The organism is Shewanella sp. SP2S2-4, assembly GCF_031932025.1.
In the GTDB taxonomy this organism is placed as follows: Bacteria; Pseudomonadota; Gammaproteobacteria; order Enterobacterales; family Shewanellaceae; genus Shewanella; species Shewanella baltica.
Genome location: NZ_JAUOER010000024.1, coordinates 1 through 57,548, shown reverse-complemented (window position 1 = coordinate 57,548; position 57,548 = coordinate 1). Strand labels below are relative to the sequence as shown.

At 46.4% G+C, this 57,548-nt stretch carries 53 protein-coding genes, 3 tRNA genes and 1 rRNA gene (1 of these 57 running past the window's edge); 25 read left to right on the top strand and 32 right to left on the bottom strand.

Features of this window, described 5'->3' with window-relative positions; genetic code table 11:
• From cgtA to Q4Q54_RS17090, 5 genes are all read left to right on the top strand, one after another.
• Window positions 1-1,009, top strand: the 3' portion of a protein-coding gene (gene cgtA, locus Q4Q54_RS17110; protein WP_311989067.1) for an Obg family GTPase CgtA. Its footprint begins 161 nt before the window's first position; the window shows 1,009 of its 1,170 coding nt (coding positions 162-1,170); the start codon falls outside the window, past its left edge; it ends in the stop codon at window positions 1,007-1,009.
• A gap of 27 nt (window positions 1,010-1,036) precedes the next feature.
• A complete protein-coding gene (locus Q4Q54_RS17105) occupies window positions 1,037-1,798 on the top strand; it encodes a threonine/serine exporter family protein (RefSeq protein ID WP_311989066.1) in 762 nt (253 codons plus the stop codon).
• Window positions 1,795-2,268, top strand: coding sequence for a threonine/serine exporter family protein (locus Q4Q54_RS17100; RefSeq protein WP_311898960.1), 474 nt, complete (start codon window positions 1,795-1,797; stop codon window positions 2,266-2,268). The genes Q4Q54_RS17105 and Q4Q54_RS17100 overlap by 4 nt, the downstream gene beginning before the upstream one ends.
• A gap of 27 nt (window positions 2,269-2,295) precedes the next feature.
• On the top strand, window positions 2,296-2,778 hold the full coding sequence (folA, locus tag Q4Q54_RS17095; RefSeq protein ID WP_006085830.1) for a type 3 dihydrofolate reductase: 483 nt from the start codon (window positions 2,296-2,298) through the stop codon (window positions 2,776-2,778).
• A gap of 222 nt (window positions 2,779-3,000) precedes the next feature.
• Window positions 3,001-3,414 (top strand): DUF3718 domain-containing protein, encoded by a 414-nt coding sequence (locus Q4Q54_RS17090; RefSeq protein ID WP_006080534.1) that lies wholly within the window; start codon window positions 3,001-3,003, stop codon window positions 3,412-3,414.
• Between the two features lie 310 nt (window positions 3,415-3,724).
• On the opposite strand, the gene Q4Q54_RS17085 is transcribed toward Q4Q54_RS17090, so the two are convergent.
• The 7 genes from Q4Q54_RS17085 to lptD form a co-directional block, all read right to left on the bottom strand.
• On the bottom strand, window positions 3,725-5,746 hold the full coding sequence (locus Q4Q54_RS17085; protein ID WP_311989065.1) for a methyl-accepting chemotaxis protein: 2,022 nt from the start codon (window positions 5,744-5,746) through the stop codon (window positions 3,725-3,727).
• Between the two features lie 96 nt (window positions 5,747-5,842).
• Window positions 5,843-6,667 (bottom strand): symmetrical bis(5'-nucleosyl)-tetraphosphatase, encoded by an 825-nt coding sequence (locus Q4Q54_RS17080; protein WP_311989064.1) that lies wholly within the window; start codon window positions 6,665-6,667, stop codon window positions 5,843-5,845.
• A gap of 21 nt (window positions 6,668-6,688) precedes the next feature.
• Window positions 6,689-7,069, bottom strand: coding sequence for a Co2+/Mg2+ efflux protein ApaG (apaG, locus tag Q4Q54_RS17075; protein ID WP_006080538.1), 381 nt, complete (start codon window positions 7,067-7,069; stop codon window positions 6,689-6,691).
• Window positions 7,070-7,117: 48 nt separating this feature from the next.
• Window positions 7,118-7,924 carry a 16S rRNA (adenine(1518)-N(6)/adenine(1519)-N(6))-dimethyltransferase RsmA gene (rsmA, locus tag Q4Q54_RS17070; RefSeq protein WP_006085825.1) on the bottom strand — a complete coding sequence of 269 codons (807 nt, stop codon included), beginning with the start codon at window positions 7,922-7,924 and terminating at the stop codon, window positions 7,118-7,120.
• 15 nt (window positions 7,925-7,939) lie between these two features.
• Window positions 7,940-8,926: a 4-hydroxythreonine-4-phosphate dehydrogenase PdxA gene (gene pdxA, locus Q4Q54_RS17065; RefSeq protein ID WP_311989063.1), complete on the bottom strand. Its 987-nt coding sequence runs from the start codon at window positions 8,924-8,926 to the stop codon at window positions 7,940-7,942.
• A gap of 6 nt (window positions 8,927-8,932) precedes the next feature.
• Complete coding sequence (surA, locus tag Q4Q54_RS17060; protein ID WP_106649686.1) at window positions 8,933-10,237, bottom strand: peptidylprolyl isomerase SurA; 1,305 nt, start codon at window positions 10,235-10,237, stop codon at window positions 8,933-8,935.
• 242 nt (window positions 10,238-10,479) lie between these two features.
• On the bottom strand, window positions 10,480-12,777 hold the full coding sequence (gene lptD / locus Q4Q54_RS17055) for an LPS assembly protein LptD (RefSeq protein WP_311989062.1): 2,298 nt from the start codon (window positions 12,775-12,777) through the stop codon (window positions 10,480-10,482).
• A 159-nt stretch (window positions 12,778-12,936) separates the two neighbouring features.
• On the opposite strand from lptD, the gene Q4Q54_RS17050 reads away from it, so the two are divergent.
• The 5 genes from Q4Q54_RS17050 to Q4Q54_RS17030 all read left to right on the top strand — a co-directional run bounded on the left by Q4Q54_RS17050 (window position 12,937) and on the right by Q4Q54_RS17030 (window position 17,184).
• Complete coding sequence (locus Q4Q54_RS17050; RefSeq protein ID WP_311889519.1) at window positions 12,937-13,980, top strand: phosphotransferase; 1,044 nt, start codon at window positions 12,937-12,939, stop codon at window positions 13,978-13,980.
• Complete coding sequence (gene murU / locus Q4Q54_RS17045) at window positions 13,977-14,663, top strand: N-acetylmuramate alpha-1-phosphate uridylyltransferase MurU (protein ID WP_311889518.1); 687 nt, start codon at window positions 13,977-13,979, stop codon at window positions 14,661-14,663. The genes Q4Q54_RS17050 and murU overlap by 4 nt, the downstream gene beginning before the upstream one ends.
• Before the next feature lie 69 nt (window positions 14,664-14,732).
• Window positions 14,733-15,521, top strand: a complete 789-nt coding sequence (gene djlA / locus Q4Q54_RS17040; protein WP_311889517.1) for a co-chaperone DjlA — start codon at window positions 14,733-14,735, stop codon at window positions 15,519-15,521.
• A 41-nt stretch (window positions 15,522-15,562) separates the two neighbouring features.
• Entirely contained in the window at window positions 15,563-16,195 is a 633-nt protein-coding gene (locus Q4Q54_RS17035; RefSeq protein WP_063883714.1) for a porin family protein, read from the top strand.
• Window positions 16,196-16,230: 35 nt separating this feature from the next.
• Window positions 16,231-17,184, top strand: a complete 954-nt coding sequence (locus Q4Q54_RS17030) for a D-2-hydroxyacid dehydrogenase (RefSeq protein ID WP_311989061.1) — start codon at window positions 16,231-16,233, stop codon at window positions 17,182-17,184.
• 61 nt (window positions 17,185-17,245) lie between these two features.
• Here Q4Q54_RS17030 and Q4Q54_RS17025 read toward each other — a convergent pair whose 3' ends face one another.
• The 4 genes from Q4Q54_RS17025 to purT form a co-directional block, all read right to left on the bottom strand.
• Complete coding sequence (locus Q4Q54_RS17025; protein ID WP_311989060.1) at window positions 17,246-19,528, bottom strand: hypothetical protein; 2,283 nt, start codon at window positions 19,526-19,528, stop codon at window positions 17,246-17,248.
• Window positions 19,518-20,978 (bottom strand): DUF3142 domain-containing protein, encoded by a 1,461-nt coding sequence (locus Q4Q54_RS17020; RefSeq protein WP_311989059.1) that lies wholly within the window; start codon window positions 20,976-20,978, stop codon window positions 19,518-19,520. The genes Q4Q54_RS17025 and Q4Q54_RS17020 overlap by 11 nt, the downstream gene beginning before the upstream one ends.
• A 142-nt stretch (window positions 20,979-21,120) precedes the next feature.
• On the bottom strand, window positions 21,121-22,845 hold the full coding sequence (locus Q4Q54_RS17015; RefSeq protein ID WP_311989058.1) for a pseudouridine synthase: 1,725 nt from the start codon (window positions 22,843-22,845) through the stop codon (window positions 21,121-21,123).
• A gap of 361 nt (window positions 22,846-23,206) precedes the next feature.
• The gene (gene purT / locus Q4Q54_RS17010) at window positions 23,207-24,382 is read right to left on the bottom strand and encodes a formate-dependent phosphoribosylglycinamide formyltransferase (protein WP_311989057.1); all 1,176 of its coding nucleotides are present in this window, start codon (window positions 24,380-24,382) and stop codon (window positions 23,207-23,209) included.
• Window positions 24,383-24,648: 266 nt separating this feature from the next.
• Here purT and Q4Q54_RS17005 point away from each other — a divergent pair, with 266 nt between their 5' ends.
• The 4 genes from Q4Q54_RS17005 (at window position 24,649) to Q4Q54_RS16990 (ending at window position 28,586) form a co-directional block, all read left to right on the top strand.
• Complete coding sequence (locus Q4Q54_RS17005) at window positions 24,649-25,029, top strand: DUF3302 domain-containing protein (protein ID WP_106651780.1); 381 nt, start codon at window positions 24,649-24,651, stop codon at window positions 25,027-25,029.
• 1 nt (window position 25,030) lies between these two features.
• Window positions 25,031-26,176: an HlyD family secretion protein gene (locus tag Q4Q54_RS17000; protein WP_311898946.1), complete on the top strand. Its 1,146-nt coding sequence runs from the start codon at window positions 25,031-25,033 to the stop codon at window positions 26,174-26,176.
• Between the two features lie 126 nt (window positions 26,177-26,302).
• Window positions 26,303-27,814, top strand: a complete 1,512-nt coding sequence (locus tag Q4Q54_RS16995) for an AAA family ATPase (RefSeq protein ID WP_311989056.1) — start codon at window positions 26,303-26,305, stop codon at window positions 27,812-27,814.
• A gap of 136 nt (window positions 27,815-27,950) precedes the next feature.
• The gene (locus Q4Q54_RS16990; protein WP_311989055.1) at window positions 27,951-28,586 is read left to right on the top strand and encodes a DUF2625 family protein; all 636 of its coding nucleotides are present in this window, start codon (window positions 27,951-27,953) and stop codon (window positions 28,584-28,586) included.
• 352 nt (window positions 28,587-28,938) lie between these two features.
• On the opposite strand, the gene Q4Q54_RS16985 is transcribed toward Q4Q54_RS16990, so the two are convergent.
• The 4 genes from Q4Q54_RS16985 to cysP all read right to left on the bottom strand — a co-directional run bounded on the left by Q4Q54_RS16985 (window position 28,939) and on the right by cysP (window position 32,989).
• A complete protein-coding gene (locus Q4Q54_RS16985) occupies window positions 28,939-30,069 on the bottom strand; it encodes a TOBE-like domain-containing protein (RefSeq protein ID WP_311989054.1) in 1,131 nt (376 codons plus the stop codon).
• Window positions 30,066-30,932: a sulfate ABC transporter permease subunit CysW gene (cysW, locus tag Q4Q54_RS16980; protein WP_311989053.1), complete on the bottom strand. Its 867-nt coding sequence runs from the start codon at window positions 30,930-30,932 to the stop codon at window positions 30,066-30,068. Before cysW ends, Q4Q54_RS16985 begins: the two co-directional genes overlap by 4 nt.
• Before the next feature lie 9 nt (window positions 30,933-30,941).
• Window positions 30,942-31,787 carry a sulfate ABC transporter permease subunit CysT gene (gene cysT, locus Q4Q54_RS16975; RefSeq protein ID WP_006080563.1) on the bottom strand — a complete coding sequence of 282 codons (846 nt, stop codon included), beginning with the start codon at window positions 31,785-31,787 and terminating at the stop codon, window positions 30,942-30,944.
• 194 nt (window positions 31,788-31,981) lie between these two features.
• Entirely contained in the window at window positions 31,982-32,989 is a 1,008-nt protein-coding gene (cysP, locus tag Q4Q54_RS16970; RefSeq protein WP_261273416.1) for a thiosulfate ABC transporter substrate-binding protein CysP, read from the bottom strand.
• Window positions 32,990-33,201: 212 nt separating this feature from the next.
• On the opposite strand from cysP, the gene cysM reads away from it, so the two are divergent.
• Entirely contained in the window at window positions 33,202-34,080 is an 879-nt protein-coding gene (gene cysM, locus Q4Q54_RS16965) for a cysteine synthase CysM (RefSeq protein WP_311989052.1), read from the top strand.
• A gap of 92 nt (window positions 34,081-34,172) precedes the next feature.
• Here the strand turns inward: cysM and Q4Q54_RS16960 are convergent, their stop codons facing one another.
• Complete coding sequence (locus Q4Q54_RS16960; RefSeq protein ID WP_311989051.1) at window positions 34,173-34,709, bottom strand: DUF4136 domain-containing protein; 537 nt, start codon at window positions 34,707-34,709, stop codon at window positions 34,173-34,175.
• A gap of 206 nt (window positions 34,710-34,915) precedes the next feature.
• Here Q4Q54_RS16960 and Q4Q54_RS16955 point away from each other — a divergent pair, with 206 nt between their 5' ends.
• Window positions 34,916-35,221: a DUF1289 domain-containing protein gene (locus Q4Q54_RS16955; RefSeq protein ID WP_311989050.1), complete on the top strand. Its 306-nt coding sequence runs from the start codon at window positions 34,916-34,918 to the stop codon at window positions 35,219-35,221.
• Between the two features lie 136 nt (window positions 35,222-35,357).
• Here Q4Q54_RS16955 and Q4Q54_RS16950 read toward each other — a convergent pair whose 3' ends face one another.
• The 5 genes from Q4Q54_RS16950 to Q4Q54_RS16930 form a co-directional block, all read right to left on the bottom strand.
• Window positions 35,358-36,626, bottom strand: a complete 1,269-nt coding sequence (locus Q4Q54_RS16950; RefSeq protein ID WP_259590667.1) for an ATP-binding protein — start codon at window positions 36,624-36,626, stop codon at window positions 35,358-35,360.
• 11 nt (window positions 36,627-36,637) lie between these two features.
• On the bottom strand, window positions 36,638-37,351 hold the full coding sequence (locus tag Q4Q54_RS16945) for a response regulator (protein ID WP_006080570.1): 714 nt from the start codon (window positions 37,349-37,351) through the stop codon (window positions 36,638-36,640).
• Complete coding sequence (locus Q4Q54_RS16940) at window positions 37,351-37,761, bottom strand: DUF3019 domain-containing protein (RefSeq protein ID WP_106649704.1); 411 nt, start codon at window positions 37,759-37,761, stop codon at window positions 37,351-37,353. The genes Q4Q54_RS16945 and Q4Q54_RS16940 overlap by 1 nt, the downstream gene beginning before the upstream one ends.
• Window positions 37,762-37,766: 5 nt before the next feature.
• A complete protein-coding gene (locus Q4Q54_RS16935) occupies window positions 37,767-38,630 on the bottom strand; it encodes a MipA/OmpV family protein (RefSeq protein WP_311989049.1) in 864 nt (287 codons plus the stop codon).
• Window positions 38,631-38,994: 364 nt separating this feature from the next.
• Entirely contained in the window at window positions 38,995-39,231 is a 237-nt protein-coding gene (locus Q4Q54_RS16930) for a hypothetical protein (protein ID WP_006080575.1), read from the bottom strand.
• Between the two features lie 769 nt (window positions 39,232-40,000).
• Here Q4Q54_RS16930 and Q4Q54_RS16925 point away from each other — a divergent pair.
• Window positions 40,001-40,564 (top strand): acetate uptake transporter, encoded by a 564-nt coding sequence (locus tag Q4Q54_RS16925; RefSeq protein WP_006085788.1) that lies wholly within the window; start codon window positions 40,001-40,003, stop codon window positions 40,562-40,564.
• Window positions 40,565-40,635: 71 nt separating this feature from the next.
• Here Q4Q54_RS16925 and Q4Q54_RS16920 read toward each other — a convergent pair whose 3' ends face one another.
• A complete protein-coding gene (locus tag Q4Q54_RS16920) occupies window positions 40,636-41,106 on the bottom strand; it encodes a YcxB family protein (protein WP_311989048.1) in 471 nt (156 codons plus the stop codon).
• A gap of 297 nt (window positions 41,107-41,403) precedes the next feature.
• Here Q4Q54_RS16920 and Q4Q54_RS16915 point away from each other — a divergent pair, with 297 nt between their 5' ends.
• Window positions 41,404-41,730, top strand: a complete 327-nt coding sequence (locus Q4Q54_RS16915; protein ID WP_311989047.1) for a DUF1971 domain-containing protein — start codon at window positions 41,404-41,406, stop codon at window positions 41,728-41,730.
• A gap of 153 nt (window positions 41,731-41,883) precedes the next feature.
• Here the strand turns inward: Q4Q54_RS16915 and Q4Q54_RS16910 are convergent, their stop codons facing one another.
• Entirely contained in the window at window positions 41,884-42,300 is a 417-nt protein-coding gene (locus Q4Q54_RS16910) for a VOC family protein (protein WP_006080581.1), read from the bottom strand.
• A 56-nt stretch (window positions 42,301-42,356) separates the two neighbouring features.
• A complete protein-coding gene (locus Q4Q54_RS16905) occupies window positions 42,357-42,971 on the bottom strand; it encodes an NADPH-dependent FMN reductase (protein ID WP_220592224.1) in 615 nt (204 codons plus the stop codon).
• 147 nt (window positions 42,972-43,118) lie between these two features.
• Here Q4Q54_RS16905 and Q4Q54_RS16900 point away from each other — a divergent pair, with 147 nt between their 5' ends.
• Complete coding sequence (locus tag Q4Q54_RS16900) at window positions 43,119-43,742, top strand: metalloregulator ArsR/SmtB family transcription factor (RefSeq protein ID WP_311989046.1); 624 nt, start codon at window positions 43,119-43,121, stop codon at window positions 43,740-43,742.
• Window positions 43,743-43,882: 140 nt separating this feature from the next.
• Here Q4Q54_RS16900 and Q4Q54_RS16895 read toward each other — a convergent pair whose 3' ends face one another.
• Window positions 43,883-44,809, bottom strand: a complete 927-nt coding sequence (locus Q4Q54_RS16895) for a tetratricopeptide repeat protein (protein WP_006085782.1) — start codon at window positions 44,807-44,809, stop codon at window positions 43,883-43,885.
• A gap of 161 nt (window positions 44,810-44,970) precedes the next feature.
• Here Q4Q54_RS16895 and Q4Q54_RS16890 point away from each other — a divergent pair, with 161 nt between their 5' ends.
• Window positions 44,971-45,678 carry a 16S rRNA pseudouridine(516) synthase gene (locus Q4Q54_RS16890; protein WP_311989045.1) on the top strand — a complete coding sequence of 236 codons (708 nt, stop codon included), beginning with the start codon at window positions 44,971-44,973 and terminating at the stop codon, window positions 45,676-45,678.
• Window positions 45,679-45,842: 164 nt separating this feature from the next.
• On the opposite strand, the gene hmpA is transcribed toward Q4Q54_RS16890, so the two are convergent.
• The 6 genes from hmpA to Q4Q54_RS16860 all read right to left on the bottom strand — a co-directional run bounded on the left by hmpA (window position 45,843) and on the right by Q4Q54_RS16860 (window position 50,468).
• On the bottom strand, window positions 45,843-47,036 hold the full coding sequence (gene hmpA / locus Q4Q54_RS16885) for an NO-inducible flavohemoprotein (RefSeq protein ID WP_311989044.1): 1,194 nt from the start codon (window positions 47,034-47,036) through the stop codon (window positions 45,843-45,845).
• Between the two features lie 259 nt (window positions 47,037-47,295).
• Window positions 47,296-48,921 carry a methyl-accepting chemotaxis protein gene (locus tag Q4Q54_RS16880; protein WP_311989043.1) on the bottom strand — a complete coding sequence of 542 codons (1,626 nt, stop codon included), beginning with the start codon at window positions 48,919-48,921 and terminating at the stop codon, window positions 47,296-47,298.
• 166 nt (window positions 48,922-49,087) lie between these two features.
• Window positions 49,088-49,174: transfer RNA gene (locus tag Q4Q54_RS16875), tRNA-Leu, on the bottom strand.
• Window positions 49,175-49,260: 86 nt separating this feature from the next.
• Window positions 49,261-49,347 (bottom strand) — tRNA-Leu (locus Q4Q54_RS16870).
• Between the two features lie 54 nt (window positions 49,348-49,401).
• Window positions 49,402-49,477, bottom strand: a tRNA-Phe gene (locus tag Q4Q54_RS16865).
• 229 nt (window positions 49,478-49,706) lie between these two features.
• On the bottom strand, window positions 49,707-50,468 hold the full coding sequence (locus tag Q4Q54_RS16860) for an outer membrane protein assembly factor BamD (RefSeq protein ID WP_006085778.1): 762 nt from the start codon (window positions 50,466-50,468) through the stop codon (window positions 49,707-49,709).
• 122 nt (window positions 50,469-50,590) lie between these two features.
• On the opposite strand from Q4Q54_RS16860, the gene rluD reads away from it, so the two are divergent.
• From rluD to clpB, 3 genes are all read left to right on the top strand, one after another.
• Complete coding sequence (gene rluD, locus Q4Q54_RS16855) at window positions 50,591-51,565, top strand: 23S rRNA pseudouridine(1911/1915/1917) synthase RluD (RefSeq protein ID WP_006080591.1); 975 nt, start codon at window positions 50,591-50,593, stop codon at window positions 51,563-51,565.
• Window positions 51,566-52,300 carry a peptidoglycan editing factor PgeF gene (gene pgeF / locus Q4Q54_RS16850; RefSeq protein ID WP_063883692.1) on the top strand — a complete coding sequence of 245 codons (735 nt, stop codon included), beginning with the start codon at window positions 51,566-51,568 and terminating at the stop codon, window positions 52,298-52,300.
• A 198-nt stretch (window positions 52,301-52,498) separates the two neighbouring features.
• Window positions 52,499-55,072: an ATP-dependent chaperone ClpB gene (gene clpB / locus Q4Q54_RS16845; protein ID WP_006080593.1), complete on the top strand. Its 2,574-nt coding sequence runs from the start codon at window positions 52,499-52,501 to the stop codon at window positions 55,070-55,072.
• A 252-nt stretch (window positions 55,073-55,324) separates the two neighbouring features.
• Here the strand turns inward: clpB and Q4Q54_RS16840 are convergent, their stop codons facing one another.
• Complete coding sequence (locus Q4Q54_RS16840) at window positions 55,325-55,792, bottom strand: DUF4124 domain-containing protein (protein ID WP_311989042.1); 468 nt, start codon at window positions 55,790-55,792, stop codon at window positions 55,325-55,327.
• 94 nt (window positions 55,793-55,886) lie between these two features.
• On the opposite strand from Q4Q54_RS16840, the gene pssA reads away from it, so the two are divergent.
• Entirely contained in the window at window positions 55,887-56,720 is an 834-nt protein-coding gene (gene pssA, locus Q4Q54_RS16835; protein WP_311989041.1) for a CDP-diacylglycerol--serine O-phosphatidyltransferase, read from the top strand.
• Between the two features lie 749 nt (window positions 56,721-57,469).
• Window positions 57,470-57,548 (top strand): 16S ribosomal RNA (locus tag Q4Q54_RS16830); the annotation flags it as partial.

Sequence of the window (57,548 nt, the reverse complement as noted above, 5' to 3'; positions counted from 1 at the left end):
CACTTTGATCGAGTTCCGTTTTGAACGTTTTCACATGGCTGAACGTGGCGAAAATGGTCGTGGCCGTGATTGTACCGGTCACAGCGGTAAAGATCTGATCTTAAAAGTTCCTGTTGGTACTCGCGCGGTCGATCATGATACTGAAGAAGTCCTTGGGGATTTAACGACCCACGGTCAAAAGCTATTGGTTGCCAAAGGTGGTTTCCATGGTTTAGGTAACACCCGTTTTAAGAGCAGTACTAACCGTGCCCCACGTCAAAAGACGTTAGGAACACCGGGTGAAGTGCGTAGCCTTAAATTAGAGTTGTTACTGCTGGCTGACGTTGGTTTGCTTGGCATGCCTAACGCGGGTAAGTCGACATTCATTCGTGCGGTTTCCCGTGCAACGCCGAAAGTGGCTGATTATCCGTTTACAACACTAGTGCCTAACTTAGGTGTGGTTAATCCACGTCCTGGTCAAAGCTTTGTGATTGCGGATATTCCAGGTCTTATCGAAGGTGCTGCCGATGGTGCGGGTTTAGGTATTCGCTTCTTAAAGCATCTTGAGCGTTGTCGTATTCTACTGCACATCATCGATATTGAGCCGATTGACGGAACCGATCCGGTTGAGTCTGCGCGCGCTATTGTTGGTGAGCTTGAGAAATATTCTCCAAAGTTGGCGAGCAAGCCGCGTTGGTTAGTCTTTAACAAAACCGATTTGCTGCTCGAAGAAGAGCTGCAAGAAAAGGTTGACCGTATCGTTAAAGAAATGGGTTGGGAAGGTGACGTTTACACGATTTCTGCCTACAACCGCGACGGCACTAATGAGTTGGCATTAAAGCTCCTCGATTATATTGCGAGCCTGCCACCAGAAGACAATGAAATCGACCCAGACAGTGAAGTCGAGTTCAAGTGGGATAATTATCATCAAGCTAACTTAGATTCTGTAAATGAAGACTATGTTGATGAAGATGATGACGACGACTTTGATGATGATGACTACGACGTAGAAGTTATTTACCAGAGATAATCTTACCGTCTTAATTTTGAGAGTTCAGTGTACGCAGATACTCAAAATGATATTACTCGGCAAGTTGTGCGTGCTGCACAATTGCTACTGGCCTACGGCGCAGAATCTGATTTAGTTGAAGAAATCAGCCAGCGTCTAGGTCAGGCTTTAGGCCTTGCCAGCGTAGAACTCTCCATTTCCTCCAATTCCCTCGTATTAACCAGTTTGGTTCATGGTCGATGCATCACTACGACTCGTCGCATTCGTGAGCATGGCATTAATATGACCATAGTTTGTGAATTGCAACGCATCTGTTTATTAGCTGAAAAAGGGCTGTATGGCCCCAATGAAGTGCGTAAACGTTTGGCGCGGATTGAGCCTAAAAGCTATCCTCCAAGCTTAGTTGTCTTCATGATTGGCGTGTCTTGTGCTAGTTTTTGTCACCTGTTTAATGGTGATCTTATCTCGTGTGTGATTACCTTTTTTGCCGCAGCAGTGGGTATGTCAGTACGTTTAGCGATTGCTAAACGGCATTTTAATTTATTGATTAACTTTGCCGTCACCGCTTTTGTCACCAGCATGTTGGCTCAAACGGGCTATGTGTTTGAATTGAGTGAAACCCCTAAGGCAGCAATGGCAGCGAGTGTGCTAATGCTAGTGCCTGGTTTTCCGATGATCAATGCGATATCGGATATGGTGAAAGGGCATATGAATGTCGGCATTTCCCGTTGGGGCCATGCGACCTTATTGACCGTTTCTTCGGTCATAGGGATTACGATCGCGATGCAGATCGGCGGGATTTTCCTATGATGGAATTACTGATAACGCTGCTGCACGATGCTTTTTTCTCAGCAATCCCCGCCGTAGGATTTGCTATGGTGTTTAATGTTCCTAAACGATTTCTTGCCTATTGCGCTATAGCGGGAGCCATTGGTCATAGCTCGCGCACCTTAATGCTACAGTTTGGTTTACCAATTGAGTGGGCCACCTTTGCCGCGGCTGCTATCGTCGGGATTATTACCATAGGGTTTGGAAAACGCCACTTAGCCCCCCCTTTAATGTATGCTGTCGCCGCCATTATTCCTATGATCCCAGGTACTTATGCTTTTAATACTGTCATTGCCTTAGTGCAATTGACTGCCCAGTCGCAGGTGAGTCCTGAGCTGACGGCACAAGTGATTAGTAATGGCCTCAAAACCGTCTTTATTCTCGGGGCGTTAGCTGTGGGGCTAGCCATGCCGAGCTTGCTGTATTTCAGAACCCGCCCCGTCATTCAATAATTCTATTTCAATAAAACAGGAGTGAGCATGCGCATTGCTATGATAGCCGCGATGGCAAACAATCGAGTCATAGGGAAAGAGAATAAAATGCCATGGCATCTTCCTGAAGATTTACGTCACTTTAAAGCCATGACTTTAGGTAAGCCTGTGGTGATGGGGCGTAAGACCTTTGAGTCCATTGGTAGACCCCTTCCTGGTCGACATAATATAGTGATTTCACGTCAAACGGATCTCGTCATTGAGGGCGTGACTTGTGTGACCTCTTTTGATGCAGCCAAACAAGCCGCCGGCGAGTGTGAAGAGTTAGTGGTGATTGGTGGCGGACAGCTTTATGCCGAGTTATTACCTTACGCAGATACCTTATATTTGACGCAAATCAAGCTAGAGGTTGAGGGCGATACATTTTTCCCCCATTGGGATGACGGAACTTGGAAAGAAACGGAATCTTTGTCTAGTATAAATGCGGATGGTTTGGAATATCGCTTTATCAATTTGGTAAAAAAATGTTAAATTGCAGCCTCTGTTGTGTACCCTGTGTGTATGGGGCGTCAGTTTATCTAACGTATTGCATCATATCGGACATTTAGTTTTCACGGAAAGAAGAGATAGCCGATTTCGTTATCCTAGATTTCGAACGAGAGCTAAAGCCAAGAGGTCAATACCCTTGAGAGACGAGATGCAGCCCATACAAAATTGATAATAAAACTATAAGAAAGTATTAAGGAGTATCGGATGCGTCTTATGCCTGTAGCCTTGGCTGCGTTAATTGGATTTAGCTATATCACTGTACCAACCCCTGCTGTTGCGGGCGTTGATCCACTTGTCGCGAGTATTTGCGATTACGTCAAAGCTAACGATAAAAACCGCCTACGTAAAAAATTAAAAGAAAGCCGCGTTAAGCTACGTCAGATTTACAGTGGCATCAGTTGCGATGGTGCAAGTCTATTGCGTACCGCTTACGGCGCGAGTGCTAACGATGCCGGTGAGTTTGTGGCTAAACGTTTGTCGGTGACGGAACTGAGTGTCGCTGAAGCGGATGGTATGACTATCCAAGCTTGGGCTGAAGCAAACGGTCATGGTGATAGCCCTATCACTGCTGCAGTGAAAGAGCGTCTTGGCGCTGCTGCGGGCGGCGAAGAAGAGTAATCGCTGAGCTGGACTCGTTGCACCGAACTAGCGGCACTTTAGCTCTATTTGCAGCTTAGTTATATTAGGCGACGAGTATTAAGCAATGGGTTTAAGCCATTAGCGTTAAGAGCCTAGCATTAAGCGCTTTGCATTAAACATCTTGCCTTGAATCAGAACAAATGCCGAACTTAAGTTCGGCATTTTTTATGGCCTTAATTTGTGTAAAGGCGGTCAAGCTGAGTGTTCGGTAAGATCGGGGAAGTGAATTAGACTCAAAAGAAAGGGCCGCTAAGCGACCCTTGGTTTAGAAGATTTTAGCAATTAACATTTAGACTCTAAATTCGCCGACTGAGGCTTGAAGCTCTTCGGCTAATTTAGCGACTTGATGGCTAGACTGAGCCGTTTGATCTGCGCCGATAGCGGTTTCTTCTGAAATGGCAGCAATATGCTCCAGTTTCTCAGACACTTGCTGACTCACTAAATTCTGCTCTTGAGCAGCATGGGCGATATGAGTGCCTGAGTCATAGGCCTTATGCACAGACTGGCTAATGGTTTCGAGGGCAATGTTGGCTTGCTCAGTTTTTTCAACACAGGCATTTGCCTGAGCACGTCCCATATCCATGGCGGCAACGGCTTGCTCTGCACCTTGTTGCAACACTTCGATCATCTGTTGGATCTCTCGGGTCGATACTTGAGTACGTGAGGCTAAGCTACGGACTTCATCGGCAACTACCGCAAAACCACGACCTTGTTCACCGGCTCTAGCAGCTTCAATGGCGGCGTTAAGGGCGAGTAGGTTAGTCTGCTCTGCAATGCCACGGATCACATCCAAAATTGAGCCAATTGAGGCGCTATCAGACTGCACTTTATTGATCACAACGCCTGCCTTTGCCACTTCATCGGCTAAAGCCAAAATAGTCAGTTTGTTCTCTTCGGCAATGGCGCGCATATGCTGAGTTTCTTGGTCGGCTTGTTTGATTTGCTCAAGGGCTTGATCGGCACTTAACGACACCTGCTGCGCGCTAGAGCTCAGTTCTGTGGTTGCAGTGGCCACTTGGTCCACTTGGCTTTTTTGTTCTTGAATACCTGAGGTGGTTTGCGCTGTGATTGCTGACGTTTGTTCAGCTGCCGCGGCCAGTTGGTTCGACCTATCCAAGATACCGATAATCAAACTGCGTAAGCTATCGACGAGACGGTTGCAGTTTTTCGCTAGCTCCGCAAATTCATCGTGTCCAGAGTCATCCAGCTTATGGGTAAGGTTGCCTGAGGCTAAGACGTTAAGGGCATTGTTCACTTGGCTGAGTGAGCGTTTGAGCGGGTTCACTACAGCAAAACTCACAATGACAGCGACAACAATGGCAACTAACACCACAATCATTGTTTGTATGCTAGCAGAGTCAATCTTAGCTATGGTGTCGTTACTCATGTTAGCGGCAACAAGTTCGATGTTATTACTCACATCATCCATGTTCGTGTTAATGACTTTCACGTCTTTTTCGATAATACCGAGTTTGAGCACAGCTTCTTTAGCATGGGAAAGCTGGCTCGATTTCAGCTGCAACATAGATTGCGGGCCGGTAACGAGCGCTAAAACTTTTTCAATATCTTTAGTGACTGAACTTAAGGTATCCGCATCGACGATACCTTGACCGTGACGATTCACATATTCAAGTTTGTTCTTGGTTTCGCTGATAATGTAGTCAAGTTCTTTAGAGATCAGTTCATGCTTACTGTCTTCTTCATTGGTGACTAAATCTGCGATAGTGGTGATGATATTCCCGAGGCTAGTATCAATCGCGCTGGCTGACGCGGCCAGACTCTGCTCATCGGGATTTTGACTGCTTTCTAAATCAACAATATCGAGCAGTTCAGATGAGGCATCATCGGCGGCATTTTCGAGTTTTTTCTTTAGATTAACTAACTGTTCTTGCTTGCTTAATGAAGCTTCACGTTCGGCGATCATAGCAAGGCTGTCTCGTTCAAAGCTTGAGAAACTACCGCTTAATTGGCTGATTAATGAGGTGAGCTCTGGCTGGCTTTTGACTAATTGGGTGATGTTGGCTATTTCGTTTTTGAACTGAGTTCCATGATCATCGAACACTTTGCGAATACTGGGAATATTGGCCGATTTAGGCGTGTGATAGGCAATCAGGATTTGTCTTTGTTGCTCACTCAAGGTTTCACTGAGGTGATTGGTCGACTTAAGCGCAGGTAAGCTTAATTCTTGCATCATCGCCGAGCTGGCTTTTAGGCTGTTGTTGGTGAGGTAGGATGTAAATCCTAGCACCACGAGCAAAAGCGTGACAATACCAAATCCGCCAATCACTCTGGTGGCTACGTTAAATTTCATAGGATACTCCGATTTTTATTATATTTTTCCAAATGAAAACAGGGCGATTTCAGGGTTAGGCGGCTCAGTTTGTTATCGACTTTCAGCTATTTTAGTTTAACTCTTTTTTAACTTTTTTTGGGTAATTTTTTGGTCTTTTTCAAGATGCCATAGGGTTAAGTGTTCACCCCAACAACAACCTGTATCTAAAGCCTTTAATTTAGTATCGCCAACCTTGCCCATCAGTGCTGCCCAATGGCCAAAAACTAAGGTGTGGCTCTGTCGTAGAGGCGAAGCAAACTCAAACCAAGGTTTGAGTTGTGGATTAGTACAGTTTTCAGGAGGTTGTTTACAATCAAAATCGAGTCGGCCATCGACATAGAGGTAGCGCATGCGTGTTAATGCATTGATGCAGTAACGTAAGCGTTCTATGCCAATTGCACTTGGGTCCCATTGTTCGGCGCTATCCGAATACATTTGTGCTATCAGTGCCTCAAGATAATCATCTTGTTTGAGTGCACGGCTGACGAGTGCGGTTTCTTCTCTTAATATCTTAAGCGACCACTGCGGTGGCACACCCGCATGACTCATGATGAGCTGGTGTTCGGGTAATTCACGCATTAGGGGTTGCTGTCTCAGCCAGTCAATTGAGGCTGAAATATCGGGTGATTCAAGAATTTCAGTTAAATTATCGCTGGGCTTAGCGCGTTTGAGCTTGCCGTGTAACGCAATTAAGTGGAGATCGTGATTGCCTAAAACCGTTTTAGCGGAATCACCTAAAGAACGAAAAAAACGTAGTGTAGCTAAGGAGTCTGGTCCGCGAGCAACAAGATCACCTACAGCCCAGAGTTCATCACGGGAGGGATTAAAATCGACCTTAGCGAGTAATTTTTGTAATTCAGCGAAACAGCCTTGAATATCACCAACAAAATAATGCGCCACAGTGCCCCTTTTCTAATGATATTAATGTAGTAAGCCTGGGGTCGCTAAACGGAAGGGACGGATCGTCGCTTGGAAATGCTCACCCGATTCGCTGACCATACCATAAGTACCATGCATTATGCCAAGGGGTGTATCGAGCACTGTGCCACTGGTGTATTGATAGGCGGTATTTGGCGCTATGGTTGGTGTTTCACCGACAACTCCGGCGCCTTGGACTTCACTGGTATTGCCATTGGCATCTGTGATTATCCAGTGACGGGTTTCGAGTTTAGCCGCCTGCTCACCTAAATTGATGATAGTGATGGTATAGCTGAAGAGGTATTTTTCATCCTCGGGCGAGGACTGCTGCTCTATATATTCAGTTTTAACTTCAACCCGAATGGAGGTGTCCAATGCGCTCATTCTTGTTCCTAGGCTCTGGTTAAAGGGCACCTAAGTGCCCAGACATATTTATGCTTTCTTATCGCAAACCATGTTAGCCATAGCAACATACTGTTGCACGCTAATCTGCTCTGGGCGTTGACTTGAGTCAATCCCTAATTGCTCGAACTCATCGTCAGATAACATGTGCTTTAAGTTATTACGCAGAGTCTTACGACGCATGTTGAACGCCGTAGTACAAAGGTGACGTAGTACGGTCACATCTTTGCAAGGGAACGGCTTTACAGCGTATGGCAATAAGCGTACGACTGCTGAGTCGACCTTAGGCGCGGGCGTAAAGCTGTGGGGCGGCACTTCAAGAACCGGAACCACTTGGCAGAAGTATTGCGCCATTACCGTTAAACGGCCATAGGCTTTACAACCTGGGCTTGCCGATAAACGCAGTACCACTTCTTTTTGCAGCATAAAGTGCATGGTTTCAATCTGTTCGGCAAATTCGAACAGGTGGAACATCAGCGGCGTTGAAATGTTGTAAGGTAAGTTACCAAACACTTTCATCTTTTTGCCAGGCACACTCAGTTGACCAAAATCAAACTGCAGTGCATCACCTTGGTGAATGGTCAGTTTATCTTTAAGGACTGGGTGATGATGTAAGCGTTCAACTAGATCGCGGTCAAGTTCGACGACGGTCAGGTTATCTACAGCTTCGGCTACGGGTTCGGTTAAGGCACCAAGGCCTGGGCCGATCTCGACCATCACATGGTGATTATCGGGGGCAATTGCGCCCACAATGCGGTCAATCACATTGCCGTCGGTAAGGAAGTTTTGTCCGAAACGCTTTCTGGCCGTGTGGCCTAAATGTACTTTGTTGCTCATTAATAATGTAATCGTTTAGTTCTTTGAGGATAACTCAATGGCTTTATTCAGAGCACACACAAAGCTGCCAATATCGGCTTTGCCTGTACCCGCGAGTGTGAGCGCCGTACCATGGTCAACCGAGGTACGAATATAGGGTAAACCTAAGGTGATGTTTACCGATTTGCCAAATCCTTGTGACTTGAGAACGGGAAGTCCTTGGTCATGGTACATGGCCAAGACGACATCGGCGTCCTGTAAATATTTAGGTTGGAACAGGGTATCGGCCGGTAATGGGCCGACAATACTCATCTGGAACTCTTCTCGCAACTCGTTGAGTGCAGGAATAATCACGTCGATTTCTTCACGTCCTAAATGGCCGTCTTCACCTGCGTGTGGATTGAGGCCACAAACATAAATTTTCGGTGAAACTATGCCAAATTTGCTGATGAGATCGGCATGTAAAATCTTGATAATATGTTGTAGGCGTTGACGCGTTATCGCTTTTGCAACATAGGCCAGTGGAATATGTGTGGTCACGAGTGCCACTTGTAATCCCGGCGTTGCCAGCATCATCACCACATCTGGGCAATTTGCTTGATGGGCAAAAAACTCAGTATGGCCACTAAAGGAAATACCCGCTTGATTGATAATGCCTTTGTGTACCGGACCTGTCACGACAGCATCAAACTCGCCGCTCATGTTTTTCTCGCCCGCATAACGCAAGGTTTCAACTACATAAGTGCTGTTTTGCTCATCGAGCTGACCGCAAATCGATTCGGTCACTAGCTTGAAAGGGGCAATGGTTAATGTGCCCGCTTCTTGCGGTTTAGGCGCTTGATTTGGCTGGTAAGGGCGGAAAGTCACTTGCAAACCGAGTCGTTTAGCACGGCTGGTTAATAATTCTGGATCCGCACAAACGACTAACTCAGCAGGCCAAGCCTGCTGAGCGAGTTGTACGACTAAATCGGGGCCAATACCTGCGGGTTCACCAGGGGTAACGGCAATACGTTTAGTGCTCAATTAACATTAACCTCGATTGGTCTCTGGCTGGAAGATTTCAATGTATGCGTCTGAACGCATTTCGTCTAGCCAGTTTTGCAGTTCTTCGTTAAATTTGCGACGGAAGATCAACTGGTGCGCACGGTTGCTGTTGAATTGATCTGTGGCATCGGTTTTTCTGCGTTCTTCTAACTGAGTGATATGCCAACCGTGGGTGGTACGGAACGGCTCACTAATCTGGTCGGTTTTTAAGCTATTAAGAGTTTGAGCAAACTCAGGCACGTAAATGCTTGGTTCTGCCCAACCTAATTCGCCGCCTTTAGTGGCTGAACCAGGATCTTCAGAATATTGACGCGCTAGGTCTTCAAACTTAGCTTCACCTGAGCGAATTTGTTTCAGGAATTGCTCAAGCATAGCTTTAGCACGGTCTTCCGACAGAATTGGCGATGGCTTAAGCAAAATGTGGCGCGCTCTGACTTCTTCGATTTCTTTGGTTTGTAGGCCACGAGCATCCATGATCTTGATGATATGGAAACCTGCACCACTCTTAATTGGACCGATAATGTCGCCTGTTTTCGCGCCGTTGATCACTTCGGCAAACAGGGTTGGCATTTCGTTGATGTTCATGTAGTCCCAAATACCACCTTCGAGTGCTTTAGGACCCGAAGAAGACGCGATAGCAGTACGGCGGAAATCTTCACCACTCTTCAAACGCTCCAAAACGATATTGGCACGTTTACTCGAGGATTCCAGTTGTTCACTGGTTGGATTACTTGGCACGTCAATCAGGATGTGGCCAATTTGATATTCCACATCTTTCATCCCTTGTTCTTGGATGAGTTTGACTAGGCTGGTAATTTCCTGTGGTGACACTTGGATACGGCGTTGTACTTGAATACGTTGAATTTCACCTAGGGTGATTTCTTCGCGCAACTGCTCGCGGTATTGGCTGAAGCTTAACCCTTCGCTTTCAATTTTCTGTTGCATCTGGGCCACAGACATTTTTTGTTCGCGCGCGATGTTTTCAATCGCTTGGTCTAATTGTAAGTCACCAATATGCAGGCCGATACGATCTGCCATTTGTAGCTGTAAACGGGTCAAGATCAAACGTTCGATCACCTGAGTGCGCAGGGCACTGTCGGAAGGTAACGATTGGTTTGCCGTTTTAGCATTGGCTTTAACAGTGTCAATCATGTTAGCGATTTCACTTTCGAGCACTATGCCGTCGTTAATTTGGACCGCAACGCGGTCGAGTGGCTGAGGTGCGGCCAATGTAGGTTGGCTGATAGCGAGTGCAAATAAAGCAAAAATCAGATGTTTACTGGGTTTCATCCACAAAATCCTTGGCACGTTCTAAGGTCAGGTTCGACGGCTTAATTGAAATAACTTTACCATTTATATCGAAATTACAGCGAGTTGCCCTAATGTAATTTTTTGGCGATGCATTTGAGTGCATGGTTAACCCTTTAGGTCCGCTTTTATTAGCGTTAGCAAAAGGCAAACGGTAAGGCACTCATTAACCTGTTTGGACTCTCAGTCCTTGTTGAGGTTCAGCAATCTATCACAATTCTTTGCTAATTCCTCAGATAAAGCGGTTTTCTGTAGTTAAACAGGCCGTCATTGAGCATATCTGATACGCCTAATGGGCCAGAACCACCGAGTCCTTTAATGACTAAGTTCAGGTAGAAGCCGCTTTCAAATTGCTCACGGGAGTCGATAGCAGCAGAGCCTATGTTGTCGTCATAATTGGTTTTAATGCGGTAGTGATAACTAAATCGCACCGCATAACAGCATGATTCGTATTGAATACCTGTGTAGGTTTCAATGCCGCGGCTTTCGTTTAAGTCATAATACCAATTACCCACGAAATAGAGATCGTCACTGATAGGCCAAGCACCACGAACGCCCGCTTGGGAGATGTTCACAGTATCATTGGTATTGGAGTTCAATAAATCAGGAACATAACGATAACTAAATTGCAGTAATTTGTTCGCTTCGGGTCTGAAGTCTAAAGTGACTTCCGTTTTTTTATTTTCGCTGGTGTTGGTGTCGTACTGAATTGCCGCACCCATGTACCAATTATTCGTTAAACGTGTATCTAACTCGGCGGCTAGTACTGATGTAGATTGATTTGATTCAAAAATATTGTCTTCATAACCGACTTTACTGTCTTGCAAGTAAAAAATTTGCCCTAGGCTAAATTTAGTCGCTTCTTGGTTGTGATCGTCGAACAAGCGAGTTGTTAAACCAAGCGTAATTTGATTCGCATCGGAGATCCGATCCAGCCCCGAGAAGCGGCGATCACGGAATAGACCAAAATAGTCATCCTGCAATTGGGCCGTATCATAAATACCTATACCACGTTGGTCTTCGTAGCCGACATAAAGATATTGGAATTGCGGTTCGAGTGTTTGGCGATAGTTTTCATCGAAAAGCTCAGTAAAACGTTCGAAATTAATCTGACCATTAATCCGTACCTGTGGAATGGTTCGGCTTACTGTGTCGTCCAGATCTTCATTAGGATCGTTATTCTGTTGCCAATAATTGGTCTGCATTAACTTCACTTGGCTGGTGAGTGAGCCCGAAGGTCCGTGAATCGGCAGAGTCACGCTCGGGGCCATATGTAAACGCGTCGCCGTATTTACATTGTTGTCTTGATGGGCAAAATTAGTTAGCTCCGAATTAAAACCAAAATCTAAATTGTTCCAGAAATCGGCGGCACGATAGTTAAAGTTGACCTGAGGCATCACCTGATACGGTTTTTCATCTTCACCGAGTACTTTAATGTCTTGGACTCGAGTGCTGATATCCCAGTTACTTTCGAAGTAGCTGATTTCACCTATGCGCGACAATTGGTTGTCAGTAGCACGGTTCACATCTGACTTTAAGTCATTGAAATAGTTGTTGTCTGACACATCAGTAAAATTAGCTAAAACACGCCAATTTTTGTCAATAGCCCCTTGATGTTGCCAGTTATACAGGTAGCGATTAGGACTGCCACTGATCAATTGATCGTTGCCAAGGTATTCAAAATTGACTCGGCCTTTCTGGGCATCACCGGCTAGATAACCAAACTCAGTCTTAGTGAATAATCCACGGTTAGACATATAGTTAGGTGTAAAGGTTAAATCATATTCAGGGGCAATGTTCCAGTAATAGGGCGCTGAAAATTCGACGCCATTGGTAGTACTGGTGCTAAAGCTGGGGTAGAGGAAACCCGACTTACGTTTATCAGAAACCGGCACTGTCATGTAGGGAATGTAGAATACAGGCACACCGCCGACTCTTAATTTGGCATTCCAAATTTCGCCCCATTCTTCTTCACTGTTGATCTTAATTTTTTCGGCTTCGAGCAGCCAAGACACATTGTCGGGTGGACAAGTGGTAAAGTTAGTATTGGTTAAAATTAAATTGTTATTGATGGTAATTTGCAGTTTCTCGGCATCGCCATGGACCTGTTGTCCATGCAGCCAATATTGTGCCCCTTTAAGGGTGGCACGATTGGAGCGCATTTGAGCTTGTAATGACTCGGCGGTAACAGTGAAGTTACTGTCTTGGAAGACTAAATTACCATTAGCATCAAACTGTTCGGTCGCTTGATCTAGAATCGCCTCATCGGCTGCTATGTGTCTATCGCCTTGGCTAAAAACCACATCCCCGCGGAAAATGGCTTGTTTGCCCATTTCTGCATCAGAGTTATCAGAGACTATACGAATTTTGTTGAGTTCGGCCGCACTCATCCCTTGGGTTTGAGATACGATACGGGGTACTGGCGGTTCGATTAAGCATTGAGATGCCGAAGCGGTTGGAGAGTCGTCTGCCAGGACTAATTGCGGTAACAGGCTCAGGGCCAGAAGGTATCGGATCTGCATCTTTAGGTCAGTAATTATGATTTCTTATTCTGGACAAGTATGGATGGGGAAAGTTGCAATTTACAAACGCAACACCGCTTAATAAATCTCTCAATTTCTTAGCTGTTTCCAAATTATATGCCAGCTATAATAAAGCAATTTTTCTTTAAGAGCCATGAAATGACTTTATCCGATCCGAGATTTCTTTCCCTAAATCAGTGGCTGAATGCATATTTTTCCGATGAGGTGACACCGATATTGATTTCCGGTGACGCAAGTTTTAGACGTTACTTTCGGATCACGACGCCCGATGCCACCTTTATCGCCGCCGATTCACCGCCACAATTGGTGCCCATCGCACCCTTTATCGCCTTATCTAATGCCTATGCCGCCGCGGGACTGACAGTTCCAAAAGTGATCCATGCCGACGCCGCCCAAGGTTTTATGCTGATGAGTGACTTAGGTGATACTCAGCTGTTATCTGTGCTTAACGTGCAAAACGTGGCTGACTATTATCGTCAGGCACTCGATTTACTGCCGCAAGTGGCCTCTGTGGTTGCAAGTCAGCATTTTGATAGTGGCCTAGTTGAGCCCTTACCGCTGTACGACGAAGCCTTTGTTCGCCGTGAATTGCACATCTTTACTGAGTGGCTACTCGGCACTCATCTTAATTTGTCATTGGACGAGTCAGAGCTGCAAATGCTAAGCGATAGCTTCGATCTGCTCGTTGATAATGCCCTTTCGCAACCTAGCGTGGGGATGCACAGAGATTTCCATAGCCGCAATCTTATGCTGCAAGCAGGTAAATTGTGCGTAATTGATTTTCAGGATGCTGTCGTCGGCCCTGTGACCTACGACGCGGTATCGCTATTGCGTGATTGTTATATTCGCTGGCCGCAGCCGTTAGTCGCAGACTTGATGCAATACCATTATCAGCAAGCACTCGCGCTAGGCTTCATTCCCGCACTGACTACTTTGGAACAATACCAAACTTGGTTTGATCTCATGGGCTTGCAGCGTCACATCAAGGCGGTGGGGATTTTTGCACGGTTAAATTATCGTGACAGTAAACCTGCGTATATGGCGGATATTCCACTGACATTAACGTATATTGTCGACATTGCCATGCAGTATCCCGAACTCGTGCCATTTGCACGCTGGTTGACTCTTCGCGTGTTGCCTGCGTTTACAGCTAGCCACTCTTTATCTGAGGTGAAGCAATGAAAGCCATGATCTTGGCCGCCGGACGAGGTGAGAGGTTAAGGCCGTTAACGGACAATTTGCCTAAACCTATGGTGCCAGTATTAGGTAAACCGTTGATTGTTTACCATATTGAAAAACTTGCCGCGTTAGGCATAGTCGATATCGTCATCAACCATGCTTGGCTAGGGCATAAATTAGTTGAGGCGCTGGGCGATGGTAGTGCTTTTGGGGTGCAAATTCGCTATAGCGCCGAAGAGAGTGCGCTCGAAACCGGCGGCGGCATTAAACGGGCTTTGCCTTTGTTGTGTGAGAGTGAAAAGGGTGAAAGTGATGAGCCCTTTTTGGTTATTAATGGTGATGTGTTTATTGATACCTTACCGCCAATCACGCAGCTTGCTGCCGATACGCTCGCTCATTTGTGGCTAGTGCCTAATCCTGAGCAGCATCCAAATGGCGATTTTGCCTTGAGTAGTAATCGAGTGCAGGAGCTTGGTGAGACTAAGTTCACTTTCTCTGGCATAGGTATTTATCGGTCTTCGTTGTTTAATCAGACGCCGCAGGGGGCGTTTGCACTCGGTCCGTTGCTTAGAAAGCAAATGGCCCAAGGCCGAGTCAGCGGCGCGCTGTTTCACGGGCTTTGGTGCGATGTTGGCACGATTGCACGCCTGCAAGGGCTCGAACTGAGATTACAAAGCAATACCTAAATATCTGTGCTTGCTTATCCATAGGATAGTGCTGGCACATCAAATACATTATAGAAATCAGGATATAAGATGCGTTTTTGGGGTAAGTTTTTTGGGTTTATCATTGGCTTTATGTTCGGCCGCATCTTTGGTGCTTTGCTCGGCTTGTGGCTCGGACACCTCTACGATAAGCGCGCGGCTTCTGGCGTGGGGTTTCGCGAGGTTCTAGGGCAGGCTAAGAATCGCCAAGCGATCTTCTTTAACACTACCTTTGCGGTGATGGGGCATGTGGCGAAAGCGTCGGGACAGGTGACTGAAACCGATATTCGCATCGCGACCTTGTTAATGGATCAAATGCGCTTAACCGGTGAAGCCCGTAAAGAAGCGCAGCAGGCGTTTCGCGAAGGGAAATCGGCGGATTTTGATCTGCGTAGCAGCCTACAAGCTTTCCGTGTGATTACCATGGGCCGCAAAGAGTTAGTGCAGATGTTCATCGAAATTCAGATCCAAACGGCATTGTCCGACGGTGAACTGGATCCCGCTGAACACGCTATCTTGATGACGATTGCCCAAGAGTTAGGTTATGGTCGAGCACAGTTAGATGAATTACTGAAGCGCTGGCAGGCGGAGTTTCGCTTTCATCAGACCTCAGGTGGCAACAAAACATCGATTACCGATGCTTACAGTTTGCTGGGGATTACTAACGAAGCCAGCGACCAAGAAGTTAAGCGAGCTTACCGTAAGTTGATGAACGAACATCATCCCGATAAGTTAGTCGCTAAGGGATTGCCGCCGGAAATGATGGAGCTGGCAAATCGTAAGGCACAGGATATTCAAGCGGCCTATGACAGAGTCAAGTCTGAGCGCGGTATGCGTTAGTCTTGATTGCTTTGGATTTTATAAAAGATAAGGAATTCATTATGAAAAACACGCATAGCCTGTTGCTGTTGGCGAGTTTGCTCCCTGTGACTATGTCCGCGCAGGCCGAGGTGTTTGTCGCACCTTTTGGCGGTTATAGTCTGGGTGGCGGTCAATTTGATGTTAATCAAATTGACATCAACGCAGATCAAACGGGCGACAAGAAAAATGTGAAGGTCGAGGAGTCGAGTCATTACGGCCTGATGCTGGGTATTGGCACGAATGATCCCGGTAATATTTATCTTTTATACAGCCACCAAGCCTCTGAACTCAAAAGTGGTGGTTTGTTTACGCCCGATCGCCTTACCTCATTAGACTTAGATTACATCCACTTAGGCGGCACTTTATATTTTCCCCGTGGCGATATTCGACCCTACGTCACCGCAAGTGCAGGGATCACCCGCATGCTGCCTGACGCTTGGTCGAGTGAAACGCGTTTCTCTATGGGGATTGGCGGTGGGGTAGAGTATCAAGTCACTCAACACTTTGGTTTGTTTGCAGATATCCGCGGTTACGCGACGTTTATCAACAGCGACAGTTCGTTGTTTTGCAATGAAGATGAATGCCTATGGCACATTACGTCGGATGTGATGTGGCAGGCGCAGGCTAACCTTGGGCTCAAAGTCAGCTTTTAGCACTAACACATCGTTTTAAAAGGAGATTTAGCGACATGAAGATAGTAGTACTCGATGGCGAAACTTTAAATCCTGGCGATCTCAGTTGGCAATCCTTGACTGAACTAGGCGAGTTTACGTGTTTCTCCCGCACTGCGGGCGCCGAAGTTGTCGTACGTGCTCAAGGTGCTGAGATCATTCTCACCAATAAAACGCCGCTTAATGCTAAGACTCTGGCGCAACTTCCAGCACTTAAATATATAGGTGTACTGGCAACGGGCACTAATGTTGTCGATATCGCGGCAGCTAAAGCGCAAGGCATAGTGGTGACAAATGTGCCCGCCTATGCGCCCGATGCCGTAGCGCAGATGGTGTTTGCCCATATACTGCATCACACCCAAGCCGTGGCAGCCCATCATCAAGCTGTGGTCGATGGTCAGTGGGTGAACTGCCAAGATTTTTGTTTCACCTTAATGCCGCTGCAATCCTTAAAAGGCAAGACTTTAGGTTTAATAGGTTATGGTGATATCGGCCAGCAGGTTGGGACGCTCGCCCTTGCATTCGGGATGAAAGTGCTCGTCAATACCCGCTCTGTTATCAAAGACTTGCCCCAAGGTGCCACTTGGGTACCGCGTGATACTGTGCTGAGCGAATCAGATATTATTTCGCTGCATTGCCCGCTTACCCCTGAGACTGAGCAATTTATCAATCAGCAAGCACTCGCCTTGATGAAGCCTAATGCGCTGCTGATTAATACGGCGCGCGGTGGATTAATTGATGAGGCCGCGCTTGCAGCAGCGCTTTTGCAAAACCGCTTATTTGCCGGTGTCGATGTGTTATCGACCGAGCCGCCCAGTGCGGATAATCCCTTGTTGCATGCGCCGAATATCAGCATTAGTCCCCACAACGCGTGGGCGACTAAGGAAGCGAGACAAAGTCTACTCAATATTGCCGTGGCGAATGTGCACGGTTATTTGCAGGGGGAAGTGATTAACTGCGTGAACAAGTAAAGCGGTATGCGTCTTTCTCTCTTTTCATCATATCGACGTTAAGAGAGAAAGACCTGAATGGTTAGTTATTTTTAGTCTTTCTTCTACGCATCCACCACACACCAATCAATCCAGTGATGACTAATACGCCAAATACAACGGGCTTTTTCAGCTTGTGGTACAGGGCGTTCCATTCTGCAATTTCATTGGCTTGCGCTCGTTTTACTGCACCGTCAAAATCGGGGGCTTCACACTGCATACCAAAGTTTTCGGCCCAAGGCACAAAGGGGCCGTTGGCGACGTATTTTTTGTAGTAGCGTAGGGCAAGTTCTTGATCTCGATACAATACCCAACCTGTGGCTTGGCAGAGTAGCGCGGCGTAGGCTTGGCTGTTGTGGGGCACATGATCCGATGCCTTGTTGGCCAGTTCCGCCGCCGTGTAGCGATAATGAAAGCGTTTATCGGGAACGGCTTGGCTGGCGCTTAACCGCAGCTGTTCTTTCTCGGCCAATTTGCTCGGTTCATTCCAATCGCTTAGATCGAATACCCCTTGGTAGATAGCGTAATCTGGGGCTAATTCAAACCCTAAGATTTCCATACCTTGATGGCGGGCAAGTTCGGCTGCAGCCCAATAGGCCTTAGCGCTATCAATGCCTGTTGCATTTTTCGCCGCGTTCAGCTCAGTACCGTAGGCGAGGGCGCTGGCATTAAGATTCGGATTAGGGAAATAAGCGGGCGCTTCGGCAATTGCGCCATCACGTAATAATCTGCGGCCCAGTAAATAGCGTAAGCGATTGTTAATCGGCTCTATATTATCGTACCAGTCGCTATCTTTAGGGTATTTGAAGGCGATAAGCGGCACATGCTCATCGACAAATAACTTAAGTTCAGCCGTGGTGAGCACGCGCTCCGCCACATAGGCGATGTCTTGCCTGTATTCGTCGCCGCTGGCGACTAAGTGATTGAGCGCATCGACATATTCGCCGCGCTCTAGTGATAACACCCCTTGCTCTGCGCGAATACGGCAGTAAGTGGCTATATCTTCATCGGCATTAATGGCTTGCTGCTGAGTCTCTTTGGCATCAACTGTGGCCAATGTTTCATTCGACTGTTTGGGGAAGTGACGCGCTGCCTGAGCATAGGCCTTGGCCGCTTCTGCTTGATCGCCCTTTTGTAGCAGTAATTTTGCGTTGAGCCACCAAGTGAGGCCGCTGGGTTTCGCGAGCGTCAATAGGCGCTCAGCACTGGCATAATCCCCTAGCTGGTAATAAATTGCCGCTAATTTATCGCCATGGTTGAGCTGTAAACCATCGGTTGGGAACACTTTGATGATTTCAGCTACCTTTGAGCCCATTTCCGAAAGCTGGCCATCGTAGGCAAATTCATTGGTGCTGCTTTGCCAATAGGCAATCAATAACTGCTGCACGCTTGTCTGTTGCAGCAACGGTTTCAGCTCAGCAATGTCTTTCCCCATCAAGGTGCGGCTTAACATCAATAAAGAATCATAACCGCCGCTATCGCCCTGTACTGATTGGGTGGCATAGAGCTCAATAGCCTTATTCAGTGCATCAGGGTTAAGCATCATTTGTAGCTCAGTACCATCTGCACCTTGATTGGTAACTTGTGGGCTCGGCTGGCCTTGGTGCAGCAGGATATAAGCCTGCTCACCTAGGCTTGCTAAGCTCAAACGCAGGGGATCAGCGGCGCCTTGGGCGACTTCGGTTTGCAATTGAGTCAGGTAAGCGTTGGCACGATTAAAGTGCTCAGGTTCCGCCGAGGTTTTACTTAAGATAAGCTCAATACGCGACAGCGAATAGAGTGCCCACAGGCTACGAGATGCGCGTTCGCTTTCTGGTAATTTAATGATTTTGCTGAAATAGTTACTCGCTCTATCATAATCTTTTGCCTCAAACGCCACGGCGCCTAAGGTGTACCAGGTCAGCGCTTGGGGCAGATCCTTATCCAACTTGGCGGCCATTTGTTCGGCCTCGATTGGGCCTGTCGCATCCCTTAGTGTGTTCACTAAGATCAAATGGGCTTCACTTAATTCGCTGTTTTCAAAAGCACGAGTTTGTGACAGATAACGGCTATGCACTTCATCCCACAGATATTCCTGCGCAGCTGGCGCATCTTGATACTGCCAAGGCAAAGGTTTTGCGAGGGAGGTTAGCTGCTGGCTGAAAGAGGTTTGCGGTAAATAACTGAGATTACTCTGTCTGTCTTGAGTCAATTGCAAAGGGAAGTCGGGGCCGCAGGCCAATAGCATTGGCGAAAATAGGCTTAAACAGATAAGCGTGGTCTTTTTAAGCATAAAAGCCCGATTGGATTTTGCCATTGTGGACGATGATGTTGGCTTATGGCGCATAAATTCCCTGTAAATATAATGACTCACAACGTGCCCAGCCTATCACTTTCTGGCCGCCAGGGTTGAGCATGTGTTTTTGAGTTTGTTTGTGTGCTTGCGGCATTGGCATGTTCGTCGCGCTTGGAGCAGTGTCAGTCGGCGCCAATGCGGCGATATTTTCAGCTCGCCACTGCCAGATTAACAGCCCATTTTTTTGTTTCACGCGATAGCCATTTTGCGCATCATACCCGCTGCAAGCTTGTCCCGCTAGGGACAAACTCGCGGGAATCTCACCGGCAATATTACCGCGATTAATTAAGCTCAATTGGAAGAGCTGTGGCTTGAGGATTTGTTGGCTTTTAGCTTTATTTTCAGTGGCCAATGTTGTTTGAATATCGTTATCGCTTGAGAGCACTAATTCAATCTTGGCGGTAAGCTCACCTTGCTGCGCCACAGCGATTAAGGTATCAAGTGGCCAAACCCTTTTATCTCCTTCCAGCGGCAGCCTGAACCAGATAATGCCTTTAAGCTTGGCATCAGTGCGGCTTTGCAGTTTGTGCACAAAAGCTTGTAACACTTGCGGATCTGCCATCAGTTCCTCAACAGCATGGGAGTCATTGAGTTGACCCCGTAGCGGTGTTTCACTCTCCACTTTATAACCTGAAGCTGTGCTGATGACCGCCGAGCCGTAAGCGGGGAGCGCAATAAGGTAAGGCACAGTGCTGATATTTGAGAGTTGCTGCACCCACTGCCAACCTTGAGTCGCATCGAATAGTCCGAGGCGTGGATCGCTTACGCTGTGAATTTGCAGCACGAGTTCATCAATATAAGTGAGCAATGCGGGGAAATCGGTGCTATTGAGCCAAGCGGGCAGGGCGGTAATGCTGAGTTTGAGCTCTGCTGGTAGCTGCGCTTTAAGCTTCTTAAGAAAATCCCGATAGGCGGGCAGTTTGCTGCTAGCGCTGTCGTGGTCGATTTCAACACCTGTGATGTGTGTGCCTTTTGCTTGCCAACTGTTAAGTACTTGGCTGATTTTATGGATCACTGCTTCATCATTTAAATGGCTCAGCTGGCCATCTAAGCGGATCACGGCGACTTTAGGTCTAGGATCGGCCTGAAGCCAAGCATGATTGACTGCGACTTCAAACCAAATATCAGCACCATTGGGTTTTGGGTGCGCTTGCAGCGCTAAAATACGTAATCCTTGGAATACCTCTTGGCTTTGCACTAATGCCGTTTGATTAGCGGGGCGCCATTGGCGCTGCCAGATATAGACTTCCTGCGAAAGTGGAGCACGAATAGCTGCGGATTCTGAAACGGCTTTTGTTGGGTAACTGGCATTTGGGTTTGCCGTGAGTTTGCTCGGTTCCGATGCGGGCTGACAGGCGCTCATGAATACGGCGGCGCTCAACAAAGCGAATAAGAACCATTGATTTCGGCTTATGTTTTTAACCAGATTGCCTATGCTCATACTACTGCTATCGATTCCGTTTTGAGTGAGGCATTACTATGCCCGAAAAAGCTCGCTTTTACATCGCGGTCAAACTTCTGATAATGCCCTTAAGCTTGGTTCTTCCTTGGGTGCCTTGTTAATCAATATCAGAACTCAGGTCTCAAAAATCAGGATCGACCTGAAAGCGCATCAGTTCACGGGTAACGGGATGCTGAAGCATCAATAAATCCGCATGCAGATGCAGGCGATTGGCGCGAGTGCCGTACAGGTCGTCACCGACAATCGGTGTATTTAGCCCCTCTGAGTGGGCGCAGTGAACTCTGAGTTGGTGGGTTCGGCCAGTTTTTGGGTACAGATATACGCGGGCTGTACGTGCCATTTCATCAAGTTGGCTCAATTCCCAATGGGTTTCGGCTGCTTTACCAAACTCATGGCAAACGAGTTGTCTCGGTCTATCGTCTAAATCACCACGCAAGGGTAAAGAGATGTTACCCGTCGCTTGCTCATTCGCCATTACCGCAGGAATTCCCGCCAAAAGTGCCGCATAACGTTTAGTCACTGTGCGCTGGATAAATTGTTTTTGCAGCTGTTTATGGGCATCTTTTGTCAGCGCGATCACCATTAATCCCGAGGTCGACATATCGAGCCTGTGGACGATAAGCGGCCCTGTGGCATGGGGGAAGGTTTGGCGGATACGCGAATACACTGAGTCTTCAATCTCTTTGCCGGGCACGGATAAAAACTCGGCGGGTTTGTTCACAATCGCCATCGCCTCGTCTTGATAGAGGATACTTAAGGTTTTGCCTTCGGCGGGGTTGGTCAGCAGCGGATTATCATCGACTACGAGTCCTTCAAGCATATGCCCCAAGATGGGTTGGCATTTTCGCAGGCAGGCGGGATAAAACTGCTTATGCTGGCGAATTTCTGATTTTGGCGGTGCACCCCACCAAAACTCTGCAATCGCCAAGGGTTTGAGGCCATGTTTAAAGGCGTAATGTAACAACTTGGGCGCAGCACATTCTCCCGAGCCTGCGGGCGGGGTTAACTCAACCGTGCCATTAAATATACCGTTAAGGCTCTTTTCTGTGCCTTTAATATTCAAAAAACGATACTGTTCAAATAACTTTTGCTGCAGCGCGGCCGAGAGCCGTTTGCGCTGTTGTCGTAACGTCTCGCGCTCATCTGTCAGTTGGCTTAGCGCTTGGCTGATGGTATGGATACGTTCATCCCAATAGCGTTTAATATCTCTTAACTGATTCTTTTCACTGATGCTTTCTTGGCTGAGCTTGGCTTCAGTTATTGCGTTTTCACGCAAGATCTCATCCGTCGGATTGGTAGCCAATTGGGCTGCGAGTTGATTGCGCTGCGCCTTGCGAGATTGGCGACCATCGATCATCACTTGTCTGTGGGCGGCAAGTTTGACTTGCGCTTGAGCCTGCTCAGTTTCTAGCTCGTTTGATAGCCTCGGAATGTCGGGATGATTTTCTACTGCAAACAGCTGCTCGTTAATTTGGTTGATTTGCAGATTTTCGGCGTGGAAAAAATTGTCCTTAGCCAGCATATCAAACACAGGTGGAACGAAGCGCGGCCAATGGTTTTGCTCGGCTAACTTGCCCGAAAATGCCGACAAATAGCCCACTTCACCCTGTGCATTTTGCACCAGTAATACGCCGAACATCTTGCCAATGGCGCCAGTTAACTCACCCGTGAGGCCAAAGTTATGTTGCCAATCACTTTGAGTCTCAAGGTGTTGTTGTAATTCGTTGGCTGCAAGCACGCACAGCGGATGCGGTTCGTAATAGAAAGGAAAGGTAAAACGCTGCGGCAGGGCATAGGCATCAATGGCTTGTGTGAAAGAGGTAAAGCAAGAAGGCTGAAGATGCATTGGTTTCTACTACTTTTGGTTTCTATTACTAATGGATTTTTGCTGCTGGAGTTTACTTAGATCACGTTCGAATTAAGCCACAGCTCGAAATCAATCGTCTTAATAAGCGCTCGCAATAAAAAGCTCTGAACAACTCGCCCGAAATTACGCTCAGACCACAAGGTTTGTTTTGCTTGGCGTGCAATCTTAGGCCACAAGACAAGGGGGCTAGTTTACTCTGTCGGTTTGGGTGGGTCACTTTTTATTGGTAAAGGTTCTTGATGCTGTACTGTGTGCATTGGAAAAGGGAAATGGCGTTGAAGCGCATTTCCCTTTGATTTGTCGCTTGTGCTTGAAGCCAATTTAGAACCGATAAAACAGTTTAAAAGATGACCTTCACTTTACTGGCGCTATCGAGTGCTTTGCTTATTGCGCTGTCGATATCGATATCACGGGCAAGCGCGACACCTAAGCGGCGGCGGCCATCGATATCGGGTTTGGCGAATAATCTCAGCTGAGTGTTAACGGCCTCTAATGCGGCGGCAATGCCTTGGTAGCGGATATTGCTCGAGATGCCTTCGGCCAAAATCACCGCCGAGGCGCTTGGGCCATGCTGATGGATATTGGGGATGGGCAGACCCAGAATCGCTCTCACATGCAGGGCAAATTCCGATAAATCTTGGCTGATAAGTGTCACGAGCCCTGTGTCATGTGGTCTTGGTGAGACCTCGGAGAAATACACTTCATTGCCTTTAACAAACAGCTCTACGCCAAATAATCCATACCCGCCAAGGGCTTCGACGACTTTGCTCGCGATCGCTTGGGATTTTGCTAACACTTCATCTGACATGGCTTGTGGCTGCCATGACTCACGGTAATCGCCATCTTCTTGTCTGTGGCCAATGGGCGCACAAAAGTGAATGCCGTTGACTGCGCTGATGGTTAACAGGGTGATCTCATAGTCGAAGGGAATAAAACCTTCGACTATTACGCGACCGCCGCCGGCGCGGCCACCTTCTTGGGCGTATTGCCATGCTTTATGGCTGAGGGCGATATCGCGAATAACACTCTGGCCTTTGCCCGATGAACTCATCACTGGCTTAACCACACAGGGCGCGCCTATCTCGCTAATCGCTTGATTAAATTCGGTTTCAGTATCACAGAAAAAATATGGAGAAGTCGGTAAACCTAAGGTTTCAGCGGCGAGGCGACGAATCCCTTCTCTGTCCATAGTGAGCTTAGTTGCCCGAGCTGTGGGGATGATATTTACCCCTTCGGCTTCCATGTCCACTAAGGTTTGGGTGGCGATGGCTTCAATTTCTGGGATGACTAAGTGCGGTTTTTCTAACTCGATAACTGCACGCAGGGCTTTAGCATCGAGCATATTGATCACATGGGAGCGATGGGCAACTTGCATGGCGGGGGCGTTGGGGTAACGGTCAACGCCAATCACTTCAACGCCTAAGCGTTGCAGTTCAATGGCCACTTCTTTGCCAAGTTCACCGCAGCCGAGCAACATGGCGCGACGTGCGCCCTCAGTGTAGGGAGTGCCTATCATGTGTGATTCCTTTATTCGCAGTTGTAGGGATTGCGTCATGGCGCGCAATTTAGCCATGAGTTTAACGCGAACGGCACATTAGAGCATGATGTAAATAAACAAGTGTGCTTTAGATCACTGGGTTTGGTGTTAACACGATTCAATTTGACTTGGCTGGAAGTGATTGTTTTTTGTTGTTCTATAATGTTGTTTAGTTGTTAATTTTAGCCTTGAGATATTCAACTGTGTTTGTTTGATTAGTGATCATGATGATTGAGGGGATTCAAATGTTTTTAGATTACTTTGCGTTAGGGATTTTATTTTTTGTGGTTGTCGTTATTTTTTATGGTGTGATTGCTATCCATGATATTCCATACGAAATTGCCAAAAAGCGTAATCACCCACAGCAAGATGCGCTGCATATTGCTGGGTGGGTGAGTTTATTTACGTTACATGCTATTTGGCCATTTTTATGGATCTGGGCCACCTTATATCGAGAAGATCGTGGCTGGGGATTTGGTACTGTGATGAAACGAGAACAGGCGTTAGAGGAGGATGTGGGCACTTTACGTCAGACGGTAATAGCGTTACAAGCGAGACTTGAGCAATTAGAACAAGCAAGCGCCGCTGTTGAAGAGCCGAATACTACCAATAAAGTCGAGGTCTAAAATGGATCTATTGCTGATACTGACCTATGCCGCCATTTGTATTGTTATTTTTAAAGTGTTTAAAATCCCGCTGACTAAATGGACTGTGCCTACTGCCGTTTTGGGGGGCGTGGTGCTCATTGGTGCCTTAATACTGCTAATGAACTATAACCATCCTTATTCACGTTTTGCTCGGGAATATTTTGTCACCATTCCTATTACCCCTGCGGTAAAAGGGTTAGTGACTCGTGTTGAAGTGCAGCCAAATACTCCTGTTAAACAAGGAGATGTACTTTTCCGAATTGATCCCACCCCCTTTGAGGCCGTAGTAAAGCGTAAGCGTGCCGCGTTAGTCGCTGCCGAGTTAGAAGTGCCACAGCTCGCCGCCGCATTGGAATCGGCTAAAGCCAATGTTGAGCGAGTCAATGCTGATAAAGACCGTAATAAGTCTGCCTATGAACGCTATGAAAGCGGTCACCGAAAAGGAGGCGCTAATTCTCCCTTTACCGCATTGGAATTGGATAATAAACGCCAACTGTATCTTGCTTCTGAAGCGCAGTTAACTGCCGCTAGATCAGAAGAGTTACGGATGAGGCTTGCCTATGAGTCTAATATTGATGGCGTTAATACTAAAGTGGCTGGCTTGCAGGGAGATTTAGCGAGCGCACTCTATGATTTAGAGCAGACCATAGTACGGGCACCCGCTGATGGTATCGTCACCCAAATGGCGCTCCGTCCAGGGGCTATGGCTGTGCCTTTACCGTTAAGGCCCGTGATGAGTTTTATCCCTGATGAGCAACGTTATTTTGCCGGAGCCTTTTGGCAGAATTCTCTACTGCGCCTGAAAGAGGGCGACGAGGCCGAAATTATTCTCGATGCCGCGCCAGGGAAAGTGTTTAAAGGCAAAGTGGCGAAAGTGCTACCTGCAATGGCTGAAGGTGAAATCCAAATGGGTGGTGTATTAGCGTCCTCCAGTCGTCTGTTTCAAAATGGTCGAGTGGTTGTTTTGATTGATATCGATGACGACGCTATTCGTAAAGAGTTCCCTGCTGGAGTGTCAGGCCAAGTGGCTATTTACACTGAACACTTTCACCATGTGGCTGTAATGCGTAAGGTATTACTCAGGATGCAAGGCTGGTTGAATTACTTATTTTTTGATGGACATTAGTGCCTAAACCGTTAAATCTTGTTTGTTGAGCACTTTGTTCAGTTCAGTGTAAAGGTTGGTGTAAAGTCCAGTTCGCTGAACTTTTTTGTGGCAATTTTTAGGTTAGTTAAAAGGGATGTGAACGACATGCAAGATATTCGCGATTTAACCTCAGTGCTGCGCTCCAATACGCCAATCGTAGTGATTGAAACCTATGAAGAATATCGCGTGGTCGAGTTACTTAAACGGGTCGCCAGTGTGCTTTATCAACCTGTGTTTACTTGGAGCATTACCCAAGGTTTAGCACGGGTCGATAAACCTATGGCGGCGCAAAAGTTTAATAGCGAACCCACAGATTTGCTTGGGCAAATTAAATCAACCTCGCAGCAGGGGATTTATGTACTGTGCGACTTTCATCCCTTTGTGATTGATGCGCCAAAAAATGTCCGTTTACTCAAAGAAATCGCCCTCGAGTACGAGACACTGCAACACACATTAGTGCTGGTGAGCCATGCCTTTGATATCCCGCCCGAAATCAAACGTTATTGCGCCTATTTTCAATTAACCTTACCAAGCACAGTGCAATTGCAAAACCTGATTTACCTTGAGGTCGATAAAATTCGTCACCAAGGCACGCCGTTATTGGTCGATGATACCGCTGTGGTCAAATTGGCTGAGAATCTGCGGGGCGTGACCTTAGACGATGCCCGCCGTTTGGTGCGCAAAGCCATAGTCGATGATGGCGCTATTACCTTGTCAGATATCGATGCCATCAATAAAGCCAAGTTTCAGTTACTCGACTTAAATGGTGTGCTGCAATTTGAATACGACACCAGTGATTTTTCGCAGATCGCCGGGCTGCATAATCTAAAAAAATGGCTCAAGCAACGTGTACCTATCGCGGCTGTCAGCACCCTTGACCAAGCCGATAAGCCTACTTCTGTGCAACACACTAAGGCGCTCGATGCGCCCAAGGGCATTTTGCTGCTCGGCGTACAAGGCAGTGGTAAGAGCCTCGCGGCTAAGGCGGTTGCGGGCGTTTGGCAGCGACCTTTGCTCAGACTTGATATGGCAGCCCTATATAACAAATACATAGGTGAAACTGAGAAGAATCTACGGCATGCACTGGAGCTTGCTGGCATGATGTCGCCCTGCGTGCTTTGGATAGATGAAATTGAAAAAGGCTTAAGCGGCAGTAGCAGCGATGAGGGCACATCGACGCGGATACTCGGCACCTTACTCACTTGGATGGCGGAGCGTAAATCTGAAGTGTTTGTGGTGGCGACCGCCAATGACATTCAAGCTCTGCCGCCAGAATTGATGCGAAAGGGCAGGATGGATGAAATCTTCTTTGTCGATTTACCCGACGAAGCTATACGCAAAGCCATCTTCTTAATCCACTGTCAGCGCCGCGGAATCGATGTGGCGAGCTTAGATCTCGCTCAATTATCGGCCCGCAGCCAAGGATTTTCCGGCGCCGAAATCGAACAAGCGGTTATTGCTGCCATGTATACCGCAAGAAGCGTTGAGCGCAGTGTTGAACAAGTGTTACTACTCGAAGAACTCAGTAAAACTCGGCCTTTATCTGTGGTCATGAGCGATAAAATCAATGCGCTACGACAATGGGCCGCAGGCCGAACCGTGAATGCCCATGAGTAAGATTTTTTGCTTCATGCCATGAGTGTTAACTAGCATTTTTAAACGCTATATTGGCTTAGTTATTTTCGACATTCCCAAGGTACTGTTATGAATGATGAGTCGTTTTAATGGATATTAGTGATACAAGGATAAGAGATTGAAAAGTATATATGAACTGATTGATATCGAAGACTCTGGCATAAAAGTAGTCAATGAAATGGTTGCTGGTGCAGAGCATTGTGTAGAGATACTGCCGCCTTCAAAGGATCGGGTTGAAGTACTTGAACCCCTTCAGGTATCGACTCGTTCGGTATTAGGAGCTATTGCCTATGAAACCGGTGGGATTTTGATCGACAATGGATGGATTCGATTTTTCGGCTCTGGACATGAAAGATTGTCTAGAAACCTTACTGATTGGGATAGAAGTGCACATTATCTGTTAGTGGCGAATGACGTAGTTGGTGGATTTTTTGCTATCAACGGCGGCGGGTTAGGCGCAGATGTTGGAAATATATACTATTGGTCGCCAGATTCAATTCATTGGGAAGGGTTAGAAATCGGGTTCACAGATTTTTTTCAATGGTCAGTTACAAAGAGAATCAATGAGTTTTATGCGAGTTTAGGTAAAGAGCGCTTTCAAAAAAACTATTCACAGATAGCTACAGATAAATGCCTGAGCTTTTATCCATTTTTATGGGCGAAAGAAGGTTCTATTGAAATAAGCAGCGTGAAAGTGGTGTCAGTTGATGAAATGTATAGGCTGAAATTGGAATTATTAACCTCGGTTAGTTAATTCGTTTACCCGCTGATTTTATGAGTACTTCTGCAATAATTATTTGTTATAAACATCTAATGTGTTGATTACTAGATATAAATTTGCTTATCAGCTCTATTGATTCAACATGGATGGGCTGTATATGCCATCCATAATTAACTTCGGAGGGGACAGCGCCAAGATCTAGCTGACGGTTTTGGCTGTATCTTGGGTTTTCTCGTTACCGCTTGCATCAAAAATCAAAGCAGTCGCTATCACACCAAATGAATGCTTTGCTTTTTGTGTCGACAATATCTCTCTGAATGGTTTGAATTTTGGCGGTATCACTGCCCAGTGATACCGCTAATATTGCTGATTTCAACCTTGATTATTAGATATCAAAGGCGAGGCTGCCCGGTGCCAGGAATGGCCAGCTTAGACGCGTTGGCGAGCTTTCACCCTGCGCCCCAAAGAAGTAACCGGTTCTTGGGGTGGCGTAAACCATACTGCCTTTTTGTAACCCGAGTTCATGCAGGTTATGGTGGGTGAACTTGGCTTCCCACAACTCTTCGCTATGCCAGCCGTGTGGGGCTAATTCCAGTCTGACTTCGGCGCCAATGGGGGTCATGGAGACAATATCGAACGGCAAATTGGCCTGACTATTAGGCTTGTTTGACAGCGATAATTCGTGGCTGCGAACATAGAGCACGCCATCTTGCTGCAGTGTTTGTTGTTCTGGTGGCGTCAAAAATGCTTGGCCATTTTCCCAACGCTTTTGTTGCCAACTGGCTTCAAAGACATTGACGTTACCAAGAAAATCAAACACAAAGCGACTATTGGGATGCGAGTATAACTCAGCTGGTGTATTAATCTGCTCGATATGACCATTGCTCATCACCACCACTCTATCGGAGAGTTCAAGCGCTTCATCTTGATCGTGGGTCACAAACACGCTGGTGAATTTTAATTCCTCATGCAGGCTGCGTAGCCAGCGGCGTAGTTCTTTACGCACTTTGGCATCCAAGGCACCAAAGGGTTCGTCGAGTAGCAAGACTTCGGGTTGCGTCGCGAGTGCACGGGCCAACGCAATTCGCTGTTTTTGTCCACCCGAAAGCTGTTCAGGATAGCGCTGCGCGAGATGGCCTAGTTGCACTATTTCCAGCAGTTGGGTCACGCGTTTACGTATTTCTGCCGCTGAAGGTTTTTGCTTTTTAGGCATAACTTCGAGTCCAAAGGCGACGTTATCGGCGACCGTCATATGACGAAACAGCGCATAGTTTTGAAACACAAAGCCCACGCGTCTTTCACGCACATGCACTTGGGTGACATCTCGGTCACCGAAATAAATGTTGCCGCTATCGGCTCCCTCGAGCCCAGCAATAATCCGCAATAACGTGGTTTTACCTGAACCAGATGGTCCCAGCAGACCAATCATTTCCCCTTCTTGAATATCAAGATCCAGCGGGGAAAGTGCCTGAAACTTGCCAAATTTCTTGGAAATATTAGTAAGACGAATACTCATAGTTGACTCTGCTCTTTATTGTCATTGGCGGATAAACTGCGTTGTTGTCGCCATTCAACGACGGCTTTTAGCATTAGGGTCACTAGCGCAATCAGGGCGAGTAATGACGCGCTCGCGAAGGCGGCTTCGGCCTGATAATCTTCGTACAATAACTGCACATGTAAAGGTAAGGTATTGGTTTCGCCGCGAATGTTGCCAGAGACAACCGCGACGGCACCAAATTCTCCTACGGCTCTGGCATTGGTGAGGATCACACCGTAAATCAGTGCCCACTTGATATTAGGGAGCGTCACTCGGCGGAAGAGTTGCCACCATGAGGCACCGAGGATCACTGCGGCTTCTTCTTCCGATGCGCCCTGTTGTTGCATCAATGGAATGAGTTCTCTGGCGACAAAGGGACATGTGACAAAAATGGTGACTAACAGTATTCCCGGCCAAGCAAACATGATCTGCAGATCCTGCTCATATAGCCATTCACCCATCCAACCACTGTTGCCATAGAGCAGTAAATAGAGCAAACCTGCGACGACAGGGGAGACCGCAAACGGAATATCAATTAGCGTGATTAATAACTTGCGACCCGGGTATTCAAACCGAGTGACACTCCACGCCAGCATGATCCCGAACACTAAATTAATGGGGACAGTGAGCGCCGCAACCATCAGCGTCAAACCAATTGCATGCAGCGAATCTGGCTGACTTAAGTGGCCGATATAACGCTCCCAACCACCAACAAACGCTTGTTGAAAAATACTTACCAGCGGCAATAGCAACAATAGCAAACCTAAAAACACGGCGAGTGTAATCAGGCTCCATTTGATGAGAGGGGCTTCACCGACTCTTAAGGGCTTAAATGAGTTCATGTTTGCTCCTTATCGTCCATGAATGCGGCGCAGATAACGCGCCTGCCACAGGTTTATTAGCAGTAATAGCAGTAGTGAGGTCATCAGCACCACAGAGGCAATGGCACTAGCACCAGCAAAATCAAACTCTTGCAGGCGGACAAAGATCATTAACGATGTGATTTCGCTGATATAGGGCATGTTGCCCGCAATAAAGATAACGGCACCAAACTCACCTAGGCTGCGGGTAAAAGACAGTGCCGTCCCGACCATCAAGGCTGGCCACAAGGATGGCAAAATGATCCGCCAGAATACCGCACGATCCGATGCGCCAAGGGTCATGCCCGCTTCTTCTTCATCGTGGGAAAACTCTTCGAGAACCGGTTGTACGGTACGCACCACAAAGGGAATACTGGTGAAAATCATCGCGACCACTATGCCTAGCGGGGTATAGGCGACTTTTATGCCCAGTTCTGCCAGTACACTACCGATTTGGCCATTTTCGGCATACAGGGTTGCTAAGGTGATACCGGCAACGGCGGTTGGCAACGCAAAGGGTAAATCCACCAATGCATCTAAGATACGTTTGCCGGGGAATTCATAACGTACCAGCACCCAGGCGAGTAATAATCCGAAAAGGCAGTTAAATAGCGATGCAGCGAGCGCCGATAGTATGGTGACTCGGTAACTTGCCAACACCCGAGGATCTGTGATGACGCCCCAGTATTCGGACAAGCTCATTGAACTGGTCTGCATAATCAGCCCAGTGGTCGGCAATAATAAAATCAGGCTGACAAACAGTAGGGACACACCTAAGCTGATGGTAAAACCTGGAAGAACCCGCTTATGGCGTAAACGCCCGTTATTAAAAATCACAGAATAATCACCCGCTCAGGTTAATTGAGTTAATCCAATACGCTGTATTTGCCGTCAGCGATCGGCTGTCTGAGTTAAAGACTATCTAAGCCAACTTCGTTGCTTGCAAATCATCACCGTCAATGCGCTAAAATTGCTTAACCCGGGACTGAGCCCGGGTTGCAATGTTAACCTTTTATAGCATCAAGCTGAAATTAGCGCTTGAGCAATTGATCGAGTTTTGCACCGTTAGCAAACTGCGTTTTCATGGCATTATCCCAACCACCAATGATTTGCTCAACAGTCAGCAGGTCAACCGTAGGAAACTGCTTAGCGAACTCTGCCTGAACCTTTTCGTTGTGCACACGATAGTTGAAGCCGGCCAATAGTCGTTGTGATTCTTCGCTGTAGAGATAATTCAAATACTCAGTCGCCAGCTCCTGTGTGCCGTTGCGCTTAGCATTTTTCTCTACCACAGCGACGGGAAACTCAGCCAGAATTGATGTTTTTGGCACTATGACTTGGTAATCGTCGGCACCATATTGCTGACGGATATTGTTCACTTCCGATTCAAACGTAATCAGCACATCACCGATACCACGTTCTACAAATGAGGTGGTTGCACCACGACCGCCAGTATCAAACACTGCTACGTTGCCGAGGAATTTTTTCAGGAATTGATCCAGTGAAGCCTGATTATCTTTACCAAAGCTTTTTTGGGCATAACCTAATGCGGCTAAATAGGTGTAGCGCGCATTACCAGAGGTTTTTGGGTTAGGAAAGACCAGTTTAACGTCATCTCTCGCTAAATCGCCCCAATCGCTTACCTGCTTTGGGTTACCTTTGCGTACCAAAAATGCGATGGTGGAATAGTAAGGTGAACTGGCGTTAGGCAGTAATTGTTGCCAATTCTCTGGGATCAATTTACCGCGGTCATGGAGGACCTGTACGTCTGTCACTTGGTTAAACGTCACCACATCTGCTGGCAATCCTTGCAGAATTGAGCGTGCCTGTGCCGATGATCCAGCATGAGATTGTTTAATCTCGACGGTTTTACCTGTTTTCTCTTGCCAATGTTTGGCGAAAACGGGGTTGTAGGCACTGAATAATTCCCGCGCGATATCATAAGAGGAATTAAGCAGGGTTTGATCTGCGGCAGCCACATTGAGTGACGTTCCCAGAAAGAGCGTTCCCAGTAGGGCCTTTATCACTTTTATTTGCATTTGCTACTCCTTGAACTGGCAACTTTGTCAGCGTTATGACATATAGATTAGTTGAAGTAATTATTTATAAGAAGTCAGTTAAATAGAACTTTTTTGAATAAGTATGAGCGATTTATTGTATGCCATAGATCATTTTCACTGTGTTTGTGCATGCTAACCCACTTAGAATAGGCTAACGCTTAGTTGTTTTTATCAAGTAAAGGATAATCCTAGTGTCTGACTTTCCGACAATTGAAGCCTGTATTGGGCAAACTCCGCTGGTTCGCTTGCAGCGGCTTAACTGCGGCACCTCAACTGTACTGTTAAAGTTGGAAGGGAATAACCCTGCGGGATCAGTAAAGGATCGTGCAGCACTCAATATGATCATTCAGGCTGAACTTCGCCAAGAGATCAGCCCGGGTGACACGCTTATCGAGGCGACGAGTGGTAATACTGGGATTGCCCTAGCGATGGCGGCGGCGATCAAAGGCTACAAGATGATCCTGATTATGCCCGAAAACTCGACCCAAGAGCGTAAGGATGCGATGCAAGCTTATGGCGCAGAACTCATGCTGGTGGATAACATGGAGACGGCGCGGGATTTGGCACTGCAGTTACAAACCGAAGGTAAAGGCAAGGTGCTGGATCAGTTTAATAACCAAGATAACGCTAATGCCCATTTCCTCACGACAGGCCCTGAGATCTGGCAACAGAGTCAAGGAAAAATCACTCACTTTGTCTCTAGTATGGGGACAACTGGCACCATAATGGGGGTGTCTAAATACCTTAAAAGCTGTAATCCTGACATCACGATTGTTGGCCTTCAGCCCGCCGATGGCAGTAGCATTCCGGGGATCCGCCGTTGGCCGCAGGCCTACTTGCCGGGGATTTTTGATGCATCCCGTGTTGATTTAGTCATGGATGTTGAAGAGCAAGATGCAAAAGCCATGGCGAGAACCTTAGCGCGTGAAGAAGGGATTTGTGCCGGCGTCAGTTCGGGCGGTGCTGTGTTTGCTGCGCTTGAGATAGCCAGACTGAATCCTGATTCAGTGGTTGTGGCGATTGTTTGTGATAGGGGTGATCGTTATCTTTCGTCAGGGCTTTTCTCCTGAGTCTTAGATATTTCGCCTAAGATATTTGACGACAAGCATTCTTCATTAATAAAAATGGGCGAAATTCGCCCATTTTACTCACTCAGCCTTGATCATCTTTTCGGTGGGAACTGCGCCAAAATCCGACTGACGGCTTTGGCGGTATCTTGGGCTTTCTCATTGCCGCCTACATCGAAATCATAACTGTCGCTACCACGCCAAATGAGCGCTTTGGTTTTTGGGTCGACAATATCTATCTGAATAGTTTGAATTTTAGCGGTATCACTGCCAAGTGGTACCCCAACGCTAGTACCTATTCCTATCCCACCTGAACGGCCGAATGTGCCTGTACCTAATCCAATCGATAGCCCTGAATCCTTAGGTTTATCTTGGGTCAGTAGGGCGTAGGCGACGTTAAAGTCGGGGGCTTGGGTATTTTCGACAAAGCCTTTTTGAGTTAACTGGTTGTTGATTTCTACTTGAATACGCTGGGCGCTGAGCGGGTCGTCCGTTGGCTGTGGCGTTAGCTGGGTAAAGCTGTGCAGTGTGCTGAAGTCGTAATTGAGATCGTAATCGTTTTTCGGTTTACTGCTACAAGCGCTTAATAAGGCAACGGCGACGAGCAGACTGGCAAAGTGACGGTATCCCATGATAGTGCTCCAAGTTGTACAAACTCTGTTCAATGTGCCTTGATTAAGGTTGTTTCTGCAAGTACTTTAGATAAGTGTGTTGTATTTGAATCGCTTTAAACGCCACTTTGCCGCTTCATTTTTAGCAAAGGTCGATTATCCATGATTCATTTGGGCATACCGCATCGTGAGAACGGCTCATTTTGACAGAGGAATAGCGGCGGGTTATGGAACAGTTAGCCTTTTTTGATATCCCCAGTCCCTGTATCGGTGTGTGTCAAACTGATGCGCGCGGTTACTGTAATGGTTGCCTGCGAAGCCGTGACGAAAGATTTAATTGGTTAACGTTTTCAGATGCGCAAAAGTACGATGTCATTCGGCTGTGCACTCAACGTAAACGCCGTCGCCAGTTGGCGATGATGAAAGCAAGGCAAGCGCAAAAAGAGCAAGAAAGGGCGGCGTTAAATCCGCAGTTAAATTTTGAGCCTGAGCCCGAAGCCGATCTGGACTTTGGTGGCTTCGAGCTAGACTAATAGTTTGAATTGCAAGTTAACTAGGCCAGTTAAATAGTCTTGTTTCACACACTTATTTAACTCACTTGTTTTACTGGCTTGTAGAATTAGCGCATTGATGAATTACAGATGCGCAGTCGTTTAATCCCAATCCCTATTACAGCTTGCGCTTCTTCGGCCAGATTAAATTAAATCGGGTATGTTGCGCATCGCTGGTGACGCTCACATTCCCTTGATGCCGCTGCATAATCCGTTTAATGATCGCAAGTCCCAAACCATGCCCTTTATTGCCATTTTGCACCGATTGGCTGCGATAAAAAGGCTCGAACACTTTAGGTAAATCCACCGCGGGGATAGGTTCACCGTCGTTACTCACACTTAAATTCACCCTGTGCTGCGTCTGCTTAACCTCAATAATGATTTCAGTGCGGGCAAAGCGTTGGGCATTGGTCAGTAAATTTTGCAGCGCACGTTCAATTAATGCCGGTTCCCCAAACAGGGGCAGTTTTTCGACTTCTGTCTTTAAGGTAATAGGCGTTGGACTTAAGGTTTCTAGGCGCTTAATGCTTTGATTGATGAGATTAATTAGATCGTATTCATCCAACTGGATACCTTCTCGCTGGGACTCTAAGCTGGCGTAGGTCAGCAGTTCTTGGAGTAAGTCTTCCATTTCTTTGATATCGAGCTGCATCTCATCGAGAAAATCTTGGCGCTTTTGTTCGTCCGAATCGGGCTGACAATACATGGGCATGAGTGCAAGGGCGAATTTGAGTCTTGCCAGCGGCGTGCGGATCTCATGGGAGACCGCATTAGACAGGTGTTTCTGGTTCTCAATCAAGGCGCTGATATGTCGCGCCATTTCGTTAAAGGTATTGGCTAAAGGTTTGACCTGAGAGCGATTTGACAGTGTGATCCGCGTGTCCCATTTGGCTTCGCCAAACTCTTTAGTGGCCTTACGCAGTATGCTCAAATCCCGAGAAAGCGGGCCTACCCAAATCAACGCTACTAACGCAAGTGATAAATAGAAGAACAGGGTGAATAGGCTGCGAAGGTTGGCTCTGGGATCGATGTCCAGCGGCCCCGCCATTAAGACTTGATCGCCGACTCGGATAAATTGCAGCAGGTTATCGTCATTGGTCGTGGTGGTGAACACAGTACTGGTGCTGAGGGCTTGATTGTCTGCCAGCGCGACTTGATCGGCACTGAGCAATTGCAACGGCATCACAGGATTAGCTGGGATCGCCTCCAGATACCTTTGGCGGGTATCGGGAGGCAGTTCCGCTAACAATTGCGCCAAGGCCACTAATGGCGCATCGAGGGCGTTATTGTCATCCACATTTTTCTGCCATAGGCTGTCGAGTGTCCAGCCAATCCCAAGCACGCTGAGACTGAGTAGCAGATATAAACTGATAAAGAGACGTTTCACTGTATCTGTGCTTAGTTATTCCAGGCTTCAGGAGCAAAGAGATAACCTTGTCCCCAAACGGTTTTAATTCTGAAAGGTGTCTCGATATTATCGTTGAGTTTTTTACGTAATCTAGAAATACGCACGTCAATTTTTCGATCTTTACCATCGAAATCAATATTGAGTAACAGCTGATAAATATACTGACGGCTGAGCACTTGGCCAGCTTGTGAGGCCAGTAACCACAGCAACTCGAATTCGTGGCTGGTGAGATCGATTTCAGTTTCATTGAGGCGAATCGCGTGGGTATGCGGGTCGATACTCAGTTTACCAAAGGTCAAACAGTGGGATTCCGCCTGAGGTGGCTGATTCTGACGACGAAGTAAGTTGTTAATCCGCGCGACTAACAGGGCAGGATCGACGGGCTTAACCACATAGTCATCGGCACCGAGTTCTAAGCCTTTGATTTGATCTTCGCTTGAGCCAAGTGCGCTCATTAGCAGGATTGGGCCTGCAAAATAATCGGGCAGTTTCTCACACAGGGTGAGGCCATCCATGCCCGGCAGCATAATGTCTAACAGTATGATATCTGGTTTGTAATTGATTAATCGCGTTAATACTGTGTCGCCACGGCGTTCAACTTCAACATGCATACCATGGGATTTTAGGTAATCTACAATCAAGTTTGCTAGGCGAACGTCGTCTTCAACCAATAATACTCTGTGGTTCGATTGTGGGCTTGTCATTAAAATAAACTCCAAGGGTTGCGGTAACGTCTGCGAACCTGAGGTTGTGATGCAGAAGTGATTTTAAGTTTGGCACCAGCCAAAGTTTGGTTACTGTCTTTACTCACCATGACAAATTGAATATCCGTCATAGTGTGGATTTTCATGCTTAACGTATGGGTTGAAACTGAATCACTGCACCATTTTGGATAGGCGGCATTGTCGGACAAAATACAGATAAGCTCATCTTTGGCGAGTTCCCACTGCAGTTCAATATAGACGTCGCAGGCTTCTGTTTCTGAACTGGTAATACAAATTTCAGGAGTGAGTTTTAATGCCGCGTCGCGAGTTTTAGCTTGAGCAGAACTTGGGCCCATCAAGCCGAGGCTTAGACCAAGAAAGCAAAGCAAGCTTAACTGAGGCAGCGTCACTAACGTTAGAACCTATAGGCTGCGCCGATAAAGTAGGTGCTGCTATAGTCTTGGTCTAACAAGGGACTGGCGGCAATCTCATCGGCAATTAGAGTGTAACGAACTGCCAAGAGTAGATCCCAATTGTCAGTTAATATATAACGGGCCGTCATTTCCGCACCTTTATCCCAACCTGATTTTGCTTGATATTGTTCACTCCAATAGGCGTTTTCACTTGGCCTAACGCCATAATAATAATCCACTACTGCTTGGCTCTTCCAATCAAACACCAGTGCGAATTCAAAAATGAAACGATCGTAATCCCAGCCATAGGTCCATTTTATTTGTGCTTCTGAACCTTGATGAACATTAAACATATCATGGGTGTATGCCAATCGAATAATGCCGAGTCTGGTATAGATGAATGCTTCGGCACCGCCAAGTAGGGTGAAGTTCCGCGTCTCTAAAGAATTAAATTCACGTTCGGGCTCAGTCGACAAAGACATACTATTTATCGCTTTGGCTTCGACTTGTGTGCCGCGGTTCAAAAAGATATTCGATGGATCCCATCGATAGAAATAGGCTCTATCTAAGCTATAACTGGTCACTAGATTGAACGTGAAGCTTTCTTGCTCGGCTAAGGTGTAGCCTAAATTACCATTATCGAAGAACCAGTGTTCGCCGTAATAGGCCACTGTAGGAATAAAGAACAGTGGAATATCGTCAAAATCCTTGAGTGGATTGCTTTTTTGTCCCCAGCCAATGGCGACGCCTAGATCCCAGTTGTTCATCTCAATGCATTGATTTTCTGATGCGCAGATTTCTTTCGCCATTCCGACAGAAGGCAAAATACTTAAACTTGTAATGAAGATAAAAAGGATGCGATACATGATTTAACGATTAAGGGCTGAGGTTAATAATACAGGAAAATAGATTAGCATTTTATGCCCAATTCAACAGTGGTTTCATTCGCAGGGATGCAAAATGATACAGCTATCAATTAAATAGTAAATTTGTAGATCGCACAATACCTTGATAGTCATGCTAAAAGCCTATTTTTGTGGCTTTCATGCGGTTAATTGTGGATGTTAAATTTTGTATTCGATAGGTTTCGTCTGTAACGGAAATGATATTAATTGTGAGCTGAATAGCTGTGTTGCTTGAAAATAATAATGCCATTCGCAGATGTGAATGGCATTGAATGAAGCTGAAGAACGCGCTTTTGCGGTAATAACGTTGGGATTAGAATGAAGATTAATTAACCTCAGTAACCGACTTGTAGCCCATTTCTGTCAGTTGATCGTTTACACAATCAAGCACATATTGTTTTAGCTCTGCATTCTCGACTTGATCTTCAGAGGCCATCTGCTGGCACACTTCTTTCAGCTGAGCGATATCGGCTGCTGGTGCAGGCGGTAAAGATGAGTCGTCAGCAAGGGTCGTGAAGCTCACTAATGCCAACAGGGTGAAAACAGCTGATAACTTATTCATTTTATTTCCTTTAGTTATGTATTGTTAACTACAGATTAAGAAGCATTCTCTTAATACCACTGCGCCAACATCAGCAATTTATCACTGCTATTCTGTTTTAGATATAAATAATTTTTACCTTTTGGGGTTAAGGATTTTTAGCTTGTTTTCCTTTGATTCGCTTCAAGTAAATCTGATGTTTAAGTGCTGAACCATTGGCTTAGCATTAGCCATTATCCCAACTGATATACCTGTTTAGCTTAGTATCGGCGATAAGGGCTTTATACAAAGCTTATGCGATGATGGCGTCGCGTTTAATTTATGGATTAGCTTCTAGGGAAAATCTGGCCCCGAGGAGTCGGTATGTTTAAAAAGTGCCACTTACATCACCTTAATCATGGATTTGCGATGGAGTGCTATATTCTTACTGTTTTAACCCCAATTTTGATTAAGGTTTTAAGGGGGCATAATGTTAAACCATGCGGCAGTTATAAAAAGTTGCATTAAATGCGATATGAAGCAGGTTGTAGCAGGTTAGCTGTCTAGAATATTGAATTGAAAAGAATTAATTTTTAACTCAATTTCTGATGTGGTTTTCTTGCTAACATTATTTACTTAAGCCTTTGTTTTTAATCTGTATTTGTTCGCACTTATTCATTTTTAATGATTTCATTGCCAAGGTTGTGGCTATCCTCTAGAATGCGCGGCTCTCGCAGGTGCGCGAACATAAGGTTGACGGTTAATGCCGTTGATTTTTATTGAATTATTGATTTTTCTCTAGGGGAACTCTGTGTCTACAAAACTGGCTAATCCAGCGCCATTAGGTTTAATGGGCTTTGGTATGACAACGATTTTGTTAAACATTCATAACGCGGGATATTTCCCTATTGATTCTATGATCTTAGCCATGGGGATTTTTTACGGCGGCATTGGTCAAGTGATTGTGGGTATTATGTGTTTTATGCGCGGTGATACTTTCGGTACGACGGCATTTACCTCTTATGGTTTGTTTTGGTTAACATTAGTGGGATTAATCCTAATGCCTAATGCGGGCATTGCGGCGAGCCCAACGTATTTTATGGGCTGGTATTTAACGCTTTGGGGCATATTCACCGCATTTATGTTTGTGGGTTCTTTACGTTATCCACGAGCTAAGCAATTTGTGTTTGCTTCTTTGACTGTCTTATTTTTCCTATTAGCGGCGCGTGATTTCACGGGCAGCGCCTTGATTGGCACTATTGCTGGCTTTGAAGGGATCATCTGTGGTGCGAGTGCGATTTATTTTGCGATGGCGCAGGTGCTCAATAATGAGTATGGCCGCACGATCTTACCGGTTGGTGAATTGAAAAAGTAATGCCGCAGTGATGAATACTGGTGAAAAGGCTGATAAAAATCAGCCTTTTTTATGGGTGTTTTTTAGCGGGACTAGATTTTAGTTTTAATATAGGCCACAGCCGCATCATCTAGGCTACGGAGGGATACATAACTCGTGCCAGCCTTGTGGGTGATCAAGAAGCCTTTTTCAGTTTCTTTAATCCGGTAAACGTCGGTCCACAAAATTTGACTGGTCACTGACATGGATTGAGTGTGGATCCCTTGTTCATCAATGGTGAGCGTGACCTCATTGCTGGCCGCTTTACTCATCATTTGACGCATTAACCACCATGCCTTGTGATACTTCACATTGAGTGCATCGATAACGCCGAGTCCAACGAAAAAGTAAGCTAAATAGAGGCTAATGTCAGCAAAAATTAGTGCGATACCTATCAGGGTCAACCCTATGGCTTTGTAGTAAGGTTTGAGCGTGGGATCAGGTACGACAGATTGGGTATAGCATTCATCGAAATGCGCTTTATCTAAAATATAGGTCGTTGAGTAAGAATAGGGTGTGGGCATGATGTCATCTACTTTAGGTGCTACTTAATGCGGGCTAGTGTAGCGATTACAGTGATGAAAGTAACTAAAGTCACTAATTCATAAAGCCACTAATGCATAAAGTCGCTAATGTCTAAAGTGCTAAGGTCGCTAGCGTGAGTATAGGTAAGTGCGGCGTCGCGTCCTAGGCCAATGTTGGGATGATCTCTTCGATAAAGCTAACACTGGGAGTTGGACAGAAATGCTGCAACGGCTATATTAGTCTTGTCGTCAGCGTTATTCGATCCCCATGAGTTCCTCAAGGAGTGCGAAAGCATAATGGCCTTAGTCCCTAAAGATTTTGTTAATTACAAATCAACGCCGGTTTTCAGCCGTGACAACGTCCCTAAAATGTTGTTGCACATGCACAATACTAAGGCTGGTGTGTATGGGCAGCTCCAAGTGCTCACCGGCAGCTTAAAGTTCTATGGCTTTACGGGCAGCAGAGGCGAGTTAGATAAAGAAATCATCATTCGCGCCGGTGAAACGGCCATTTCTCATCCCGAGTATTGGCACAAAGTGGAGCTACTGACAGAAGATACCCAGTTCAGACTCCACTTTTATGCCCATAAGGATTCGGCTATAGTGGCGCAGCAACAATCCTAGCGAAGTGAATAGTGTCTAACATCTAACATCTAACATCTAACATCTAGCACCTAACATCTAGCACCTAACATCTAGCAACTAACACTCAGTTCAATTCGCACGGTTCGCGGCTGCAGTTGGCCACTTTTTTAATAACGATTTACGCTAATACCGCTAATAGCGATTTCGCTCCGCCGGAATATCAGTTAAATACTCGACAAATTCCACTTCAAAACCATGGGCGTCAAAGAAGTAAATATTACGCCGATAGGGATCTTCCATGCCATCTTTGGCAATCGGGAAGCCTGCTTGGGTCAATCTTGCTATCACAGCATCTAAGTTGTCGGTGACAAAGGCAAAATGCGCCAGTCCAATTTGATGACCCGTTAAATCTCGGTTTTCTCCCTCACCATTGTCACTAAAAGCAATGTATTGATAATCATCGCCAAAATGAATCCAATTGCGAGGTTTGCCGTACCAAGTGCCTTTATCGCCACCACGAACACGCCAGTGGGGAAAAGCCGCTTGATAAAAGCGCAGTGCTGCGGGGATGTCGTCTACGACTAAGTTGATATGCTCTAAATGAATCATAATGCGTTCCTTGTAATGATTTTAGTCTGTTGCTGGTGGTTAAAATCTCAAGCCGCCTACATACCGTAACAGTATTCCTGCTGCTTTGGGTACGCTTGTCCGGCATGTTGTTGACGAATGGGCGCTAATGCTTGGGCGTATTGATGCAGCATATACAAGCTGTACTGCACTCTTTCCCTGAGTGCGATATCTCGAGCACCTTCGGGAACGGCATTGAGTACATTGCTAACATTGCGGATGATCAAGTGATCGGGAATGGGCACTAATTTATTGTTTTTGAGTGCATTCATCTTCACTTCAACGATGGGATAAGTACCGCCAATTCCGCTTGAAACAGAAATTAACAGTGCCGGTTTATGGGCGGTTTCTTCGCGAGTACACATCAATAAAAAGTTCTTCAGTAGTGGTGATGCCATGCCGCCCCATTCAGGGGTGATAAGCACCAGCGCATCGGCTTCATCGACGCTTTGTTCTATTTCGGGCCAGTGCTCCCCCTTATTGTCTTCCTCTCCATCCCAAAATGGCAGGTTAAATTGGCATAACTCTAAGTGATGTATGCTGGCGTAACCCATGGCATGGGGAGATGAGAAACTGCTTTCGGCAATATAACGACCGACTTTAGCACTTTGGGAGTCGGGTCTTTGGCTGGTGCTGATGATGAGTAACTTCATTAAGTAAACCTATTTGTTTATAAATTATTTATAAGGTAATTACTTTATTTAATCTTGTAAAGGATAAAGTAAATAAAAAAGTTTATTTAATCTATTAAAGCGGTACTGGATCGGAGATAATGCGCTGGCTACCATCGGAGAGTTCAGATGAAAACCACTGATAAGATTATTCAATTGCTCAAGTTACATGGCCCACTTACCGCTAAAACCTTAGCGGAGGAATTGGCGTTAACGACGATGGGTGTGCGTCAACATCTTCAGGCATTGGAAGACGCAGGCGATGTGGACATCGAAGATAGAGTTGAAGGTCGTGGCCGCCCAACGCGTTACTGGGGATTAACTGAACAAAGCCGCAGTCATTTTGCCGATCGTCATGAGGAATTGACGGTACAGCTAATTGATTCGGTGAAAATGATCTTTGGCGACCAAGGCTTAGATAAGCTTATCGACCACAGGGAGCAAAGTGCGTTAGTTCAGTATCGTGCCGCTATGGAAGGGGCGATAGATATTCCGACACGTTTGGCCATCCTCGCGAAATTACGCTCGAACGAAGGTTATATGGCGACGATGGAACAGGTAGATGGCGTGTATTTTTTACTCGAAAATCATTGTCCTATCTGCGCCGCAGCGACTAAGTGTTTAAACTTTTGCCGCTCAGAGTTACAACTTTTCCAGCAATTATTCGCCGATATCGCGGTGGTGAGTCGCGAAGAACATATCATCGAAGGTGCACGCCGCTGTGCATATAAGATTGAGGCTATTCCTCACTAGTGGGACTTAAACCGCTCATTTATGGCGCTTTATCTTTAGGATAAAACGCCACTGAGCGCCAACGTCATATATCAAGCGTTAGTGCGGAGCTTAAAACTTAAAGCTTAGAACTTAGAACTTAGAACTTAGAACTTAGTAGCTTAGGGCTTTTCAGGTTCGTGATAGGCCAATAAGGTCTCGAAACGAGCATGCCCTTTAAGTTGTGAAAAATCCGCCTCATCTAAGGCCAGTTCCTTGAAGGATGCGCTGTTATGAATGGCGCGCTCTAAATCAGAAATCGCTCTATCTTCAACCCCTAAGCAAGCAAAGGCGCAGGCTCTTTGATAAAAAGCGTGGGCGTTAGTCGGGTCAACTTCCAGAACGCGATTACACAGGCTTTGTGCCCAGTTAAATTCGCGCATCTCCATTGCGGCGTCGGCCTTATAGGTCAGGGCTTCTAAATCCCCAGGTCGAATCGTGAGGATCTCATCATAGACTTCAATCTTCTGCTCTGGCGTTTGCGCACTTTGCGCCCGTAGCCAGAGGTTATGGATTTCATTGATAATCTCAATCTCGCGATTATTGTCCGTGATAGTACGGCTCTTACGCTTGAGTTCTTGCTCAAGTACTTTGAACTTTTCTTCGTATTGTTCGGCAATACTTTGCAGCTGGTTAGCAGCCAGTTTGGCGGTGTGCGTTTTGATTTCTCGCAGGGATTGCCAACCGATAAAGGCGACTAACGAGGCGACACCCGCGATGATGTAGAAGAAGTAAGTTACAGTGACATTGGCGTAGTTCATCGATTTGTCGGCTACGGCGAGTTCGCGGTCGGTGATGTCGATGGTGAGACGACGCTCGAGATCCTGTTGATCGTGTCTGAGGGATTTAAGTTCATCGAGGACGTAACGCTCGACCAGCGGTTTATCATGGATAGCGGAGGGGCGAGCCGCTTCAGGAGGATTAACTGCATCGTTCGCTTGGGCGAAAAAAGAGCTCGCTAGCGTCACTAAAAACAAGGCTAAAAATAGCAGGTTCGAACGTATTAAAACGGGACTTGCGGATAAGTTTTTGATGCGGTAACCACTCACAGTAAGATGAATTGAGCGCCTAGCTTAACAAATTTTACCTCGTTCGATCCAATTTAGCTCTGAATTGCCTTTGTGAAGATTCGCAGCATTGGCTCGCTATGAGCCGAACTTGCATCCTGCTAGAATGGCTATCTCATTCATATTTCGTCATTTGTGGTGTTATGCAATCTAAGCGCGGCCGACTCGATCGTTATCTTTGTACCCAGTTACACACTCACCGTAAAGCAGTGCGTGAACTGCTATTATCGGGCCGAGTGTGCGTCGATGGATTGATAGTGAAAGATATGGATAGGCAAGTGGATGAGTTTTCCCACATCCAACTCGATGAGCAAATACTGCAGGCTAATGTGCCCGTCTATGTGATGCTCCACAAGCCGATTGGAGTGGTGAGTGCTACCAAAGATACTCAGCATAAAACTGTGATTGATTTGCTTGATTGCGAAGCCCGTGATGAGTTGCATATCGCCGGCAGATTAGATTTAAACTCTTCGGGTTTGTTGTTATTGACCAATGACAGCCGCTGGTCTGATGCGCTGATGTCACCTACACACAAGGTCGACAAAGTGTATCGGGTTACCTTAGCTAATCCCATAACCGAAGAATACATCGCTGCATTTGCCGAAGGGATGTATTTTGGCTTTGAAGATATTACAACCCAACCCGCTAAGCTGGTTATCCTCGCTGATAACGTGGCTGAAGTGACTTTACATGAAGGTAAGTATCATCAAATCAAACGGATGTTTGGTCGGTTCCGCAATCCGGTTGTTGGCCTGCATCGATTATCGATAGGCGATATTGTGCTTGATGAAAAGTTGGCACCGGGTGAAAGTCGCGCACTGACTGCCGCTGAAGTGGCCTCTATCCGTTAAAAATGATGAACAGAAAAGTACATCAAGCATTCATCGTTCTTATCGTTATTGTTTGCCATGCTAACAATGAAAGCTAAGCATAAAAGCTAAGTACAAAAGCTAAGTGCAAATCTAAGCATTCAAACGGACCTGAGCGTGAATTTTCTCAAGTCCGTGCCATGCCATTAAAGATCGGCGTGGGGGCCGAACACTTCATAGTGCATGTTTTCAGCCGCGACACCCAGAGCGAGTAGTTGCTGCTTGATGGCGGACATGAATCCAAGGGGGCCGCAGAAATAATAACGTGCGTGTGGAAGCAGCAGTTCGGCGACTTTACTTAACTCCATTTGCCCTTCGAAATCATAATCTTCACCTAACGTATCGGTTGGGGCTGGCTCACGATACCAAACATGACTCGTCAGATTATGATGTTGTTGGCGCTTGGCGTGAATCGCCTGTTTGAAGCCGTGTACGGCGCCTTGCTCACAGGCATGCAGCCAAGTAATAGTGCTGGGATGTTGCAGCTTGAGTAATTGATTGAGCATACTTTTCATCGGTGTTTGGCCTACACCAGCTGAAATAAGTACTACGGGCGTGTCCGCCGCGACTTCTAGGGTAAAGTCCCCCGCGGGTGGCATTACCGCGATTTTGTCGCCGATGTGTATCGCATCATGCAGCAGGTTCGACACTTGTCCGCCGAGTTCGCGTTTCACACTGATGCGGTAGCTGGTGCCATTTGGTGCATCGGATAAGGAATATTGGCGGATTTCTTCATATGCCAAATTCGGGTGTGTTAGCTTCAAACTTAAATACTGACCAGGGATAAAATCTTTAACGGGCTTGCCATCTTCGGGCGTCAATATGAAGGAGGTGATGACTGCTGACTCGGTATTTTTCGCGCTAATGACAAACTGACGCTCACCCAACCAGCCACCATCTTGCTCTGCATGCGCTTGATAAATTTGTGCTTCTCGTTGAATAAAAATGTTGGCTAAAAACCCATAGGCCTGTGCCCAAGCTTCTAACACTTCTTCTGTTACCGCATCGCCCCCTATTTCTTTAAGCGTTGCCAATAAATGGCTGCCGACGATCGCATATTGCTCAGGTTTGATCAGAAATCCCGTATGTTTTTGGGCAATGCGCTCTACGGTTGAACTCAGTACCGCTAAGTTTTCGATATTTTTTGCATAGGCTGCGACGGCATTGAACAGGGCTACAGGCTGACCACCAGAATGTTGGTGCGCCAAATTGAACACATCTTTTAGTTCAGGATTATGTTTGAACATACGTTGATAAAAATGGGTCGTCAGCGCAGGGCCTGCAGATTCGAGTAAGGGAATAGTGCTCTTGATAACTTGGATTGTACGGCTGTCCAACATAGAAAATCCTTAACGTGTAAATATTATGAATGTTTAATGAGTTTAAAGATCTATTTGATTTGGATCAATAGAGATTATCGCTATCCGTGCTATCGATAACGAGGCTGAGTTCATTTGAAGTGTTCAATAAAAGGAGAAATTAAATCGAGAAATGATGAAACGGATATTTTATTTCAATGGGTTACAGATGATGTGAATAAAGGAGTTTGACTGCAACAGCAAAAATGGTTGCAGTCGTTTTGTGGTTGATTGAGTTAAATTAGAGCTTAAATGCGCTCACTTGATTGCGCATGCTGCTGGCAAGCTTAGTCAAATTAATCACAGATTCACTTAATTCAGCCGCCGAAGCCGTGGAATGCTCGGCGATATCGCTGATGGCAATAATGCTGCGATTAATACTCTCGGCAACGCTACTTTGTTCTTCAGCGGCGGTCGCAATGTGGGTATTCAGCTCGGTGATGCTGTCTACTGAGGTGACAATTTCTTTCAGCGCTTGACCCGCCTGATTGGCTTTATCGTTGGCATCATCTACTTGATTGATACCGATTTCCATGGCGCTGACGGCTTCTTTAACCCCTTGTTGTAGGGTGGCAATCATGGCCTCAATTTCTTGAGTCGATTTTTGGGTGCGTTGCGCTAGGGTGCGCACTTCATCGGCCACGACTGCAAAGCCGCGACCTTGCTCTCCCGCCCGTGCGGCTTCGATGGCGGCATTGAGTGCAAGTAAATTGGTTTGTTCGGCAATGCTCTTAATCACATCGAGTACGCGGCCGATGTTTTGGCTTTCATTAGATAAAAATCCAATGACCTGCGCCGTTTTTTGAATTTGATCAGAAAGCTGCGACATACTGCTAATCGATTGCATCACAATATTATTGCCGTTAGCGGCATAGGTATCGGCATCTTTGGCTGAATCCGCTGCGGCAGATGCGCTTTGGGCGACTTCGGCAACGGTGGCCGTCATCTCATTCATGGCCGTTGCAGTCTGCTCCGTTTCGGCTTGTTGCTGTTGCATCCGTTTATTGGTGGCTTGGGTGAAGCTACTTAACTCATTTGCCGAACTGTTGACCGTAGTTGCCGCCTCGGCAATGGAATGAAGAATGCCCCGTAAGTGTTCAATTACTTGGGTGAGGCTCGTGGATATTTGCCCTAGCTCATCGTGATTAAAAGTGGTGAATCTGACGGTGAGATCTGAGTCTTGATGGATCCTTTTCAGTTTACCGAGGATGTCATTAATGGGATTCATCACGCTGCGATTGACCCAGAGTCCAATCACAATACTGATGATCATGGCGGCACAGGCTAATGCCACAAAAATAGTGATTGAAGATTGATAAATGGCATTTACACGATCTTTTTCTTCGCCCGCTACGCGGATTTGCAGTGCAATCAGTTCAGATATTTGGTTGCTGATAGGATCGATCGCTTGGTACAGCGGCAGGATATTGGCTGAGAGTTGGCTTGAAACATCGCCGTTTAATCCTCTTAAGCGCGAGATCAGGGTATCAATCTGTTGATTCGCGGAGGAGAACAGCACTTCGGCTTGTTTTACGAGTCGGGATTCTTCTGAGGTAAGCTCGGTAGATAGGTATTTTTGCCAATGTTGAGTAATAGTCGATTTGGCACTGTCTAGCGTTTCAGCCGCTTGCGAGGCGGTGAAACCACCCGCGTTCGCCTTATTGACCGCATCGATAACATCGACCGCATACTTATCGGCAATCACTTTTAAGTCATCCAGCGGCACCACTCTGTCGTTATAGATGCGTTCAACACCCGACTCAATGTTGCCCATCATATTAATGGCGAGAAAACCAATCGTCAGTAACATTGCAAGGGGGACCAAAATACCGATAAACATTTTTTGTTTTATTTGTAGACCGTTCATATGGGATAGCCTCAGTGAACTAAAGAGTCCTTTAGGCAGAGCTCGAGCTATCCCTACGATGAGTCTGTAACATTAGGTATAGCAAATCAGCGGAAAGAGGGGAGAGTAACAGAGGATTTATTTTGTTTTAGATACAAAAAAGCCTCGCTAAGCGAGGTTTAAATGTTGGTACAGATGAGAGGACTTGAACCTCCACGCCCTTGCGAGCACCAGCACCTGAAGCTGGCGTGTCTACCAATTCCACCACATCTGCATGGCTATCCGAAATTTCATCGAATGAGTAATCTCAAAACCGAAGAAACAATCTTAATGCTTCGTTTCATTCGTTGAACTGCAATTTGGTACAGGTGAGAGGACTTGAACCTCCACGCCCTTGCGAGCACCAGCACCTGAAGCTGGCGTGTCTACCAATTCCACCACACCTGCACTGTACCTATTGCAGTTCTCTAACATTAGTCGCTGTAGCAACCAATTTAAAGATGGTGCCCGAACCCGGAATCGAACCAGGGACACGAGGATTTTCAATCCTCTGCTCTACCGACTGAGCTATTCGGGCGACGGGCGCAATTTAAAGGCTTTTCGGGTTTTGAGTCAATAGATTTTTACTAAATAACGTAAAAAGTGACTCGGTTGGATAAGATTTACACGAAAGTGTCATTTACGCTGCAAGTGGCGAGCTAAAAATAGTCAAACCACTATCCACGCTGGGGACTTAGCAATATCCAGTGATGGGTTAACTTGGGTAACAAAGCAAAAAAATGCCCCTATTAAAGGGGCATTCTCGGCTAGTTTGATAAGATTTCATTGTTTGGATAGTTAGCTTGCATTACCATGAGCACGTTTTGCTTCAGCTTGCTCTGACCTAATTCGCCATAAGCTTCTATCATTATCTCTAATGCCCGTTCATTTGAAGGGGTGCCAGGATATGTTTCCATTACAGATTGTGCTCGGATTGCTGCGGCGCTCCATGCATTCATCTTGAGATAATATTCGGCAACTTGGATTGAATATCTTGCTAAGCGATTCTTCAACGCTAACATGCGTTTTTGCGCATCGGCGGCATATTTGCTGTTAGGGTAAGTTTTGATAAGACGATCAAAATCTTTGAAAGCATCTTGAGCATTTTTAGGGTCACGATCGGTTCGGTCGATATTAAGCATATCGTGGAACAAGTAGTTGTCGGCTTGCATGTTCACTAAACCGCGCATATAGAACACATAGTCAATATCAGGGTGTGTAGGATTAAGACGGATAAATCTGTCTATGTTCGCAATCCCCGAAGCGACATCGTCCATTTTGTAGTAAGCATAAATCAGGTCTAACTGGACTTGAGTTTTGTGAGGTCCGAAGGGGAAGCGTGAGTCTAACGCCTCCAAAGAACGGACAGCTTTAGAGTAATTGCCAAGTTCCATAGAGGTTCTTGCCTGAGTGTAAAGCACATCAGGTGACGTTTTGGCGGCAATATCGTTATCATCAGGGCTGCTGCTACAGGCTGATAACGCTAGTGAAAATAGGACTAAGGTAACGCCTTTGGAAAATTTATACATACTTGAATTCAATTCTTTTTAAGTTGTAGTTAAGAATTTTTCCATTTCACTATAAAATAGAAAACATCCGATTGTAACAGATAGCACACATTTTTTGACCCCTAAATGGGGATACGGTTCCTATGACACAAGAGATTAATCTAAAAAGCGAGATTTCGGCAACACAAACTGGACTGAGATTAGATCAGGCCCTAGCAGAGTTGTTCCCAGATTACTCGCGCACGCGCATCAAGGAATGGATCCTATCTGATGCAGTTCATGTTGACGGCGTTGTCGTTAATAAGCCCCGCGAGAAAGTTTATGAGCTGCAACAGATACTCATAGACGCCACTCTCGAAGAAGAAGTCCATGCCGCGGCGCAGGCCATTGATCTGGATATCGTCTATGAAGATGACGACATCATCGTGATCAACAAGCAAGCTGGATTGGTGGTTCACCCAGGTGCTGGCAATGCCGATGGCACTTTGATGAATGCACTATTGCACCATTGTCCTGATATTGAGCATGTGCCACGTGCAGGTATTGTGCATCGTCTGGACAAAGATACAACAGGTTTGATGGTCGTTGCCAAAACCGTTGAAGCGCAAACGCATTTAGTTGCCGCTTTGCAGGCCCGTGAAATCACTCGTGAATACGAAGCGATTGTTATGGGGACTATGACAGGTGGCGGTACAGTGGATGAGCCTATTGGTCGCCATCTTACCAAACGTACTCACATGGCCGTGCTGCACTCAGGTAAACCTGCGGTGACGCATTACCGTGTTGCGGAAAAATTCCGTAACCACACGCGTCTGAGATTACGTCTAGAATCTGGCCGTACTCACCAGATCCGTGTGCACATGGAATACATAGGCCACGTGCTAGTTGGCGATCCTGTGTATGGTGGTCGTCCAAAACCGCCTAAAGCCGCGAGCCCAGAGTTTTTCGATATCCTGAAAAACTTCAAGCGCCAAGCGCTGCACGCAGTTCGTCTAGAATTAGCTCACCCAGTGAGTTGTGAAATCATGAGCTGGCAAGCGCCAATTCCTGAAGACATGGTGATTTTGACTAAAGCACTGCGTCAAGACACGGTAGAGCATCCGATCGAGTATCTCTAAGTGTTTGATCACGATTGGCCTGTTCCTGCTAATGTTGGCATCGCTATGACAAATCGTCATGGCGGTGTGAGCTTGCATCCCTATGACAGTTTGAATCTTGGACTGCATGTCGGTGATGCTGAACAGCAGGTGATGGCTAATCGTGAATTACTCTGCAAACAATTAGCGTTAGCCGCCAAACCTGTCTGGCTTGAGCAAGTCCATGGTACCCATGTGCTCAATTTAGATATGCTGAGCTTAGCTCAGGCTGCTGATACGCCGATTGCCGATGCCAGTTATAGCCGAACTGCGAGCCAAGTTTGCGCTGTAATGACCGCCGATTGTTTACCTGTATTGCTGTGTAATCAAGCGGGAACTGAAGTGGCAGCGGCCCATGCCGGTTGGCGCGGTTTATGTGATGGCGTGATTGAGGCCACCGCGGCGCAGTTTAGTTCTCCTATGGATGAGTTGATTGCTTACCTAGGCCCGGCCATTGGTCCACAAAAGTTTGAAGTCGGCGTCGAAGTCAAGCACGCATTTTGTGGGTTACATCCACAGGCGGCAGCGTGTTTTATTCCCCGTGGTGACAAGTATCTGGCCGATATTATTGGCTTGGCTAAATTACGCTTGAGTTTACTCGGCATCAAGCATATTTATAGCGCCGATATCTGCACTGTCAGTGACACCGATTACTTCTCTTATCGTCGCGATAAGGTGACGGGGCGCATGGCATCGTTGATCTGGCTTAAGTCTTAAGTTAATTCCCCTACAATTTATATTTATTTCCGCGTTATCCGCTTGAATTTGGCTAAATAGCCTCCATCTTTTAACTAACGAAATGTAATACCAATCCTATTAAGATTTCTTCATTAGCGGTACTGATTTAACGCCACTAAATTGGCAAGATATCTTGTGGATTGGCATATCTCTACTATGTGAGTTTTAGGAGGCTGTATGCGACTCGATCGTATGACCAATAAATTTCAGCTTGCCATCTCAGATGCCCAGTCTCTCGCACTCGGGCGTGATCATCAGTTTATTGAACCGCTGCATTTGATGATGGCATTGTTGAACCAAGATTCAGGTTCAATCCATCCCTTATTGACCCAAGCTGGCATTCGCGTGAGTGCGCTGCGCTCGCTTTTGAGTCAAGAGCTGGAACGCTTACCTCAAGTCGAAGGTACGGGCGGCGATGTGCAATTATCCCAAGGTTTAATACGTTTATTAAATCTGTGCGATAAATTGGCGCAAAAGCGTAAAGACAAATATATCTCTAGCGAGTTATTTGTATTAGCTGCGTTAGAAGGAGGCGATGCCCTCGCGCAGGCATTGAAAAAAGCCGGCGCGACCAAAGAGTTGATGGAGCAAACCATTGAACAAATGCGCGGCGGCCAAAAAGTGGATGATCCGAACGCTGAAGATCAACGCCAAGCGTTGAAGAAATTTACTATCGATCTGACCGAGCGAGCCGAACAAGGCAAGTTAGATCCTGTGATCGGCCGTGACGATGAAATTCGCCGCACGATCCAAGTATTACAACGTCGCAGTAAAAACAACCCCGTCCTTATCGGTGAACCGGGTGTGGGTAAAACTGCAATTGTTGAAGGACTTGCCCAGCGTATCGTTAATGGTGAAGTCCCCGAGGGGATTAAAAATAAGCGCGTCTTATCCCTCGACATGGGCTCATTGATTGCGGGCGCTAAATATCGCGGTGAGTTCGAAGAACGTTTAAAAGCGGTATTGAATGAGTTAGCGCAGGAAGAAGGTCAAGTGATCCTCTTCATCGACGAGCTGCATACTATGGTCGGCGCCGGTAAAGGTGAAGGCGCAATGGATGCGGGTAACATGCTGAAACCTGCGTTAGCGCGTGGTGATTTGCACTGTGTGGGCGCTACCACGCTTGATGAGTATCGTCAGTACATTGAAAAAGATGCGGCGCTTGAACGTCGTTTCCAAAAAGTGCTGGTGGATGAGCCAAGTGTTGAAGACACCATCGCCATTTTGCGTGGACTGAAAGAACGTTACGAGCTGCATCACCATGTGGAAATTACCGATCCGGCGATTGTGGCGGCGGCGACTATGTCGCACCGTTATGTGTCGGACCGTAAGTTGCCCGATAAAGCGATCGATTTGATCGACGAAGCGGCATCGAGCATTCGCATGCAGATGGACTCAAAACCTGAGTCACTCGACCGGCTCGAACGTCGTGCTATCCAGCTCAAACTGGAGGAGCAAGCGTTAGCCAAAGAAAATGATGAGGCGAGCCGTCGCAGGCTTGACCATCTGCAAGAGGAATTACGAGACGTTGAAGCTAAAGCTTCAGAGTTGAACGAAATCTGGCGTACTGAAAAAGCCGCACTAGCGGGAACTCAGCACATTAAAGCCGATCTCGAACAGGCTCGAATGGATTTAGAAGTGGCGCGTCGTGCGGGTGATTTAACTCGGATGTCTGAGTTGCAATACGGTCGTATTCCTGAGCTTGAAAAACAGCTCGATTTGGCATCGCAAGCCGAAATGCAGGACATGACGTTATTGCGTAACAAGGTCACTGAGTTCGAAATCGCCGAAGTCTTGTCGAAAGCGACGGGAATTCCCGTATCGAAAATGCTTGAAGGCGAGCGCGAAAAATTACTGCAAATGGAAGTGGCGCTGCACGAGCGGGTGATTGGCCAAAACGAAGCCGTCGATGCGGTCGCGAATGCGATTCGTCGTAGCCGCGCGGGTCTGGCGGATCCAAATCGCCCGATAGGCTCGTTCCTGTTCTTAGGCCCAACGGGTGTGGGTAAAACTGAGCTGTGTAAATCACTGGCGAGGTTTTTATTCGATACCGAATCGGCCTTAGTGCGCATTGATATGTCTGAGTTTATGGAGAAACACTCAGTATCGCGTTTAGTGGGTGCGCCTCCTGGATACGTAGGTTATGAAGAGGGCGGCTACTTAACGGAAGCCGTTCGTCGTAAACCGTATTCAGTGATATTGCTCGACGAAGTCGAGAAAGCGCATCCCGATGTGTTTAACATCTTACTGCAAGTGCTTGATGATGGACGCTTAACCGATGGTCAAGGTCGTACTGTAGATTTTAGAAATACAGTGATCATCATGACCTCGAACTTAGGCTCCGACATTATCCAAGAAGGATTTGGTCAAGTGACCTATGCAGAGATGAAAGCGGCGGTAATGAATGTGGTTACTCACAGTTTCAGACCCGAGTTTTTAAACCGTATCGATGAATCTGTGGTGTTCCATCCATTGGATGCTGCCAATATCAAGCGTATTGCTTCGATACAGATTGCTTCCTTACGCCAACGTTTGGCGGAAAAGGACTATACATTGGAGATCACCGACGACGCATTATCATTGATTGCGGAAATTGGTTTCGATCCTGTGTATGGCGCAAGACCGTTGAAACGGGCATTGCAGCAAGAAGTCGAAAACCCGCTGGCGCAGAAATTACTGCGTGGCGACTTGTTACCGGGTAAACCGATCAAGGTCAGCTGTGCGGGTGGCGAGTTAGTGTTCGAGCAATAACCAGTAGCTAGTCACTTAGTGTGTTGTTTGAGTGTGATACGTTAATCGCAAGCTTGAAGTTGGATAGATTGAAATAGGCGAACTGAAATAAGCGTTCTTGAATGAACGAGCTTGAAATAAACTATCTTGCAATAAGAGATAGCGCTTTCTTAGTCAGTATCGCTCCCGCTTCAAGTACTAAAACGAAAGGAGCCGAGTTTTTAACTCGGCTCCTTTTTTATTGCTTCAGCGTTAATCGTTCTTTGTTAATGGCTACTTCTTATCACAGAAGAGTTTGATTCTTTCCTGTTGCTGAGCAATCGAGGCTTGGCGGTCTTCCTCTGTCATAGCAACAGATTCACCCGAATCGGAAGTTTGGCGGATAAGCTTAGTGTGCGTCGTGAGAATATCTAAATTGTGTTTTGCACTCTCACAAATGGATTGAGCCTGTTTAGCATCTTTCTCTTTGATCAGCGCAGTTGACTTTTCTAATTCATTGGCTTCAGAAGTGGCTTCTGCTTTCTTTACAGGTGCGATAAAACCCACTTTCGCCTGCTCTAAATCTTCACTGTAGAGCTTTTCTGCTTTGATGTTTTCTTGTTGTGGGGCTTGTTGGCTGTAATGCGTCACCCCATTTTCATCGATCCAAGTATAGATAACGCCCGCAGAAACGGGGCCAATGAAAAGGCCGAGCCAAAACCATCGGCATAGCATAGTGCTGAACGTGTTCACTTTTAACATCGAAATCATCCCTAACTGGTCTCTCATCGACATGATAATAAAATATGTTATCTTGAAAGCTAACTTCTCTTCACCGAACTAGCGTAATAAGTGTATGCAAAATTCTTCAAATCAAACAGTAAAGAATAAAGGTATCTATTTATTACCGAACCTTTTTACCACAGCGGGTTTGTTTTCTGGTTTTTATGCCGTAATTGCTTCCATGAATGCTAACTTTGAAGCCGCAGCGATAGCCATTTTTATTGCCATGATCTGTGATGGGCTCGACGGCCGAGTAGCAAGGCTGACTAATACCCAAAGTGATTTTGGTGCTGAGTACGACAGTATGGCCGATATGGTGTCCTTCGGAATGGCGCCCGCACTACTCGCCTACAATTGGGCATTAGCGGACTTAGGTAAAATTGGTTGGCTGGCCGCATTTATCTATTGTGCAGGTGCGGCACTCAGGCTTGCTCGATTTAATACGCAAGTTGGCGTTGCCGATAAGCGTTACTTTCAAGGTCTCGCCAGCCCGGCTGCCGCCGCTGTTATTGCTGGCAGCATTTGGCTTGGTAATCAATACAGTCTCGATGGAAAAAATATCAGTTGGATTGCAGCCCTTGTGACTGCGGCAACTGGTCTATTAATGGTCAGTAATTTTCGCTATCACTCTTTTAAAGAAATTGACTGGCGTGGCAAGGTTAATTTTATCGTGATCTTACTGGTCGTCGGTGTATTTGTGGTGGTGTCAGTTCAACCTGCATTGATCTTATGCGTCGGTTTTTACTTATATGCGATTTCAGGTCCGATCATTACGATTCGAACTGTGAGAAAACTTAAAGTCGCTCATATTGTCGGTGATGATACGGTGACGAATGTCGAGAGTAATTCCTCAACTCAAGCTGCAGCACAAACACAAAGCGCTACAAATATCGAAAAAGAGAAATAAGAAGAGCATAAATCTTAGGGCTCGTGCTTTTGATCATTACTTATCATTAGCTAGGTGTAAACAAGAGTAAGACATCACAGTGGGCATGACGCTTTTAGAGGTTTGCTGATAGATATTACGAAAAATAGCTATCAACTTTTGTTTATGCCTATTCAATCTATTAAAACTCCAGCAATAGGCTATTCCTTCTGCCAAACTTATCAACCCAAACAGCGATATTGCTCAGTATTGCATTATATTTCTGCAGTTTGGTGGTTATTTATTCGCTTGGCGCAGGTTGTTAAAAAAGCCCTTGCACAAAATCTTCTGCTCCCTATAATGCGCATCCACTGACACGGCAGACAGCGTTAAGCAGCCTGATGTGACAGTTCATCGATGAGTTTACTGATTGATGAGTGTTGAGAAAGTTTGCAAAAACTCCTTGACGCGAAACGGGAAATGCGTAGAATACGCAGCCCTAGCCAACTGGAAGCGTTCGGCGCTCAGTGTGATACTCACCTTCTCTTACGAGGTTGAGTTGCTCTTTAACAAGATAAAACAAGAAATCTGTGTGGACACTCACAGGTGTTGAGTTAATCGAAACTGCTTAACCTTCGGGTTGGCAGTCAAAAATTTAAATCAACCAATTCTTTCACGAGAGTGATGAGTGTTCATAGCAATATGTACAAAGACTTACTACTTATTTTCGAATAAATAGGAGTCGAACAGAATTCGTTGAGCCGTTTGACGTAAGTCAAACAACAAAACTTTAATTGAAGAGTTTGATCATGGCTCAGATTGAACGCTGGCGGCAGGCCTAACACATGCAAGTCGAGCGGCAGCGGGAAG

What these genes read in the sequence shown, in the direction of transcription:
- Q4Q54_RS17100 (WP_311898960.1), top strand. Translation starts at nt 1,795, where the DNA reads ATGATGGAATTACTGATAACGCTGCTGCACGATGCTTTTTTCTCAGCA.
- folA (WP_006085830.1), top strand. Translation starts at nt 2,296, where the DNA reads ATGCGCATTGCTATGATAGCCGCGATGGCAAACAATCGAGTCATAGGG.
- Q4Q54_RS17090 (WP_006080534.1), top strand. Translation starts at nt 3,001, where the DNA reads ATGCGTCTTATGCCTGTAGCCTTGGCTGCGTTAATTGGATTTAGCTAT.
- Q4Q54_RS17085 (WP_311989065.1), bottom strand. Translation starts at nt 5,746, where the DNA reads ATGAAATTTAACGTAGCCACCAGAGTGATTGGCGGATTTGGTATTGTC.
- apaG (WP_006080538.1), bottom strand. Translation starts at nt 7,069, where the DNA reads ATGAGCGCATTGGACACCTCCATTCGGGTTGAAGTTAAAACTGAATAT.
- rsmA (WP_006085825.1), bottom strand. Translation starts at nt 7,924, where the DNA reads ATGAGCAACAAAGTACATTTAGGCCACACGGCCAGAAAGCGTTTCGGA.
- surA (WP_106649686.1), bottom strand. Translation starts at nt 10,237, where the DNA reads ATGAAACCCAGTAAACATCTGATTTTTGCTTTATTTGCACTCGCTATC.
- lptD (WP_311989062.1), bottom strand. Translation starts at nt 12,777, where the DNA reads ATGCAGATCCGATACCTTCTGGCCCTGAGCCTGTTACCGCAATTAGTC.
- Q4Q54_RS17050 (WP_311889519.1), top strand. Translation starts at nt 12,937, where the DNA reads ATGACTTTATCCGATCCGAGATTTCTTTCCCTAAATCAGTGGCTGAAT.
- murU (WP_311889518.1), top strand. Translation starts at nt 13,977, where the DNA reads ATGAAAGCCATGATCTTGGCCGCCGGACGAGGTGAGAGGTTAAGGCCG.
- djlA (WP_311889517.1), top strand. Translation starts at nt 14,733, where the DNA reads ATGCGTTTTTGGGGTAAGTTTTTTGGGTTTATCATTGGCTTTATGTTC.
- Q4Q54_RS17035 (WP_063883714.1), top strand. Translation starts at nt 15,563, where the DNA reads ATGAAAAACACGCATAGCCTGTTGCTGTTGGCGAGTTTGCTCCCTGTG.
- Q4Q54_RS17030 (WP_311989061.1), top strand. Translation starts at nt 16,231, where the DNA reads ATGAAGATAGTAGTACTCGATGGCGAAACTTTAAATCCTGGCGATCTC.
- Q4Q54_RS17025 (WP_311989060.1), bottom strand. Translation starts at nt 19,528, where the DNA reads ATGCGCCATAAGCCAACATCATCGTCCACAATGGCAAAATCCAATCGG.
- Q4Q54_RS17020 (WP_311989059.1), bottom strand. Translation starts at nt 20,978, where the DNA reads ATGAGCATAGGCAATCTGGTTAAAAACATAAGCCGAAATCAATGGTTC.
- Q4Q54_RS17015 (WP_311989058.1), bottom strand. Translation starts at nt 22,845, where the DNA reads ATGCATCTTCAGCCTTCTTGCTTTACCTCTTTCACACAAGCCATTGAT.
- purT (WP_311989057.1), bottom strand. Translation starts at nt 24,382, where the DNA reads ATGATAGGCACTCCCTACACTGAGGGCGCACGTCGCGCCATGTTGCTC.
- Q4Q54_RS17005 (WP_106651780.1), top strand. Translation starts at nt 24,649, where the DNA reads ATGTTTTTAGATTACTTTGCGTTAGGGATTTTATTTTTTGTGGTTGTC.
- Q4Q54_RS17000 (WP_311898946.1), top strand. Translation starts at nt 25,031, where the DNA reads ATGGATCTATTGCTGATACTGACCTATGCCGCCATTTGTATTGTTATT.
- Q4Q54_RS16995 (WP_311989056.1), top strand. Translation starts at nt 26,303, where the DNA reads ATGCAAGATATTCGCGATTTAACCTCAGTGCTGCGCTCCAATACGCCA.
- Q4Q54_RS16985 (WP_311989054.1), bottom strand. Translation starts at nt 30,069, where the DNA reads ATGAGTATTCGTCTTACTAATATTTCCAAGAAATTTGGCAAGTTTCAG.
- cysW (WP_311989053.1), bottom strand. Translation starts at nt 30,932, where the DNA reads ATGAACTCATTTAAGCCCTTAAGAGTCGGTGAAGCCCCTCTCATCAAA.
- cysP (WP_261273416.1), bottom strand. Translation starts at nt 32,989, where the DNA reads ATGCAAATAAAAGTGATAAAGGCCCTACTGGGAACGCTCTTTCTGGGA.
- Q4Q54_RS16960 (WP_311989051.1), bottom strand. Translation starts at nt 34,709, where the DNA reads ATGGGATACCGTCACTTTGCCAGTCTGCTCGTCGCCGTTGCCTTATTA.
- Q4Q54_RS16955 (WP_311989050.1), top strand. Translation starts at nt 34,916, where the DNA reads ATGGAACAGTTAGCCTTTTTTGATATCCCCAGTCCCTGTATCGGTGTG.
- Q4Q54_RS16945 (WP_006080570.1), bottom strand. Translation starts at nt 37,351, where the DNA reads ATGACAAGCCCACAATCGAACCACAGAGTATTATTGGTTGAAGACGAC.
- Q4Q54_RS16935 (WP_311989049.1), bottom strand. Translation starts at nt 38,630, where the DNA reads ATGTATCGCATCCTTTTTATCTTCATTACAAGTTTAAGTATTTTGCCT.
- Q4Q54_RS16930 (WP_006080575.1), bottom strand. Translation starts at nt 39,231, where the DNA reads ATGAATAAGTTATCAGCTGTTTTCACCCTGTTGGCATTAGTGAGCTTC.
- Q4Q54_RS16920 (WP_311989048.1), bottom strand. Translation starts at nt 41,106, where the DNA reads ATGCCCACACCCTATTCTTACTCAACGACCTATATTTTAGATAAAGCG.
- Q4Q54_RS16915 (WP_311989047.1), top strand. Translation starts at nt 41,404, where the DNA reads ATGGCCTTAGTCCCTAAAGATTTTGTTAATTACAAATCAACGCCGGTT.
- Q4Q54_RS16910 (WP_006080581.1), bottom strand. Translation starts at nt 42,300, where the DNA reads ATGATTCATTTAGAGCATATCAACTTAGTCGTAGACGACATCCCCGCA.
- Q4Q54_RS16905 (WP_220592224.1), bottom strand. Translation starts at nt 42,971, where the DNA reads ATGAAGTTACTCATCATCAGCACCAGCCAAAGACCCGACTCCCAAAGT.
- Q4Q54_RS16900 (WP_311989046.1), top strand. Translation starts at nt 43,119, where the DNA reads ATGAAAACCACTGATAAGATTATTCAATTGCTCAAGTTACATGGCCCA.
- Q4Q54_RS16890 (WP_311989045.1), top strand. Translation starts at nt 44,971, where the DNA reads ATGCAATCTAAGCGCGGCCGACTCGATCGTTATCTTTGTACCCAGTTA.
- hmpA (WP_311989044.1), bottom strand. Translation starts at nt 47,036, where the DNA reads ATGTTGGACAGCCGTACAATCCAAGTTATCAAGAGCACTATTCCCTTA.
- Q4Q54_RS16880 (WP_311989043.1), bottom strand. Translation starts at nt 48,921, where the DNA reads ATGAACGGTCTACAAATAAAACAAAAAATGTTTATCGGTATTTTGGTC.
- Q4Q54_RS16860 (WP_006085778.1), bottom strand. Translation starts at nt 50,468, where the DNA reads ATGTATAAATTTTCCAAAGGCGTTACCTTAGTCCTATTTTCACTAGCG.
- rluD (WP_006080591.1), top strand. Translation starts at nt 50,591, where the DNA reads ATGACACAAGAGATTAATCTAAAAAGCGAGATTTCGGCAACACAAACT.
- clpB (WP_006080593.1), top strand. Translation starts at nt 52,499, where the DNA reads ATGCGACTCGATCGTATGACCAATAAATTTCAGCTTGCCATCTCAGAT.
- Q4Q54_RS16840 (WP_311989042.1), bottom strand. Translation starts at nt 55,792, where the DNA reads ATGTTAAAAGTGAACACGTTCAGCACTATGCTATGCCGATGGTTTTGG.
- pssA (WP_311989041.1), top strand. Translation starts at nt 55,887, where the DNA reads ATGCAAAATTCTTCAAATCAAACAGTAAAGAATAAAGGTATCTATTTA.